The organism is Planctomycetia bacterium (genome assembly GCA_034440135.1).
GTDB lineage: Bacteria > Planctomycetota > Planctomycetia > Pirellulales > JALHLM01 > JALHLM01.
Window position 1 is genome coordinate 1 of sequence record JAWXBP010000210.1, and the last position, 44,953, is coordinate 44,953.

The window sequence follows — 44,953 nt, forward strand, 5'->3', positions numbered from 1 at the left end:
GGGAAACGTCACGGCCCAAGGGAGATCGCAGGCGCCGCCGAAGCAACAACCTTGCATCAAGCAGCCGAGCCGCCCTAGGCCAGCGCCGAGCGCGCAACTGGGGGCGATCAGGTCGGCCATTGCCAACGCCGGCAATTGATACTTGCGGCAAAACGCGAAGAGCGCGATCACACCGCCGATCAGCGAGCCGTATACGACGAGCCCGCCTTCGTTGAACTTGACGACTTCCAGCAACGTCGCCTGCCAGGTGGGGCGGCTGAATTGCTGATCCCAATACTGCCAGACATAGAACAGCCGTGCGCCTGACATCCCGCCGGCGAACAGCCAAAAGGCGAGGCTGTAGATGACCTCCACGTCCATCCGCAATTGCCACGCGCGGAAGATGGCGAGCGCCACAGCGCTTACGACGGCCACCAGCAGCAGCGTCCCATAGCCGCGAATCGGCAGGCCAAGACCTGGTTCGACGATGGTCTTCGAAAAATAGATCGCCACGCCGACGAGTGCGACCAGCAAGACGCCACTCTTGAGTTCCGCGGTTCTCCCCGCCCGCAACAGCCATACAGCCCAGACAATGGCGGCCACGGCCCAGACGCCCATCAACAGCCCCACGCCGAACACGGGAATCCCCGTGCCGGGAATCACGTCGGGAATGTAGAAGAGGGTGGAGTGCATGGGAATTCAGAATGCAGAATGATGAATGAACTGTTCAGTCGATGTGAGTCACCCCCTACAATTCATCATTCATCATTCGTCATTTTCTCACTCCTCCGTTCCCATCGCCTCGCGCTGCTGTTGCCGATCGTAGTCCATCAGCGCTTCGGTGACGGGTTGGATATTGCCCGCGAGGATGTTGTCCAACTTGTAGAGCGTGAAGTTGATGCGGTGATCGGTGATGCGGTTTTCCGGGAAGTTGTACGTACGGATGCGCTGGCTGCGATCGCCGGAGCCCACCAGCGTCTTCCGGGTTTCCGCCCGTTTCTTCGCTTCCTCCTCGCGCTTCATTTCATAGACGCGGCTTTTCAATACGCGGAGCGCCCTGGCGAGGTTTTTGTGCTGACTTTTTTCGTCTTGGCACTGCACGACAATGCCGGTCTCGAAGTGCGTCAGTCGCACGGCCGACGCGGTCTTGTTAACGTGCTGGCCGCCGGGACCGCTGGCGCAAAATAAGTCTTTGCGGTAATCGTCGGGTTTGATGTCCACTTCGACGTCTTCCGGTTCCGCGAGCACCGCCACCGTCGCGGCCGAAGTGTGGATGCGTCCTTTGGTCTCGGTCTCCGGCACGCGTTGCACCCGGTGACCGCCGCTCTCGTACTGCAATTCGCGAAACACCCCTTCGCCTTCCAGGCCGAGGCAAATATCCTTGAAGCCGCCGAGTTCCGTGGGACTGGCATCCAGAATTTCCATCTTCCAGCCTTTGGCTTCCGCGTGGTGCTTGTACATCTCGTACAAGTCGCGCGCGAACAGCGCCGCTTCGTCGCCGCCGGTTCCGGCGCGGATTTCCATCACGCACTTGGTGCGATTGGCGTCCTCGCCACCGATCGTCAGATCGAGCAACTCATTCCAAAGGTGTTCGCGCTCTTCGCGTAGCCCAGGCAATTCAGCCTCGGCGAGATCGCGAAGATCCGAGTCGCCCCCTTCGATCATCTCGCGAGCTTCGGCGATCTGGTTGTTCAGGCTGCGAAAACGCCGATACTTGGCGCCCAGCTTGGCGATCGACCCGTGTTCCCGCGCGACCTGGGAATAGCGCGCGCCGACGGCCTGGATCTCCGGGTCGAGCAGCATCTGCTCCAACTCCTCGAACCGCGCCAGCGTTTGATCAAGCTTTTCCCTCATGGAAGCACCAAGACTACAAGTGGGAACGGCAATTTATACGTGCAGCAGCGGAAAAAACCCACATCAACCCGCGGCGCCCGCAACACTAGCCCGCCGCGCCAGCGAAGTGAAACGCGGCGGGTGCCTGGGGTAGGGGCTACCAAAGCGCGGTCGCCATGGTCCAACCGCTGGGGCTTCGCTGAATTTGTCAACAAATCGCCACGATACCCCAGTCGGTTGTTCGTGGTTACTTCCTATGTTCGCCCCAGCCCCAGGCACCCAGCGTTCTGAATCGATGTAGATTCCGAGGCGTGACAATGCCCTCGCGTCAAGCGACGTCGTCCGTCAACAAAAAAAGAACGAGGAACCCGGAAGGCAGCCGCCGGGCGAGCCTTCGTAGGCCCTGCTCCAGCGTTCCACGTTCCGAATTCCTCGTTCCGAGTTGAATCCCGCTAAGCGCCAGCTTCGCCGGCCGTTTCCGCCTTCTTGCCCTTCTTCAGGCTGGCATAACCGGCCCCGGCGAACTTGGTCTTGAACTTCTCGATGCGGCCCGCCGTGTCGACGTATTTGAGCTTGCCCGTGTAGAACGGGTGGCAGGCATTGCAGATGTCGACGCGCAGCTCCGGAACGGTGCTCCGCGTGGTGAACGTGTTGCCGCAACCGCAACGGACCGCGGTCGCGACGTACTTGGGGTGAATCTTGTCCTTCATAACTTCTGTCCTGCCAATGATTTCCAGCGAGAGGCGCCCGAAAATAGGGCAGCCTGGGAAGCTTGTTGAACCTTGAATAGTATCGCCCTGAGGCGCTGGGAACAAGGGCGTCCGCCTGAGGCGAGGTCCCCAGGTCACCCTCGATTGTCACAGCGGCACCTCGCCGCTTGACCGGCGCATCCGTTCCTATTCGCCGGACCAACGGTCTGGCCATCTGGGACCAACGCCTAAGTCTTACTCTCCGACATAAAAGGTCGCTCGAAAAAAAGGTAAAACGGCCAAGCCACCAATAGTGACGCCAAAGTACAGACAGTGACATTCAAGGCGACCCGCTGTGCTCCCGAGTTCGTAACGAGCCAGCGCTCTATCGGCCCACAAACGAGCGTATGCGTAAGATAGAGACTGTAGGAGATTTGCCCACACCGTTTGAGCCATTTTAGCTGTGGCATCGCGTCAAGGCGCGCGTCCAGCGGATGCAAGGCAATCAAGACCCTCGACATCACACAACCAGCGCCAATTGCTTCATTGATCCGCCAAGCGTAAATGCCGCCAATCACGGAAGCGGCGACGCCGAGAATGGCAACGGTTCGTTCCATCTTGGTACCGTGGAGCCAGTAAAAAGCAAAGCTGCCCGGCGCGAATGCGAGCCATGAACCTCGAATCATCAGGCCGGAAGCGTTAACGTAACCTTCATCTGTAGCCCACGCGGTGAGGCATGTTGTGGCGCAAATCACAATGACGCCGGCAAGAAAATATCGTGCCGGCACTAACAGTAGTAGGCCGCACGCCAAATAGAACTGAAGTTCATGCACCAGGGTCCACGCTTGCTGAACCAGCAATTCAGACGGTGGCCCGGCGAAATGCGGACACCACGACTCGGAGAGCGTCAGGTTTCCCAGCACGCTCCACAACGATGGGAACGGTTGCGGCATCCCATACTCCACGACGTAAGCGACGGCGGCCATGGCAAGGGCAATCCAATAGGGGCCGTAAATTCGTTTCGCCCGGCGTCGCATGAATTCTGTCGGACCTTGATGTCTTGCCCTGGCTACCGTCGCGGCCGCTGTGACGCAATAGCCCGAAATGCAAAAAAAATGCCGACGCCAATCCCTCCGAATTGCGGAGCAAAGCCGATCAACCGCCGCCAATCACCGCCTGTCGTTGCATGCGCGATGACCACCATTAAGCAAGCCAAGCCTCGCCAATGATCGAGTGAGCGGTAACGGATGGACATTTGTGAACAACCAGCTTTCAAAGTCAGCCAACCACGACCCTCGCGTGCAGACGACGGTTGAGACGAAGAACGTGCAATTTCAGGAAACCGGCATATTATCCGTTGTGATATCGATTGGAGCAATCGAAAACAGGCGTGGTTGAATCCGAACTTGGCGTCCAACGCGGATATCTGGCATTCTTACCCAGGGAGTAGTGCCGTCGGAGCGCTATCGTGGCCGAATCCTGGATGGTTCGCCATTCAACCATCGAGCCGGCCCGGGGGAGTATCGCGCTGCCCGGACTCCAGAAATGCTGTCAACAGGATTTGCGCCGCAAGCTTGTCCAGCCGCTCCTTGCGGCGGGCTTTCGTCAGCTTCGCCCCGGCCAGCAATTGCTCCGCTTCCACTGTCGTAAAGCGCTCGTCGAAATAGACGACAGGTACGCCAGTCAAATCCCTTAGCCAGGCGCCAAACGTCTCGGCTTCGATCGACTTTTGGCTTTCGCGGCCGTTGTTGTGGACCGGCAGGCCGACGACGAACAGCGCAATTTGTTCCTCGCGGACCAGTTGCTTGAATCGCTCCGCGTCGCGAGCGGTATCGCGGCGTGTGTAGTTCTCCAGCGGGCTGGCGATCGTGCGACGGGAATCCGTGACGGCGATGCCGATGCGCACCGTGCCGTAGTCGATCGCGGCGATTCGGCCTATTTCAGGGATGTCCATGAGCTATTTTTGACCATTGCCAAGCGTGCATCGCCATGAAATCGGCCGCCGTGGGCGCGAATTGTGACGGATTTGACAAACCTGACGGGCGACCTAGGGTCTCCACAGGTAGTTTACCGCATCCCGCGTCCCGTACGCACCCGGGAATCATCGCCCATGTTATCCTCGCAAGTCTCCCTGTTTTGGGTCGCCGTGGTGTTCACGGGCGTGAGCGTCGCCCAGTTGGCTTTGGCCTTCATCGTCGGCTGCTGGTACGGCGAGAAAGTCCGCGGCCGCCGCAAAATGGCGCAGGAATACGACGCGGCGGCGCAAGCCTTGTTGCGCCTGCACGACTGGACGACCAACGTCGGTGACAGTGTCGGCGCCCACCAGGCGGAGGTCGAGGCCAGCAATACGCGGTTGCAGGCCGCGCTGGAAACCAACAACGACGGCTGGGAAAATCTGGCCGTCGGCATCGTACAGCAAATCGTCGACGCAAATCAAAAGTTGCAACAGCAACTAGCGGTCGCGGAGAAGAAGCTGAACGAGCAGGCCGAGGCGATTCGGATGCACGCCACCGAGGCTCGCACCGATCCATTGACCGGCCTGCCGAATCGCCGTGCGCTCGATGACGAGTTGCAGCGCCGCGCCTCGGAATGGCGGCGCAAGCAAACGCCGTTCTCGGTGTCACTGGTGGACATCGACCACTTCAAACGCTGCAACGATCAGTATGGCCACACGGCCGGAGACGAAGCGCTGCGCCGTGTGGCGCGCGTGATCCGCGGCACGTTGAGTGAAATGGATTTCGCGGCTCGCTTCGGCGGCGAGGAGTTCGCCATCGTACATCCGGCCACGACGCTCGACGAAGCCCAGGCGGCTTCCGAACGCGTCCGGCAAGCGGTTCAAGAACACGCGTTCGAGGTGAACGGCCAACGTCTCGCACTGACGGTGAGCGCCGGCGCCGCGCAAGCGAAAGTCCAAGAAGAACCAACTGCCTTGGTTGCGCGCGCCGACGAAGCGCTTTATGCCGCGAAGTCAGCCGCCCGTAACCGCGTGCGCGTGCATTACGGTGACAGCCTCGGTCCCGACAGCGGTGAAGCTGAACCGCCGCGCGGCGGCAACCTGGACGAAGTTTGCGGCGAGCTGCAACGCCGACTGCAAGAAGTGGCGGCCGGCTAGCCCGATTGGCTTATCAAGGAGTAATAAGAATCCGCCACGGCGCTTCAACGGCGTTCGACCGTGGGTCGCGGGCGCGTGCGGCCGTGCGGAGTCGGCGGGGATTCTTCATGCGGCGGTGAGAATTCCAGTTCGATCTCTTCGCCTGGGCCGGTTTCTTGGTCGTCGCCACGCCAACGGTGATAAATCGCGAGGAATGCGGGCACGAGCACCGGGCGAACGAAGAAGGTGTCGAGCGCGACGCCCATCGAAAGGGCGAGGCCCAATTCAATCATGCCGCGCAGGCTGCCGATCATCATTGCCGCGAAGGTGCCGGCCATGATGATGCCGCAACTGGAAATGATGCCGCCGGTGGAAGCCGCGGCGCGGCGCAGCCCTTCCATCGGCCCGTGCTTGGCCTGCTCCTCGAAGACCCGGCTCACCAGGTAAATGTTGTAGTCCTCGCCGATAGCGACCAGGATCACAAACAAGAACAGCGGGACTTTCCAGTCCAGACCGTCGAACGTCGGCCCCCAGAGCCAGGAGAAGATCAGCTCGGTGGCGCCGATCGTGACGAAGTAGCTATAAAGCACGGTGAGAATCAGGTACGCGCAGATCCAAGGATTCCTGAGCACGACGATCATCGCGGCCACGACGGCGATTACGACGAGACGCTGAATCAACGAACGGTCGCTTTCGGTCACGGAGGCGAGATCGCGCGTGGCGGAAGTCGTCCCGCCGAAGGAAAACTTTGCGCCGTACCAAAGTGAATGCTCGTCGGCGGAGAGTTGCGCGCACCATGCTTCGAGATGCGTGAGATACTCGCGGCTCTCCCGCTTGAAGGGGCTCTTCGTCAGCGCCACGTCGAACCGCGCTACGCGTCCGGCCAGTTCGCCCGACTTCGCGACATAGGTGGCTTGCACGCGTGGACTACGCAACGCGAGCGCCTTGCGCCGGCCGGTCGGTGAGAGCAATCCGGCTGGCGTGCCGGGCCAGTCGCCGAGCGGCTCGGCGAGACTTTGCACGCTGGTTACATCGACAATGGATTGTCCGTCGCGCTCCAGATAGACGTCGTATAGATCCTTGGTCAGCAATTGGATCATCGCCTTGCCGTCGTCGGCGTCGAAGATGGCGCGTTGATCGAACTTCTGCGCGCGGACTTCATCGTCCGAGAGGCGTCGAATCGCCGCGGCGTAAATATCGTGACGGCCGTAGGCGTGAACCAAGCGCTCGTCGTCGAGTTTTGTCAGCGGCTCGCCGAGAAACACATCGCGAGCGCCCTCCGGGGCGCTGGCCACTTCGGCCAACGTCAATTCGTGCCAACCATCCTGGCGGCGGCGCAGTTGCCTGGTTGCGTCGAGCGTGACGACGCTCGGCGTTGCTTGCTCGGCCAGCATCACGATCGGACCGGTATCGCCGGGCGGATAGTAGCGCATGATCTGTTCGGTGCCGCGCACGCTGGCGCGGTCGGCGGGCAGCTCGCCCAGCATGTCATAGGTGACTTCCACTTCGCGACCGGCCCAGGCCAGCGGCGCAAACAACAGAACGCTGGTCACCAGGATCAAGCCGGGTCGCGCCACCAGCAGATTGCTGACGCGCTCCCAGAAGGTGCTCATTAACGAACGTCGCTCCGGCCAGGCGGCGCTCGCGCCGCGCCCTTTGACGTGGATCTTGGCGGGCCAGAACACGCGCGGGCCGAACAGGCGAAGCAACGCCGGCGCCAGCGACAGGCAGGCCAGCAAGGTCACGGTAAGGCACAGGCCGATCACCGGCCCGCTGTTGCGATACTTGCCGAAATCGGCGAAGAACATCGTGCCCAGGCCGAGAATCGTCGTCAGCGCGCTGCCGACGAGGGCCTCGCCCACAAACCCGAGCGCCCGGCCGCTGGCGGCCTGGGCATGCCGGCCGGTTTCCAACTCTTCGCGATACCGCGCGATCAAGAACAAACAAAAGTCGGTGCCGGAGCCGAACAGAATCGTGATGATGAAAATCTTCGTCGTCTTGAAGACCTTGAGATCGAACCATTCCCAGCCGGGCTGAAATTGTACCTGCGTCAACAGCGCCACGAGGTCCATCGCCACGGAGACGGAGATGGTGATCGTGCCCAGCGGAATCAACATCAACAGCGGCGCGCGATAGACGATCAGCAGGATCACGCAGATCAGCACGAACGTCATGATCTCGGTCTTCTGCACGCTCTCCAGCGCCGCGGCGAGCATATCGCCGCCAATCGCGGCGGAGCCGGAGACGCCGAATGCCAGTCCTTTGGGGACCTCTTCGCCGCGACGAAACTCGGCGATGATCCGCTGCACGTTCTCCAATAACTGAATGTTGGCAGTGGCCATGAACTCGTTGCGCACGTGCAGCACAATCAGCGCGGCCTGGCCGGGCGGTTTGCCATCTTCGGATAACGGGCTGACGAGCTTGTAGCCCACCACCGGGTCGGCGGGGCTCCAGACCTCGCTAACCGGCTTCGCTTCGCCTTTGAGCGTTTCGAGCTTGACGCGCAGCGCTTCGGCCGCAGCCAGGTCAGCGTCTTCCAGCGGCGCATCCGCGCGTTCGATCACGACGACCAGTCGGCTGCGCGAATCGCGCCCCTCAAACGCCGTGGAGAGCAGATTCTCCGCCCTGACGCTGCTGACTTCCGCCGGAAGGTAGGCCAGGTCGCCATCGTGCGTGACATCGTCCCACGAGGGCGCAATGACCTTCAGCGCAAGCGCGACGACGGCCCAGCCGAACAGGATCGTGAGCGGGCGTCGAGAAATCCAAGCGCCGAGCGCGGCGAACATGCGGGGCGAACCAAGGGCGATCGCGGTCGGCGCAGCCGCGAGGCAGTGCCGGCGCCGCGTGATTAAGCCCTTGATGGTAACCCGGTGACCGAGCCAAGCCAAGCATTCATCAGGCGGCGCAAACCCGGGAAGTCGCCGCAAACTCGGCGCAGATTACGCAGTGTCCGCGCGAGTGTCGGCCAATTTCCGGACAATCCGGCAAATTAATGAACGTTAATGTTCGGCAGGCAAGGGCTACTTCACCCATTCGTTTAGTAGTCGTACCAAAGCCCGAACCCTAGGCGTTCCTCGGTGTTTGCGTAGAACTCGAATTGCTCGGTCTTGCCGTTGGAATACTCGCCGCCGATCCGCAGCAGACGGCGATTGTGCTGCCCGCGCCATTGCCAGCCTGCCTGAGCGGTGAGGTTACCGCCAAAATCGAACTCTTCGCGCAGATAGCCGTTCACGGCCAGGAACGGCGCGCCACGAAATCCGGTGAAATGCGCGGGGCTGTACTCGGCGCCGACCTGCAGCTCGATCGGGTCGGCGCCGCCCGAGGTGTAAAAGGCATAACCGACCTCGCCGTAGAGGCGCACGTCGTCGGTTACATAGTACGCGTTGCCCCAGACGATCGCGTCGCGAACGTAATTGATCCGCACGAACGTGGGATTCTTCAATAGGTATTCATCGCCAATGTGCGAGCTGAGGTGATAGTAGGAAATCTTCGTTTCATACCGGCCGACTGAGTACGTCAACGGCAGGCCGAAACGAAAATCGGCCGAAACCAGATCGCGATCCTCTTCCGGATTCAATCGCGGAAACGCGGCCCCTTCGGCGTCGAGCTGCCAGCCTTGGGGGCGAATGTCATCGCTGTGTGTCGTGCCATATCGCACGATGCCGACGCGGCCGCCGAGCGTGATATCCCAAATCCAGCCAAGTTTGTCGTCATGCGCCCAGACGCTGCGAAACCGCGATTCCTTCGGTCCGGCGAGATAACTGCGATAGATCAAGCCATTCGGCAGCAGTGTCCAATCCCACGGCTCTTGATACCCGCCGGTGTAGCCGTTGCTGGGCACGAAGAAATCGTTCTGCTGGCCGTTCCAAACCGCTTCGCCTTCCTCGGGCACCCATTCGATTTGCGGATCGTCCGTCGGCGTCCAATAGGGACCGGCGCCTTCGTTCGGCCCGATATAGATCGGCTCGCCCACGATCGTCTCGCGCGCGGCGCTGCCGCGCGGTCTGGGCGTATTGATCGTTTCCTGTCCAGTGCCAGTGGCATTCCCGGCGAGGAGCACGACGAGCGTCAACAGCGCACGTCGCCATGCGCGAGCGCCCGACCGGCGCGATTGCGTGGTTCGAATTGGATCGGCCGACTCCATGCCAACGCCTGCCCACGTTGAGTTCGTTAGGGCGCGAAGTGTAGCGAAGGAGGTTAATTGCCCCTAGATGGATTTGGTGAAACCTGGAATGCCCGGTAATCTGGAGAAGTTCACGGCGACGTCCGGAGCCATTCCATGGCCGCAAGAGCGAATTTGGCGACGATCTCGCAACAGTTTAAGCGCGGCGCGTTGCGGCCGATTGACCTGGTCGACCGCTGCTTGGCGAGCATTAAACAGCATGAGCCTGCGATCCATGCCTGGGTCAAGGTTGACGAACGAGGGGCGCGCCAGGCCGCCCAGGCGCTCGGGGACGAACTGGAACGCGGCCAATCGCGCGGCCCTCTGCATGGCATTCCGATTGGCATCAAGGACATTTTCGATGTCGCCGGTTGGCCGACGAAGGCCGGCAGCTCCTTGCGAGCGCAACACGTCGCGGCGGAGGACGCCACGGTGGTCGCGCGGCTCCGCGCCGGGGGCGCGATTTTGCTCGGCAAAACCGTGACCACGGAGTATGCCTGCTTCGATCCGTCCGTCACCCACAACCCCTGGAACCCCGCGCACACGCCGGGCGGATCGAGCGCCGGGTCCGCGGCATCCGTCGCGCTTGGTATGTGTCTCGCCGCGGTCGGTTCGCAGACCGGCGGCTCGATCACGCGCCCCGCCAGCTATTGTGGCGTGGCGGGGATCAAGCCAACCTTCGGCCTGCTCGATTTGGGCGGCGTGGTGCCGGTGAGTTTTCATCTCGACCACGCCGGCGCGATGGCGCGCTCGGTGAGCGATCTCGCCGCGATGTTACTCGTCATGTCCACGCCCACGGCCGAAGAAGGCGTCCCGCACGATGCGCCCCATGTGAACTATCTCGCTGCCGGAGAAGGCGCGCGGATGCCGCGGCTGGGGGTGATCGAACCCTTCTTTCTGGAACGCTGCGACGACACGGTGAAGGCCGGGTTCCGGCAGGCGATTGACAATCTTCGGCAAGGCGGTGTGCACATCGTTGCCGTGGCGCCACCGACGAGCTTCGCTGACCTGCTGCCGCTGCATCGCAAGATTATGGCCGTCGAGGCCGCCGCTTACCATCGTGCCGCATTCGAGGCGAATCGTCCTGCCTATGGAAAACAGATCGCGGGGCTGATCGACGAAGGGCTGCGCATGCCGGCCTACGAATACGCGATGGCGATTCGCCACCTGGAGTGGTATCGCGAACATGCCTGGGACGACTTGCCGGAGATCGACGCGTTGGTCACGCCAGCCACGACCACGCCCGCGCCGGCGCGGCTCGACACCACCGGCGATCCTCAGTTTAATAGCCCCTGGAGCTACGCCGGTTTGCCGACGGTTTCGATCCCCTGCGGCCTGTCACGCGAGGGCCTGCCGATCGCTCTGCAATTGATCGGCCCCAAGCTCAGCGAACTGACCCTGCTCTCGGCCGCAGCCTGGTGCGAACGCCGCCTCCGCTTCGAGGCGGAACCGGCGCTGACGAAGGGCAATACTTGAAGAAAACGCGTGGGTCATTTTGTTCGCCGCGCATTACGGCGATTCGGTATGCTCGAATGCTTGATCCGCGATTCGTTGACGATGGACCTGCCCCGGCAGGGGCGATAGACAATAGCCAGGGGTGCCAACCGCTGGAAAATGCACCGAACCAATGAACCGAGCCCCAACGGGGCGGCACGTTTCAAGCGATGACACGTTCAAAGCGAGTGTCGCCCCGCTGGGGCTCCCGGATTCAAAGTTTGGCTTATGATTCCAGCGGTTTGCACCGCTGGCGATTATCTGACGCCCCAAGGGGGCTGGAATTCGCCGGGCAGCGATTGAGGAGCGATTTCCGTTCGGTCGTAGCGTCCTGCTTCCTTTGACTCGAGTGTTCCATTGCATGAATCACCCTCCGAAAAAATCCTCCATGAATCGACCCGCGCCGCCGCGTTCCGCCGATAAGCCGCTCTTCACGCCGGGTCCGTTGACGACGAGTCAAACGGTCAAGTTGGCGATGGTCCGGGACCTGGGCTCGCGGGATGGCGAATTCGTCGCCATGGTCGAACACGTCCGCGCGGAATTGCTCGACCTGGCGGGCGTCAGTCAGAGCGACGGCTACGAGACCGTGCTGCTGCAAGGGAGCGGCACGTTCGGCGTCGAGGCCGTGGTGTCGAGCGTCGTCCCGCCGCAAGGAAAGCTGTTGGTCTGCATCAACGGGTCCTACGGTGATCGCATCGCCAGAATGGCCGACGTGCACCGCATTCCCCTGGCCACGGTCCGCGCGCCGGAAGATCAGCAGATTGACCCCGCAGCGGTCGAGCAAGCCCTGAAAGCCGACGCCGCGATCACTGATGTGGCGATCGTGCATTGCGAGACGACTTCGGGGATCCTCAATCCCATCGAAGAAGTTGGCCGCATCGCTAGCCAGCACAACAAGACTTACTTCGTCGACTCGATGAGCGCCTTCGGCGCCGTCGAGTTTGATTTCCGCGCCTGCGAGATCGACTACCTGGTTTCCTCCGCCAACAAATGCATCGAAGGCGTGCCGGGCTTTTCGTTCGCGATCTGCCGCCGCGCCGCGCTCGAGGCCACGGCCGGTTTTGCCCGCACGTTGAGCCTGGATCTCTTGGCGCAATGGAAGGGGCTCGAAGGCAACGGGCAATTCCGTTTCACGCCGCCCGTGCAAACAATCCTGGCCTTCAATCAGGCGTTAGCCGAGCTCCGCGCGGAAGGGGGCGTCGCCGGACGCGCAGCGCGCTATCGCGCGAATCACGACTGCCTGCTCGAGGGCATGAACGCCCTCGGCTTCGAAGAATATCTGCCGCGCCACTTGCAAGGCTACCTGATCACGTCGTTCCGGTATCCGAGCGATCCAGGCTTCGTATTCGAAGACTTCTACTCGCGGCTGAACGACAAGGGCTTTGTCATCTATCCGGGCAAGGTCTCGAACGCCGATTGCTTCCGCATCGGCCACATCGGGCGGTTGTTCCCCAGCGATTCGCGCGCATTGCTGCACGCCATCAGCGACGTCGTACAGGAAATGGGCCTTGAATTGGAACCGGCCAACGTGGCGTAGTCTGTCTCAGTCGCGACCGAGCAGCCGCTTCACTGCGTGGCGAAAATGATGGCCGCTCAAGGTGCGATGCGGCGGCGCGACGGGTTCCGCTGGCGGCGGTTCCGGCACGGGGGGCGCTGGGATCGAAAGTAGTTCCCGCCTCCGTGCGTCGACGAGCGCTAGTTGAGCGCTCGTCCAGGGGAACCGCGAATCTTCCATCGCGAGCTGGAGCGTTGCTGCCGCGGCGTCGACGTCCCCGCGGGCATCGAGGAGCGAGGCGAGGATCAACAGCCTACGAGCACCGCCGGCGATGACCCAGGGGTCGCGGAAATCACGCAAGTAAATCGCATTGCCCCACCAAAGCCTGCCGTTGCCCGAGGGGCTGCGTGAGACGAGCCCGCTGTAGTCGACGAACTCCTCGCCGGTCGCGAGTCCCGTGCAGCGCTCCGAGTAGTGATACAAGCCGCCGAGTCTCCAGAGCGCGAACCCGCGGCTGCGCAAGTAAGTGTCGACCTCGGCGAATAGCGGCGCGCCGCGATAGATCGTGGCAAACTCCACTTCCACTTCCAGGCCAAGGCACTTATCCAACGCACGTTCGCCGCCGCGAAGAATGTCCAGTTCACAGCCCTGTGTATCGAGCTTGGCGAAGCTGATTTCTTCGACGCCCTCGGAGGCCGCCCAACGATCGAGGGTTTCGAGCTGGATCGTTTCCCGCTGGGCGACTTTGATCACGCTCAGGCCGGGAAAACGGTCGGCCAGCGTTTCGTCCGGCGGGTAAATCGACGAACAACCCGGGTTCAGGGTGATGTGCAGCGTGGCCGGCCCCGGTTCCTTGCCCAAGGCGACCGGAACGAAGCGCTCGCGGGAGCCAGCCGGCAATTGAGCATTTAACCGCGCGCACTCGTCGGGGTCAGGGTCGAAGCCGATAAGCTTGGCCAGCGGATCGAGCCGCCACCAAACGCCGCCGGCCCCCCAACGCGCCCCCACATCGAGGACTGTCGTGGCTCCAACACCCAGGATTTCGGCCGCTAGTTGTGCCGTCGTGGCTTCGCGCGACATGCTGGTGAACTCCGTTTCCAACTCGGGACGCGCCATGATAATCCAAGACGCCGCGCAACAGCCACGTCAGTTCACCTCCTGCCGGCCGACCGTCCTGACGGATATATTGCAGGAGGACGTGCCCACGCCAACCCGAAGCGCCAACGAGGGGGAGTTGACGTTGCTGCTCAGCGCGACATCGCGCTGAAACGCGACGGCCGTTCCCCCTCGCTGGCGCTTCGGGTTGGTGTGCTTTTTTTGCCCCTCAGAGCGTGACAAAATGGGTAAGCAGTTCATTTACCAGGTTTCCGATCTCACCAAAAAGCATGGCCAGCGCGAGGTGTTGAAGAACATCTGGCTGGCCTTCTACCCAGGGGCGAAGATCGGCGTGCTGGGGCGGAACGGCTCCGGCAAAAGCACTTTGCTGCGGATCATGGCGGGGGCCGATAAAGAATTCGACGGCGAAGCCCGGCTGACCGACGGGTTTACCGCCGGCTATGTGCCGCAGGAGCCGCAACTGAATCCCGCGAAGGACGTTTTTGGCAACGTCCAGGAAGCGGTCGCCTCGAAGCGCCAGATCTTGGAACGCTTCAATGAGATCAACGCCAAGTTTGCCGAGCCGCTCGAACCAGACGCGATGGACAAGCTGCTGGCCGAGCAACAGCGCGTGCAGGATCAAATCGATCTGCATAACCTTTGGGAACTGGACCGGCAGGTCGAAATCGCCATGGACGCGATGAATCTGCCGCCGGGCGACGCCGACGTCAGCAAACTCTCCGGCGGTGAACGTCGCCGCGTGGCGCTCTGCCAGATGCTACTGGAACAGCCGGATTTGTTGTTGCTCGACGAGCCGACGAACCATCTCGACGCCGAATCGGTCCAATGGCTGGAACGTCATCTGGCCGAGTACCCCGGCACGGTCGTCGCCGTGACGCACGATCGTTACTTCCTGGACAACGTCGCCGGTTGGATTCTGGAATTGGATCGCGGCCGCGGTTTTCCTTACGAGGGAAACTACACGTCGTGGCTGGAACAGAAGAAGGCCCGCCTGGCAATCGAAGAGAAGCAGTCCAGCGCCCGGCAGAAGACGTTAGAGCGGGAATTGGAATGGATTCGCATGTCGCCCAAGGCCCGCCAGGCGAAGAGCAAGGCCCGCATCAAATCTTACGAGCAGATGTCGGCCGAACGCTTTGAGGAGCGGCCGGACGAATTCGAGATTCAAATCCCGCCAGGCAAGCATCTCGGCGACCTGGTGGTCGACGCCACGAAACTCACCAAGGGTTTCGGCGAGCGCGTGTTGATCGATAACCTCGATTTCCGTTTGCCTCCCGGCGGCATCGTGGGAATTATTGGCCCGAACGGCGCGGGTAAGACGACGCTGTTTCGCATGATCACCGGCGAGGAACAACCGGACGGCGGCAGCTTAAAGATCGGCGAGACTGTCGAACTGGGTTACGTCGATCAAAATCGCGATGCGTTGGCAGCCGACAAAACGGTGTTCGAAGAGATCTCCGGCGGCCACGATACGCTGGAAATGGGAGGCCGCAAGATCTCCGCGCGCGCCTTCGTTGCGCGGTTCAACTTCCAAGGCACGGACCAGCAAAAACTCGTCGGGCAACTCTCCGGCGGCGAACGCAACCGTGTCCACCTGGCCAAACTGTTGCGGCGCGGTTGCAACGTGCTGCTATTGGACGAACCGACAAACGACTTGGACGTCGATACGCTGCGCGCACTCGAAGAGGCGGTGTTGAATTTCGCCGGCTGCGTCGTCGTCATCAGTCACGATCGCTGGTTCCTGGACCGGGTGGCCACCCACATTCTGGCCTTCGAGGGAGACGGATACGTCCACTGGTGCGAAGGCAATTTCCAGACCTACGAAGAACAACGCCGCGCCCGCCTCGGCATCGCGGCCGACGAGCCGCACCGGTTTCGGTATAAGAAGTTGGCGCATTAGTTTGGCGCGCAACCTGCTTGACCGGGCGTGTGCGATTCGCGGATGATGCCCGGCGTAACGAGATTTCAACGCACTCCACGGAACATGGATCCATGACGGTCACGCACGTCGGCTCGAATGAGCAGTACGCCTCGAATTGGGAATCGATCTTCACCAAGCGGGCGAAAAAGCAGGGAGCCGCCACGAAGACGCCGGCGAAGACCAAGGCCAAGGGAAACGCCAAGAAGCAGACGGGCACGAAGTCACGCAAGAAGTGAGCGACTCGGACTGATTGCACTTGGATCAAGGAGGCCCAAACGATGAAACTGCGACTGCGCTATTGCGCGATGTGAAACTACGAACCGCAGGCCGTCAGTTTGGCGAGCCGGCTGCTCAAGCAGTACAAGCAACGGATTGAATCGCTCGAATTGGTCCCATCGAGCGGCGGGTGTTTCGAGCTCACGCTCGACGACGACCTGATCTACTCGAAGCTCCGCACCGGGGAATTTCCCGACGAGGCGAAGTTGACCAAGCAGGTCGGCCAACTGCTCGCCAGCAAGTGAATTGGCGCCCGCCGCAGGTCAGGCTTTCCAGCCTGACAACTCTCCGGACGCTGGTGAGGGACCAGTCAGGCTGGAAAGCCTGACCTACGCTATTTCGCGGCGCGGCAGCGGTAGAGCGACATCAGCGCGAAGGCGGTGCCGTAAGGCTGGTGGTAATCGTAGAACGGGTAATCCCACCACGAGCCGTCTTTCTCCTGTAAGTCGAGCAACGTGCGCGCGAGATGCGCCTGATACTCCGGCCGCTCCGCCGCGGGCAAGGCTTCGACGCAGAGCGCGGCATAGTAGTGGCCGAAGTAATAGAAGTAGCCGGCCACCAGGAACCATGATTCGTGCGGCACGGGGCGCTTGCGGCCGATGCTGAGCCAGCCGTTGCGGGCAAAGAGGCGATCGAGCCACGCCCGCATGATCGGATCGGTGACCGTTTCGTCTCCCCAGAGCCGCATCGCGATATTGCAGCACTGCGATCGCCCCAGGCTGCCGCCGGGGTCGTTGATATCGACGCCTGTACGAAATTGGAATTGTTCCCCGTACAGGTAGGCGAAATCAGGCCGCCGCTGACGGTGCAACGAATCCATGGCGCGCTTCACGAGCGGCGCCGGCGGTTCGATGCCTAGCCGTTTGAGATCGTGCATTGCCGTCAGAATCGCGCCGGACACGAAGCTGGTGGAATCGCAGGTCGGTCGTTTCGCGCCGACCTCGAAGTCGTAGTAGCCCCAGCCGCCGTCGACCGTCTCGTAGCGCCCGAGTAAATCCAATTGTTGAGCGATCAACTCGCGAATCTTCGTTTGCAATTCCGCGTCGTCCGGCTTCCGCTCCGCCAAATACACGAGCGCCGTGAGGCTGTAGCCATGCGTCCAGACGTTGTAGATCGCATCGGGCGTGGCGCGGCGCACATGCGGCAAGTGCTCGAACAGCCAGACCTGGCCGCGGTCGATCGACTGCGTGATCCGCTCGTCCTTGCGGTCCGCAAAGCGTTCGGCCTCGCATAGCGCCGACAGACATAGCGACGTCACCGCCGCGCGAAACGCCTGATGCGCGCCCGGTACGGGCGCGTAGATATTCAGCCCCTTGGTACGCCGCGCGGAACCCCAAGAGCCGTCGGCGTTTTGTTTACCAAGCAAGTAGCCAATGCCGCGATCAAGCGCGGCGTCCAGTTCCTCCGTCGCCGGCGCGGCAATAGCAGGAAGCTTGGGCGTGTTGAGCAGTACGGCCGGCGCTTCGGCACGCGCCGTCGTGACACCCAACATGGCCAGGATAAGCGTGACACAAACAAGTCGCATGAATCGGATTCCCGTCAAAAGCGGATTTGGACGGTGAAGCGGGTGTTTCAAGGATTTACCACCGAGGGAACGGAGAACACGGAGAGGGAGAGAGGAGATCGAAGTGTTCAGTTTTCCGTTTTCAGTTGGAGGAACACATCGAGTGTCGAGTTTCCATCTCATGATAGACGAATCTTCCTCGCCCTCTCTCCTCCGCGTCTCAGCGCCTCCGCGGTTCAATTTGAATTCCCTTCGCTTCGCCCCGTGCTGAACTCCGTGGCATCGACGTCGCTACTCCGCCGGCTTTTCGGTCAAGATCGTTTCGTCGCCGGAGAGGCCGGATTTGATTTCGGCTTGTTTGTCGTTCTTGTGGCCGATTTCGATCGGGCGCTTTTCGTGCTTGCCGGGCTCGGTTTGGATCAGCACATAGTGCTCGTCCGGCGTCGCTTCGTCGCTGAACACGGCGCCAGTCGGCACGAGCACCGCGCTTTCGTTGCGATAAGCGACGAGTTTCAGCTTGGCGTTCATGCCCGCGACGAGGTGGTCGGCGTGTTCGCCGGACGTGATGTCGAACTTCGCGTCGAACTTGCCGGAGGAACTGGGAATCGCCGAGATCTCTACCAACTGCGCCGGCAACCGTGCGTCCGGCCAAGCGGTCGGCGTTGTAATGCCCGCCAGACCGACGCGGAGCATCGATAAGTCTTTTTCCTCCGCGGCGCCACGCAACCAGTGGCCGCCGGGGGCGACGATCGTCACGAACACGTCATTAGGGGCGAGGTTCCCGCCGATTTGCAAGCGCTCGGCCACCGTCGACGCCGCCGTCCATTGGCCGGCAGTGCATTTGCCGTAGTAAACCACGCCGTCGATCGGCGCGACGATCTCCAAGAGCTTCCGATCCGCTTGCAGATCCGCTAGCGCTTGCTCACTCTTTTCCAGCGCGACTTGCTGCGTGCGCAACTCCAAGCTCGCTTGCTTCAGCGCGACCGGCAGCGTCAACTTTGAACGCGTGTAGTTGATCGAGGCCAACTCGGCGCTCAGCTTGCGGCTTTGTTCCTGGCGTGGTAGTTCGTACTTAAGCGTTCGCTCGTATTCCCGTTCGGCCATCGCGACGTAAAACTTCGCTCGCTCGGTCGCCTCGCGTTGGCGTTTGAGGACGATCTCTTCGGTCTCTTCCGTCAGATCGTCGGCCGCGTACATCTTCTCCAGTTGGTTCAACTCTTCCTGCTCGTTCTCCAGCGACGACTTCGATTGCTTGAGCGAGTACTCGGCGATCTGGCGGGATTGCTCCAAGTCCTCCGTGAAGAACAGTTGCAGGTCCTCGTCGAAGATCTTCTTCGCCCGTTCCACTTGTTCCATATCAAGCGGCGCGGAGCGCTCCAGCAGTTTGAACTCTTCCTCCGCCTGCGCGAGTTTTAGCTTCGCCAGCTCCAGCGCCTGCGATTGATCGGCCAGGGCGCGATCCAACTCGCTCAGGTCGAGCGTGACCAGCGACTGCCCCTTGGTAACCCTCTCACCATGGGCCACGGCGCTGACGACCGTCATTTCCTTCCAGGATTTGGGACGGACGACGATCGGCGTCATCTGCTTCGCTTCGAGCACGCCGTCAAGGGCGATTTCGATTTGAAACAGGCCGCGCTTGACCTGGTGCGTCTTAGCCTCGGCCGGCTTTTCCGCTTCCTTGGTTTCCTGCGCTTGCGCCGCGCCGTACATCGTCAGCGCCAACACCAGTCCAGAGAAATAGTTCGTCATCATCACGCTGCGCATGTTTCCGCCCTCGAAGCAAAAAAAGAGAAGGGTCGCCACCGGCTTCCCTTCTCAGTGATTCACAAATCAAGTTTTCCGCCAGGCCGTCTATTTGAACGACAGGAGTTCGATCTCAAAGACCAGCACGGCGTTAGGACCAATGTCCGCACCAGCGCCTTCGGCGCCGTATGCCAATTCGCTCGGGATGAACAACTGCCACTTGTCGCCGGCCTTCATCAACTGCAGCGCTTCGGTCCACCCGGCGATCACGCCGTCGACCTGGAACTCGATCGGTTCGCCACGATCGTACGACGAATCGAACACGGTGCCGTCCAACAGCGTGCCGCGATAGTGCGTGGTGACCGTGCTGTCCGACTTCGGCGACAGGCCTTTGCCGGCCTTGAGCACTTTGTACTGCAAGCCGCTCGGCAGGGTCTTGATCCCTTCCTTGGCCTTATTGGCCGCCAGGAACGCCGCGCCGTCCTTCTTGTTCGATTCCACCATCTTTTGATGGCGCTCGACCTGGATCTTTTCGATCAACCGGCCGAACTCTTCCAACGTGGCTTGCAGCTCCTTTTCCGTGAGCTTGACATCCGCCGCGGTCAGCCCATCGACCAGGCCGCGCGCGAACTCCTGCGCGTCCAAAGGCAGCCCTTGCTTCTTGAACTCGCGGCCTTGGCGGAGGCCGGCACAGTAGCTCCCCTGCTTCTGGAGCGCCTGCTGGTTCGCCGAGGCCGGCGGCGCTTGCTGCTTGGGGGGCGGGACTTGTTCTTGTGCGTACAGCGTGGTCGCGGTCAGGCAACCACAAACGAGTAAGAGGAACGCGTTCTTCATGACAATTCCTACCTTGAGTAACGAGACAACGTCCCGTTGATGATACCCCACAAGACGCCCCGGCAAAGGGCGCTCGGCGGCAAGCTCGCCTCAACCGGGAGAACCCGGGAATTCGGGCGCGCGACCGCTCTTCTGTAGCCCAGGTCTGTGACCTCGGCGGGGCGGCATACAGCGTTTTTCGACGCGCGGCCGAGGTCACAGATCTCGGCTACAGAATGCCTGCCTACCGCGCAAGCGGTCCGGGACGCGACGTCGTATACAGGCCCGGCACGAACGGCGCCGGGCGCTTGGCCGAGGCCCCGACGGAGGGGTTCGGCTGCGTTGCCCCAGCGGCCGGTCCGCCGGGAACTTGCTGCGGCATGGGCGACAGGCCAGCCTTCGTGCCCGTTGCCGGTCGCGGCGGATTCACCAGTTGCGGCGTCGGGCCGGCGCTCACGTTCAACGGACGCTGCATGATGTAGTTCATCGGTCCGGGCCGCATCTTCAACGAGTCCCGTTGCGCGGCGTCCTGATAGGCCCTGCCGGGCCACGGGCCTTCGGCCAGGAAGACGTTGTTGTAGTCCAGCAACGAACCCTTCTCATAATGGATGTTCTTCACCGCCACGGCGTATTCCACGAGCGAGAAGTAGTACTTCGAGTCGGCCTCGGCCAGGCGGCGCTGGGCGTCGAGCAGGCTGTTCAGATCGACCTGCAATTCGTTCTGCACTTTGTTTTCGAGCACGAGCAACTGCTGCCGTGCCGCGAGGCGTCGGTTGAAGTTCGTCTGCGCGACGCGATACGCGCGATCCTTTTCGGCGATCGCATTCGCCAAGTCATGGACGATCTCGCGTTCCTGTTCGCGGAGCACCGCCCGTTCGCGCGCCAGGAACAGTTGCGCATTCCGCACCGCGGCATGAGCGCGGCGCTGTCCGAACGGGAACGCCAATTCGGCGCCGAGTTGCCATTCCTGGAAATCGCCGGTGGTCAGGTTTTCCCAGGCGTTGTCAAACGGGACGTTTTCGCCCGTGGGATCGATCAAGTCATTACCGAAACCCCGGAAGCGGTATCGCCCCACGGCGTCGAATCGCGGCATCAGGAAGTTGCGATTGGCGAGCAGTTCCAACTCGCGGCGCTTGATGATCCAGCGTTGGCGCCGCAACTCCGGCCGCCGCATAATCGCCTCGGGCAGCGATTGTTCCCACTCGAACTGCACGCGAGCCATCAGCGGCTCGTCGGCCGGGCGAATCCAGCGCCCGTCACTGATCGGCAGGCCAATCAGCAATCGCAACCGCCGCTCGGCCACGTGGACGCCCAGCGAACCCCGGAAAGTGCCGCCGCTGGAACCGTTCAGCGTGCGCGTTCCATCAAGCAGTCGGCCGGTCAAGGCATTTTGCACTTCCTCTTCAAAACGGAAGTATTGCTCGCGGGCCTGCGCTTCCTTTTCCGCTTCGCCGCCCAGGCTGTTGGTGCGGTTCAAAGCAGCGACGCGCCGCCAGGTTTCCAGCGAGCGATTCCGCGCGGCGATCCGCGCGTCGAGATCGCGATAGGCGTAATACAGGTCCCAGTAAGCGTTCTCGACGTTGCTCGTGAGGTCCGGCAAGCCCTGCTCGAACTCCGCCAAACTGATATCCGTGTTTACGCGGGCGATCAACACGCCGAGCGGCAAGCCAGGCACGCCGTTCGGCCCGGAGATGCGATTGAAGTTCACGCCGCCGCCTTGCAATAACGGGTGGCGGAACTCGGCTTCCAGGTTCGTGTTCCAGGCGCTCGGAAAGCGGTTCGCCGGCGCATTGTTGGCGTCGTAATCGGTGTTGTGCCGCGCGGTGAATCGCGTGCCGGTCGCGGCGACCTTGGTGATCTCTTCGCGGAAGACCATCGTGTCCTGCGTGAGCAAGCGCGTGCCGCCGCCCAGGAAGGAATTATTCAGCGCGCGATCGTTCTTATCAAAGAACGTCGACATCGCAAACGAGGCGTCGAACGCGCTCAGCGCCGCGTCGACGCCAAAGCGCGGGTCCGTCTCGACGATCGCCGGGCCATGCACCGTGCGGAGCGTGCCCGGGGAACGCAGCATGGCGCCGCCCAGGTCTCTCAGTACCTGACTGTTCTCCAATGCCAGGCGCATCGCCTCTTCGAGCGGCAGATCCCAGTACTGGGGCGGCAGCGCCGAGTCCAACGTCTGCGGCGGGAGGGCGCCGACCAGGCTCGGATCGTGGCAATTGAGATCCGGTTCGACTTCTTCCAACTTCAGGGCCGTACCCTGATAATGCTTCAGCGAGTCCGAGAGGCCGAGTTTAAGATCCGACTTCGGCGCGTGGCAGCCCACGGCCGTCCACACCAGGGCGGCGGACACGAGCGCGGAGATACACTTACGCGAAGTCATCGTCGTGCTTAAATCGGCAACCGACAGCCAGTGCAACCGGTTTTTTCGGCACAATCGCCAGATTTCGCCCAAATTGACTTTCGAGCAATGCGGGATTGGGAAGTCCGGGCGTTCTGTGTCGACTTGGGCTGACAACCGGTCGGACCAGCCATCACACGGCGATATGAGACATAGCCCGGACGACGGTGTCGCGGGCTGGCAACTACGCCAACTCCTGAATCGCCCGCGAAACACGCCAAACACACGAAAGTAGAGACGAAACAGAGAAGGAAGGGCGAGAAACGGGTGGGATTCTCAAGAGCAAATGGTCGAGGGCGTACTTTGAATGTTGGTTTTTGGCCGGACCAATTCAAATCGTTCAACAGCAATCATTTTCGCGTTTTTCGTGTGTTTCGCGGGCCACTCCTCATAGCGCAAAGCAACCCAGGTACTTCCCGGCATGGCGGTTGAACTCTCTGACGCCGAAGACCGCCAAAGCGATGACGCTTGGCGTGAAATCGACCAGTTGCTGGCCGATGTCGCCGCGTTGGCCAGCACCGCCGTCGAGGAACGCGCGTTTTACGCGCGCGCCTTGGAACAGACGCGCATCGCCACGCAGGCGCTCGGAGCGCGAGCCTGGATTCGAGATCAGTCCGGGAACTGGACTTCGTTGGTGGACGCTGGAGATGCGTTGACGCACGGCGCCGACGACGGCAAGCGCGTCGGGCAAGCGCTATCGCGACGCGAGGCCCGCGTCGTGCGGCTATCCACGCGCGGCGCGCCACGCGACGACGACGCGATGCTGGCGCCAGTCGTAGTAGATGGCTGCCTGCTGACGGCGATCGAAGTTCAGCCACGAGAGGAAGTGTCCGACTCAATGCGCGTCGGCCAGGAGCGCTTCCTGGCGGCGGTGGCGGATTGCGCAGCGGAGTTTCATCGCAACGCCTTACTGCGTCAACTGCGCGGGCGCGAAGCCTGGTGGCGCAGTTTCGCCGACTTCAGCGCTCGCATTGCCGAACCGACATCGTTGGCGCGCGTCGCGGCGGAAATCGCCAACGGATCGCGCACACTGCTCGAAGTCGATCGCGCTGCCGTGGTTTCCTGGTCCGGCGGCCGAGCTACGATGCAGGCCGTGAGCGGCGTCGATGCCTTCGATCCGCGCGCCGCCGCGGTGCAGAGCGCCGAAGCATTAACGCAAGCGGTGCTACAAATCCAGGAGCCGCTTTGGTATCCGACAGATGGCGCAATTCTCGCCCCGCAGGTCGAAGCGTCGCTCGCGCGGCACTTAGATACCTCGCCCGCGAAGAAGCTCGCAGTCTTGCCATTGGCCACGGGCGACGGCATCCCGCCAGCCGGCGCGCTATTGCTGGAACAATTCTCCGGCGCGGCGACCGATTGGCACGACGGCTGGCCGCACGTCGCAAAGCAATCTGCCCAGGCGCTTGAAACGGCGCTTGTCTGGCAGGCTTTGCCGCTCGGCACGCTCTCGCAGCGCTGGGCGCTCGCGCGGCGGCGCAGCACAACTGGCAAGCTGGCAAAAATCGTCGCTAGCGTATTGCTTGGCGCCGGATTGCTCGGCGCGGCGGCGTTGATTCCGGCCGACTTTCAGGTGGCCGCTCAAGGCGAGTTGCAGCCGGTCGGCATGCGTCACGTGTTCAGCGGCGTCGATGGAGAAATCGTCGAAGTGCTCGCCCGCTCCGGCGAACAAGTGCAGCCTGGGCAGGTGCTGGCGCGGCTGCGCAGTCCGAAACTGGAACTGGAATCGACCCGGGTCCTCGGGGAATTGCAGACGGCGCAAGCGCGTTTGGCCACGCTCGAATCAGCGCGCTTGGAGAGCCGCTTCTCGAACGCCGAGGATGCGGCGAAGGCGCAAGAGATGACGGCCGAAGACGCGGAGCTGCGCGAAACCGTGAATAGCCTTGCAGCGCAACAAGCGGTGTTGATCGAGGAGCGGAAACTACTCGACGTGCGCAGCCCGATTGCCGGGCGCATCGTCACTCCCTGGGACGAGCTCGACGCCTTGCCGGCGCGGCCGGTCCGGACGGGGCAACAACTCTTTACGGTCGTCGACGCCACAGGCGCCTGGCGGCTCGAGCTGCGCGTGCCCGATCGTTGGATCGGCCATGTGCTTGCCGAGCGAAAAGAAGGCGTACCGCAGCAAGTGGGTTTCGTCGTCGCCACCGATCTCAACACGCGCTGTGTGGGAACCGTGGAGAAGGTTGCCCTGCGGGCCCACATTGGCGACGATGGCGAGGCCACGGTGCTCGCCGAGGCCAGCATCGACTCCAGTCAACTCAAGAATCCGCGACCCGGCGCGACGGTGCAAGCACAGATCGCCTGTGGCCAGCGGGCATTGGGCTATGTCTGGTTCCATGAAATCTGCGATCGTGTTTCCGCGTGGTGGGCGTTGCATACCTGATCGAACGGCGGTGTCGCATGAATACGTTGATGGCCATTCCCCTCGTTTGCTTGGCGAGCATCGTCGGGCAACAGTCGTCGCCGGCAGGCAATCCGCTGGCGGTCGATTCCGTGCTCGTCACGCTGATCGACGAAGTCGAAGTGCCCGCGCAGGCGGAAGGCGCGCTGATCTCACTTACGGTGCGCGAAGGGGACTCCGTCGCCGCCGGTGAAGAGTTAGGCCGCGTCGATGATCTCGACGCGCGTTCGGCCGCGCGACAGTTGGAGTTGGAAGCCGACGTCGCGCGCCGCGAGGCCGAGAACGATCTCAAGGTCCGCTTCGCGCACAAGAACGCGGAGGTCGCCAAGGCCGAGTTGCGCCGCGCCGAGGAAAGCGTGAAGCAATTCAGCCGAGCGGTCTCCGGTTCCGAGATCGATCGCCTGCGATTGACCGCCGAGCGCACCGAGTTGGAAATTCTCCAGGCCGATCACGAATTCGCCGTCGCCAAGCTCAACCTGGGCGTGAAAGAGAACGCCCATGCGTTTGCCTTGGAAACGCTCTCGCGCCGCGCAATCGCCGCGCCGATCGATGGCGTCGTCGTGCAGGTGAATCGCCAGCAAGGGGAATGGGTCAAGCCGGGCGACTCCGTGCTTCGCGTGGTTCGCATCGATCGTCTCCGCACGGAAGGTTTTCTATTGCACAACGATTTTCCCGAAGATCCCACGGGACGCCGCGTTATGCTCACAGTCGATCTGCCTGGACGGAAGCAGGCGAAGTACCCAGGAAAGGTGACTTTCGTCAGTCCGGAAGTGAACCCTGTCAGCGGCCAGGTCCGGTTTTGGGCGGAGATCGAAAACCAGGACGGCAAGTTGCGCCCCGGCATCAAGGGCCGCCTGGCAATCGAGTAACCGGCGAGCCGGTCTCGTTGTGCCCACGCAATTCTGTAGCGATAATACCCGTAGTTTGCTTTCGCTCCGCGAAAGGGCTGACCTTTCGCGGAGCGAAAGCAGACTATGAGGACGTTTGAGTTCACCGACTGACGATGTGCATGAGACGATTCGCGCTAGCACTACCTCTATTGTCACTGACATGCCTGGCCGCACTCGCGCAGAGTGGCGGCGCGCGGCCGAAGCGGTTGGTGTCCAGTAAGGCGGCGCCGCCCAAGTGGACGGCGGCGGAGCGCGGAGCCTTTTTCGAGAATGCCGCGGAGCAGTTGGGGCCGGAACCCGTGGCAAGCATGACGTCCCCGTCGAGCAGCGGCACCTCCGATTCGACGAGTGAAACTCCGTCCGCGGGCGGCTTCGCCTGGTCGAAATTGATCGCCGCCGATAACGTGGAAAGCGAAGTCAAATCGCTGGCCAAGCTGCTGGACGCAGCCGTCAAGTCTCCGAACGAATTCAAAGGGGGCGGCTTCAAAACATCGCGACGCGAGTTCACCAGCCTGGCCGCCATGTTCGGCATCATCGCCGAGTACGACGGCGACGTGCGCTGGCAGAAACAAGGTGCCGCGCTCCGCGACGCGTTTGGCCGCGCCGGCAAGAACAGTAAAGTCGGCACCGACGCCACGTACGCCGAAGCCAAACGCCGCGCCGAGGAGCTCGCGGAGTTGATCCGCGGAACCAACGCGCCCGTGGAAGCCGGCACGGCGGAAAACAATTGGAGCGAAACCGCCGATCGCGCGCCGCTGATGGAGCGACTCGAAATCGCCCGCGCGGAGCGGCTCAAACCGTGGACCGGCGCCAAGAACGATTTCACGGCCCACCGGGAGGAGATCATCCACGAGGCTTCGCTGGTGGCGGCGCTGGCGGAAGTCATCAAGCACCCCGGCTACGATTTCGCCGAGGACGAAAGTTATCTTCAGTACGTCACGAACCTCCAAACAGCCGCCATCGAAGCCACGGCAGCCGCGCAGCAGAACGATTTCCCAGCAGCGCAAGCGGCCATCAGCGCGCTCGGGCAAAGTTGCGATCAATGTCATGGCGATTATCGGTGAGGAGTTAGTAGGTGAAGTAGTAAGTAGGCGGAGTAGGTGAAGTAGCACCTACGCGACCATATTCCTATTCACCTACTCCACCTACTTACTACTCCACCTACTTACTACTTCACCTACTTACTACTCCACCTACTTACTCCACCTACTTCCCTCCTCCCCCATGCGACCCAATCACGGCGGCGGCTGGCAGGCTGTCTTCTATACCTGGCGTAAGGCCCGCGAAGTCGGCGGGATTCGCCGGCTTTGGAAGGCGATGCGCAGTAAGAACGCCTGCAAGACTTGCGCGCTCGGCATGGGCGGGCAGGCTGGCGGGATGGTTAACGAGGCGGGGCATTTTCCCGAGGTTTGCAAGAAGTCGCTGCAAGCGATGGCCGCCGACATGCAAGGCGCCATTCGCACAGGCTTCTTCGCGACCTATTCCGTCGCGCAACTGCAGGCCTTCTCGCCGCGCGAGTTGGAATCATGCGGGCGCTTGACGGAGCCGCTGTTGTACGAGCGCGGCACGCAACACTATCGCCCAATCACCTGGGACGAGGCGTTCGATCGCCTGGTCGCGCGGCTCAAGTCGCTGCCGGCCGACGAGACGTTCTGGTACTTCAGCGGCCGCAGCTCGAACGAAGCGGCATTCTTGCTGCAAATGTTCGCGCGGCTTTATGGCACGAACAACGTCAACAACTGCAGCTACTACTGCCACCAGGCCAGCGGCGTGGGGTTGACGAGCGTCACCGGCTCCGGCACCGCCACGGTCAAGCTGGAAGACCTCGAACACGCCGACCTGGTGTTCGTCATCGGCGGCAATCCGGCCAGCAACCATCCGCGGATGATGCGTTCACTGATGCAGGTCCGGCGCAACGGCGGCCACGTCGTGGTGATCAACCCGGCGATCGAAGTCGGGCTCGTGAATTTTGCCGTGCCGAGCGATGTCCGCAGCATGTTATTCGGCTCGCCGATTTCCAGCGTGTATTTGCAGCCGCACATCGGCGGCGACTTGGCGCTCCTCACGGGATTGGCCAAACGGATCGTCGAACTGGGCGCGGCGGACCAGCAATTCCTGAACGAGTTTTGCGAAGGCGCCTCGCAGTTTCTACAGTTGCTCGATGAGACCCCGTGGCGAGAGATCGAACTCAAGTCCGGCGTCGCACGGGACGAAATCTTTCGCGCCGCCGACCTGTATGCGCGCGGCAAGCGCGTCATCTTCGCCTGGACGATGGGCATCACACATCACGCCAGCGGCGTGCAGAACGTGCAGGCCATCGGCAATCTGGCCCTGCTGCGCGGCATGGTCGGCCGGCCCGGCGCCGGCTTGCTGCCAATTCGCGGACACTCGAACGTCCAAGGGATCGGCTCGATGGGCGTCACGCCAAAATTGCGCGACGCCGTGTTCGAGCGTTTGCAGCAACATTTTCAAGTGCAGTTGCCCACGACGCCGGGACTCGACACGCTCGGCTGCATGGAACAGGCCGCGACGGGCGCATTGAAACTCGGCGTTTGTTTGGGCGGCAATCTCTACGGCTCGAATCCGGACGCCCGCTTCGCGCGGCAATCGCTCGGAGCGCTCGAGACGCTTGTCTATCTGAGCACCACGCTCAACACTGGCCACGCACATGGACTCGCCAATGAGACGCTGATTCTGCCTGTGTTGGCGCGCGACGAAGAGCCGCAACCGACGACGCAGGAATCGATGTTCAATTACGTCCGCTACAGCGACGGCGGCCCGCAACGGCACGACGGACCGCGCAGCGAAGTGGAGATCGTTGCCGATCTCGCAGATCGCGTGCTGGCTGGAAACACGCCCATCGATTGGCGAACTCTGCGCGAAGCCCGGAACATTCGACAGGCGATCGCCAAGATCGTGCCGGGCTTCGAGGAATTGGCGGAGATCGATCGCACGCGCCAGGAGTTCCAAATTCCCGGCCGCACCTTTCACGAACCGATCTTTGCCACACCCAGCCGTCGCGCCCGGCTGCATACGTTTACGATTCCGGAGTTGCAAACCAACGGCGACCAGTTGCGATTGATGACCGTGCGCAGCGAGGGTCAGTTCAACACGGTCGTGTATGAGGACTACGACGTCTACCGCGGTCAGGATCGCCGCGATGTGATCTTGATCCATCCGGACGACTTGCGCCGCCTCGGCATCGCGCCGAATCAACGCGTGATCGTCCGCAGCAGCGCCGGCGAGTTGCAAAACGTCATCGCCAAAAGCTACGACGCCATCCGCTCCGGCAACGCACTCATGTATTATCCGGAGGCCAACGAACTGGTGCCGCGCTCGGTCGATCCGGCCAGCCGCACGCCGGCCTTCAAGAACGTGCTCGTCGACGTGCTGCCGATGGTCGTCACGTTGCCGGCTCCAGCGACGGAAAACGGCGCCGCACTCCATGCCGAAGACGCCGTCGGCAGCCCCTCGCGCGGCAAGCTGAAGGCCTGCTAATGTTTCCGCGCGGTCTACATTAAGCCCAGGGATGGCCGCAACCAGCGTTGGCGAAAAAAGTTGCGCAGTCGGCCTTCCCTGGGGGCACAGGCCTTCACCGTCGCCCCCAGGGATGGCCGACTGTGATTTGCGCGCTATCATCGCTTAAGAGAGGCCATCCCTGGGCTTATGGGCCGTCTAATGCGATTCCGCGAAATCACGATTGTTCAGGGCCGTCGCTAAAGCTCCGCCCCTTTTTGGCGAATACCACGTTAGTTGGACGCCTTCCAGGTTGTTCGTCGTGGAGGCGCGATGGTAAGATCGGTAAGTATGACTCCCCTCAATTCTCCGGCAGCTTCTCCTCCCGCCGGCACGAAGTCGTCCTCGTTACACGGGGAGTTGACCGCGCTGCGCATCGACCGTTCGGCACCGCGCCCGCGATCGGCCGCTGCTACGCTTGGCTGGTTTCTGTTGATTGTTGGGCTACTCGCCGGCACTGGCGGTGGCGCTTATCTAGCGCTCAAGGATCGCCTGTTCCCCGCGCCGTTGGTCAAAACCGACTCCGTGCGGATTATGACACTCGGCCAGGTCTCGACGCAGCTGACGGCGACCGGCTATCTGGAATCCCGGTTGCAGGCCGCCGTCGGCGCCAAGGTGCCGGGGCGCATTGCACGACTGCCCGTCGTCGAAGGGACCAAGGTAAAAACGGGCGACATCCTCGCGGAATTGGAACACGCCGACATGGACGCCGCGCTCGCTTCGCGCAAGGTGGCGGTGACGCTGGCCGAGGCGCAAATCGCCGAGGCGCAGTTCAACCTCACGCAGGCGGAACGTGACCTGGCGCGCGAGCGTAATGTTTTTGCGCGCAGGGCGGGCACCGACGCCGGTCTGGAACGCGCCGAAACGACCTTCAACGCGGCTCAGGCCGTCTTGCATGCCCGACAAGCCGGCCTGGAGGCCACCAAGAGCGCGGTCGTTGAAGGAGAAGAGGCGATCAAAAACATGTTTATCTTCGCACCCTTCGACGGCACGGTGATCACCAAAGACGCCGAGCAAGGCGAATCGATCATGCCCGGCGGGATGGGCGTCGGCTCCGGGCGCGGTTCCGTGATCACGCTCGCCAACTTAAGCGAGTTGGAAGTCGATACGGACGTGAAGGAGGACTACCTCAGCCAGCTGCGCAAAGGGCAGCCGGCCCAGGTCGTCGTCGACGCGGTGCCAGATCGGCGCTATAAAGGCCGGTTGCGGGAAATCATCCCCATGGGGGACCGGACCCGCGGAATTGTAAAAGTGAAGGTGTCGATTCTCGATCCCGACGAACGACTATTCCCTGAACTGAGTGCCACAGTGAACTTCCTGCCGGACTCCGCCGGCACCGAGGAAGGCGCGAACCAGGCGCTCAAGAAGGGTGTCTTCGCGCCCGTGGCCGCGGTCCAGGAACAGGGGGACGAAAAATTCGTCTGGGTGCTGGAACAAGAAGTTGTGCGGCGAACGACGATTCAAACGGACGGCGACGCGCACGACGGTCTGGTGGCGGTGAAAAACGGACTGATCGGCGGCGAACGTGTGGTGACCGGACCGCCGGCTGGATTGAAAGACGGCGATCGTGTGACGACGGAGGAGTAGGGAAGAAGAGGAAGTAGTTGGAGTAATTAGTAGGTGAAGTAGTCAGTAGGGAGTTTGCCGGGGGTGAAGTGGATTTTTGAGCTACTTCGCCTACTCCACCTACTTACTACTTCACCTACTCCCCAAGGAGTTCTCATGCCCCAAGATGCTTCTGAATCGGTCGTGCAACTCCTGGACGTCAGCAAGGAGTTCATGCGCGATAAGAATCGCATTCCGGTACTGACCAATACGACGTTGCATATTCCCAAAGGGGATTTCGCCGCCATCATGGGGCCGTCCGGCTCCGGGAAGTCAACGTTGCTCAATCTCGCCGCGGGGCTCGATAGGCCCACTACCGGCAAAGTTATCGTCAACGGCCAGGACTTGGGCGTGCTGTCGGAGGCCGGGCTGTCGCGCTTTCGCAGCGAGAACCTGGGCTTCATCTTTCAGATGTATAACCTGATGCCGGTGCTGACGGCGTTCGAGAACGTCGAACTGCCGCTGCTCCTCGCGCCGCTGAACCGGGCGCAGCGCCGGCAACATGTCGAGGCGGCGCTCCGCATCGTGAGTCTCGCGGACCGGCAAGATCACTACCCCAGACAGTTATCCGGCGGTCAAGAACAGCGCGTGGCGATCGCCCGGGCGATTGCCAACGACCCGGTGTTGCTGCTGGCGGACGAGCCGACCGGCAACCTGGACGCCACGAGCGCGCAAGAAGTTCTCGACCTGCTGGAACTGCTCAACACGCAATTCGGCACGACGATCATCATGGTCACGCACGACCCGAAGGCCGCCCGTCGGGCGAAGCGGCTACTGCACTTGGAGAAGGGCACGTTCGTGCAAGCGGACATCGAAGCCCTGGAGACCTCGCGATGAAGTTTATCCCCCTGATCATCCGCAACGTCCTCCGCAACAAAATCCGCACGCTCTTCACCGGCTCATCGATCGCGATGAGCTTGTTCCTGGTGGTGCTGCTGTATTCGTTTTTGATGATTCAGGACGAGATCACGGAAGCGACGAAACCGTACAACCGCATCATGGTAACGAACGTGCAAGGCCTGACGGGCAATTTGCCAATCGCCTACCTGGATCGCATCCGCAAGATGGAAGACGTGCGCAGCGCCATCCCGTTTTCCTGGTTCGGCGGGAGGTACCGTGAAGAGACGATTCCATTTGCTCAATTCGGCACCGATTCAAAATTCGTCACCGATGTGCTGCAAGAGTACAAGGTGCCGGACGACCAACTCGACGCCTGGCAAGCGGACAAGACCGGCTGCGTCGTCGGAGCGCTGATCGCCAAAAACAAAGGGTGGAAGATCGGCGATAAGATCCCGCTTAAGGGGGACATCTACCCGGTCGATCTGGAACTGACCGTGCGCGGCATCTACGACGGCAATTCGACCGTGGACCGAGAACAACTCTGGTTCCATTTCGAGTATATGGACGAAGCGCTCAAGGCCAAGCAACAACCTATGGCTGGCAACGCCGGAATTGTCATGCTGCGCGCCAAGTCCGGCCCAATCATGCCGGAATTGATGGAGAAAATCGACAAGCAATTCGCCAGTTCCGATGCGCCGGTACGTGCCATGACTGAGAAGGAATTTCAGCAGTCGTTCATGGAGATGATGGGAAGCGTCAAGTTCTTTATCAACGTCATTTCCGGCATTGTCGTGTTTTCGCTCTTGATCGTGGCCGGCAACACGATGGCAATGGCGCTGCGCGAGCGAACGCGCGAAGTCGCCGTGCTGAAAGCCATCGGGTTTGGTCGCGGCACAATTCTCGGGATGGTCCTCTGCGAAGCGGTCATCATCGGCTTGCTGGGAGGCGTCGCCGGCGCGCTGGGGGCCAAACTGCTGTTCGCCACAGTTGATTTTAGTCGCTGGCTGACGGGCTTTGGCTTCCTATACGTGCCCTGGCGCACTGCGCTGTTGGGCCTGTTGCTAGCAGGGTTCATCGGACTGGCAAGCGGCATTATTCCCGCCTGGCGCGCTGCGACGCTTTCGGTGGTCGACGGCCTCAGAAAGATTGTCTGACGCAATTGCTTCTCGTTTCCGGAAAGTTGCCGTGATTCCGATCAAGTACAATCTCCGCAGCATCTGGGCGCGCAAAGTCGGCTCACTGATGACGATCGTCAGCACCGGCATCGCCGTCGGCGCCAGTGTGTTCGCGCTGGGACTTTCCGCGGGCTTGGACCAAACGCTTGAGGTGTCCGCCGGACCGCTCGATATCATTGTGCTGCGTCAAGGCTCTTCGTCCGAAACCGCGAGCGGCGTTTCAGAGGCCGTGGCGCGCGAAATCCTGGCGCTACCGGGCATCGCCACCGATCAACAAGGTCGGCCGTTGGCCGCGCCTGAATTGGTGGTCGTGACCTACCTGCCGCGCCGGGGCAACGCAGGGAGCGCGAACGTCACGATTCGCGGTGCGCTGCCGGTTTCGCGCGACTTGCGCGAAGGAATGAAGGTCGTCGAGGGACGCGATTTCCATCCCGGCCTGCGCGAGGCCATCGTCAGTCGCAAACTGGCCGGTCGTTTCGAAGGACTGGGGATGAATGAGGAGTTTGTCGTCCAAGATAAATCCTTCAAGGTCGTCGGACTCTTCGAAGCCGGGGGAGGCGCCACCGAGTCGGAAATTTGGACGGATCAGAAGGTGCTCGCCCAGGTCGCCAACCGGACCGGCGGCACGTCTAGCGTGCAGATTCGTGCCGCGAGCAAAGCGGATCAGGAAACGCTCCTCAACCACATCAAGGCCGACGAGCAAATCGCCCTCAAGGCAATCACCGAAGTGCAGTATTTCGCCGACCAGGCCCAAGCAGGACTAGTACTGCGCTTGCTGGGACAGATTATTGCCTTCTTTCTCACAATCGGAGCGATGTTCGCCGTGGCCAACACCATGTACGGCGCGATTGCCACGCGGGCCAGAGAGATCGGCACGCTTCGCTCGTTGGGCTTCGGGCGAGGAAGCATCCTCACGGCATTCCTACTGGAGTCGTTGGTGTTGTGCCTGGTGGGAGCCATCGTGGGTTGCCTGGCTTCAATTGCGCTGACGAAGCTGTTTGGCGGCCAAAGCGCCGGCACCATGAATGGCGTCACATTTACCGAGATCGTCTTTGCGTTCAGCTTCGGACCCAACGTGCTTATTAAGGGCGCGCTCTTGGCAGTATTTCTGGGAGTCGTCGGCGGTTTTCTCCCGGCGCTTCGCGCCGTGCGGATGAAGGTCGTGGATGCACTCAGAGAAGTTTGAGGCGAGTTTGGAGTTTTCAGTATTCAGTTGTTCGGACGCGCCATTGAATCGTAGGGCGGGCCGCGCGAGGCGACCGACGCTTTGTTCTGTTTAACCTTCGCAGCGCTGTCGACTTCTTTGTTCTCAAACACGTAAGGCCCGCCGGGATCGATCCCGGCGGGCCTTACATTGCGCATTCAACCGTGCTTTGCATCGATGGGCGATCTTCAACCTCGCAGCCTCCAACGCGCGCACGGCCCGCCCTACCGATGGATCGCGCGCCCTCACTGAAAACTGAACACTGAAAACTTCAAACTATTCACTCCTCTTCCTCATCCTCCACACCCGCATACTGCCGGCCCGGCGTCGGAATCTTCGGCCGGTGCGGGCCGGTGACGGTGCTGCCGAGGTCCATGTTTTCGCCGAAGTAGTATTTCCGCGCGGCGGGATGTCGGGTGACTTCCGACGGGCGGCCGTGGCAGAGGACCTGGCCTTTGCGGATCACGTAGCTGCGATCGGTGATCTGCAGCGTCTCGCGGACCTGGTGATCGGTGATCAGGATCGAGATACCATCGGCGCGCAGCTCGCGGACGATCTCTTGAATGCTGGCGATCGTCACCGGATCGATGCCGGTGAACGGTTCGTCCAGCAGGATCAACTTCGGATTCGAGACCAGGCAACGCGCGATTTCCAGTCGTCGCATTTCGCCGCCAGAGAGTTTCATCGCGGTCCGCTTGCGCAGTTCGCTGATACCGAACTGTTCGAGTAGTTCATCGCAGCGCCGGCGACGACGCTTGCGATCGAAGCCGAGTAACTCCATCACGGCGAGCAGGTTTTGCTCGACGGTGAGCTTGCGGAACACGCTCGATTTCTGCGCCAGGTAGCCCATGCCGCCGTCGCGGGCGCGGCGATACATCGGCCAGCGCGTGACGTCGTCGCCGTTCAAAATCACCGTGCCGGCGTCCGGCTCGATGATCCCGCAGGTCATCAGAAAGCTGGTCGTTTTGCCGGCGCCGTTGGGGCCGAGCAGCCCGACGATCTCGCCTTCTTCGACCTCGAAATCAACGCCGTCGACGACGCGCTTGCCGCCGTAGATTTTGACCAGGCCGGAAACCTCGAGCATCGGCATGTTGCGGGATCCTCCGTGATCCGAAAGTAACGCTGAGCGGATCTGCTACTTCACAAACTCCATGTCCTTCACGTTCGGCAGCGGGAAGAACCAGGAGTGAGGCCAATAAATGAACATCGCTTCGCCAATCAATAACCGCCGCGGCACGAACGGATCATCTCGCCACAGGCGGCCATCGGCGCTGCTCGGACTGTTGTCACCAAGTGGCAGGAAGTCGTCCGGCCCAGTCGTGAATTCGACGATATTCAGATTCTCGAACTCACCCCAATAGCGAGGGTCCGACATCGCGTCGCGCTGCGCTGGTTCACTCGGTTGACGGACGATCAGAAGGTCGTGGTTGTTGTAGTCTTCCAGAAGTTGGGATACGCCGCCGCGCGTGGCGATGTAATAGATGTCTCGCCTAATACGCAGGTGATCGACCGAGGCGGTTGCGCCGGTGACTTGAACGCCTGCCGGGGCGAGATCCGCCTCCGTGGGGCGATTGTTGCGATCGCGCGGATCGGCCGAGGCGAAGCGATACGCGGTGGATTGTTGGAACTCCACGCGCGACCCATCGACCCAAAGCCGGAGTTCGTCGTCGAAGTTCGAGAAGCGCAGCTCGTAGGTCCCTGGGCCGCGCACGGAAGTTTGAGCGATCGCTTCCCACGGTTTGCCGGTGGATGCATCCACGGGAATGCCCAGCGCCGTCAGCCTGGCCTCGCCTGTTTTCAGATCGATGCGGCATTGAAAACGGCACGGCGTGCGGTCTCCCGTGGCGTTGATCGTACTGCCTTCGACCAATTCCAATGTTACGGCGCCGGCGTCCGCGTCGACTTCGTTGACGGTCAGTTCGCATTCCAACATCAAGTCGCCGACCCAATGCACACCGAGCCCCACGGCCCGTCTGCCGTCGGCGTTGCCGGAGATTCCCAGCGTGTCATTCAAATCCAGGTTCGTGTTGTAGGCATAGAAATCGGAGATCAACAACGGCCGCCGCGGCGCTACGTTCTCGGGCGGCAGTTGCTTGGTTTTCTCGAAGTCGGCCCAAACCTCGCTGCTCGGGACATTGTGCTCATAGCGCAACCAGGCGTTCTCGCCGGAGGCCGAGTCTGCCGCGGCGAAGGTAAAGCCGCGGCCGTTTTCGTCCGCTTTCCAACCGGTCGACGCAGGCGCGAACTGGAGGCCGGCGTCTGAGTCGGTCCATGCGCCGGCGTGCCAGCGCGTGGGCCAGCCCGCGGCGATCAACTCATCCGGCTGGCCGTCGGGACGAACGACGTAGTCGTTGTCATGCACAACTTGCGCCATCCCCAGCAGCTTTTTGTCCGGCTTGCGGGCAATCGTCATCGCCTCGTTGCCGCCAGCGGGGCTGGTGAAAATGTCGCCGTGGAAAATGCGAATGTTTTCGTTGGGCAGCCCGACGATGCGCTTGATGAAGTTCTCGCTGGGCCCGAGCGGATACTTGAAGACCGCGACGTCGAAGCGATTCGGCTGGCCGAATTCGTACGGAAACTTCGTTACGATCAGCCGGTCGCCGGAAAAGGCCTTGTACTTGCCTTCCGTCTGATCGGCGAAGTTCATCGTGTATCGGCAGACGGGACACGTGCCTTCTACGGTGCGCCGGTTCGCGTAGTTCTGCTGCTCCTGCTCCATCGATTCTCGGATACGTTGCACGAGATTGGCATCTCCCCGCGACATCGCTTCGGCCTCGTCACGCTGCAGCCGCCCCATCGCGTATTGAAACTCGAGCGCAGATTTTTCGTCGTTCTCGCTCGTGTTCACCTGGTAACGATATCCACATTGCTCGCAGTACAGGTCGTGATGCGCGCCCATTAGGCCGGGGGCCATCGAGCCGGTGGGAATGACAAAGGCCTCGGCCTCGAACGTGCGGAAGAGAAAAGCCAAGATGAAGGCGATCACCACGGCCTCGACAAAATCGCGAGCCCCGTCCGGCTTATACGAAGCTTGGGCGGTGGTTACGTTCGGGGCGGTGGCGCCTCGCTTGAGGGAGGACTGCGGGAGCGTCTCGCCCGGCGCGGTGGTATCCTCGGGCTGGACGGCAGTTTTCTTGGCCATGATCGAACCTTACGGACGGCGGCAGAGACGTGATACGGCGGCCAGGGGCCAATGGATGATTCTACGTGTCCGACAGGCTGTCGGACCAAAGGTTATTCGTCGCGGGCCGTGGGAATATAGCGAATTCGCTCCAAGTCCGGAACTTGAAACGCCCAGCCGGCGACGCGGGCGGCACGACTGGCTCCATGCACGAGAAAAGGCCTGCCCAGAAACGAGTTACGGCTCACGGCCGGAGGCCGCCAGTAGCGGCCGTCGAGTGAATGGGCAGGATTATCCCCCAGGAGTAGGTATTCGCCCTCGCCGAGAGCTAGCGATTCCCAGTGCGCGCCGGCTAATTCCGGCGGCTCGGAGTAGTAAATATCGCGATCCAGACGGAGGTTGGTAATCTCGACGCCGACGCCCTGCACTCCAATGGCCAGCCCCCCGGGCGTGTTCGCCGCGGGGCTCGAAGCGCCGGCCAGTTCGTCCAAGTCGAAGCTCAGCGATTGCCCGGCGATTTCCAGCAATACGCGCCCGTCGCAATGGGCGACCGTCAGCGGAAAGGCGGAAGCGTACTCACCCTCGAACGTCACGGTCTCGTTCCAGCGCGATTCGCCGTCGACAAGGAGCTCGACTCGGCTTTGACCAGGCTCCAGTCGCAGCAGCCCATCCCTGCGGGCCGGTAGCCGCACAGCGATCGCGCCGGCTCCCTGCCAGCGGATGCGGCAAGTGAGCAGCACGTCTGTCACCAGGATGGGACGGCGCAATACGTCCTGGTTGTATGGCAATACATCAGTGATTGCATTTCCCGCCCCGCGATCCTCCTTTACCATCTCAGGAGGATGATAGACGAGCCAATCGAAGGTGGGCGAGGTCTCCGCGGTGAGCGCCTGGGGCGCCGGGAGTCGCAAGAATGACTCAGCGCCAGGCCGCGTATGGCGTTCCCATTGCGACGACGCGTCCTGGCCGCGAAAGGGGGACATGTCGCTATTTGGCGAAATGTCTGTCGAATCGTAGAGCGGGATCGCGATCAAGCGCAACTGGGCCAATGATTTCTGGACCCGCTCGTCGCTGTTAAACAGATCGCCGTCGCGCAATGAGATGGTCTCGCCTGGCAGGCCGACCACACGTTTGACGAGCCAGCGATCGGGCGAGGTCGGGTCGCGCAACACTGCCATTTCCCAACGCCGTGGCCCTCGCAACCAATAGGCGCTCCGATCGACAAGCAGCCGGTCCCCGCCGACGAGAGCGCGTTCGTCGAACGCAGTTTGCTCCGCCCCGCAGCGAAAGCACTCGACGCGCGACGCATCGAAGCTGGTAATATCAGCGCCCCATTGAATGGCGCGCCCACATTTCGGACAGACCGCGTCGCCATGCACGCCCAAGAGCGTCGGCGCCATCGAACTGGTGGGCACGACGATCGGCGCGATCAAGAACGCTCTAATCGCCAGCAGCAACACGGCCACATGCACAGCGACTTGCAAGAACGAGCGCATTTCAACCCAGTGACAAACTGAGAATGATCAGCGCACATTTTAAGATTTAGCGCGCCGGTTTCGTCATCCATCCGCCAACTGGCGGCTTTCGCGGTGCAAGCCAGGCGCTCGCCCATCGCGCACAGGACATGTGGACAGCGGCTCGCCAATCCACTTGTCATTGCTGCGTAAGCGCGGGAGGCGAGATTCGCACTCCCGTCACCCAGCTCGGGAAGCTACATAATTGAATGTGCCGAAACACTGCGAAAGTGCCACATCGTCCATACTTTAGGCGTCGAACGAGTTGTTTGCAAGCGAATGCATTCATTCTGACAAGTTGCTGTGCCATCGTGGTGCTTCCGCAGGAAAGTTGTACACGATAGCACGTCAAACCCGTAAAGCCCTGGTTGCGAATGTCGCCAGCATCTTGCCGAATTGCCGTGCAACTCGGTCGCACGGCTACGTTTCGTTTCCGACGCAGGAAGCCCTCCACTAAGGAATTCTGGCTGGAACCGTCTCAGGCAATATGCTTGGGAAGCTCGCTGCGGAACGGCGGCGCTGGCCTCAGCCGACAGGAAATTCTCGCACCGCCCGTGCCGCTCGCCGACTATCGGTGGTCTTAAGCCAGCACATCCCGCACCACCTGGCCTTCCACATCTGTGAGCCGGCGCTCCAGGCCGTTGTGGTAAAACGTCAGCCGTTCGTGGTCGAGGCCGAGCAAATGCAGAATGGTCGCATGGAAGTCGTGCACCGTTACGACATTCTCTACGGCCCGGTAGCCGAACTCGTCGGTCGCTCCGTAGCTGAATGGCGCTTTTACGCCCGCGCCAGCCAGCCAGCAAGTGAACCCCTCGGGGTTGTGATCGCGGCCACTCGCCCCCTTTTGGAACGTGGGCATGCGACCGAACTCCGTACACCAGACGACGAGCGTGTCTTTAAGCAGCCCGCGCTGTTTGAGATCGCGCAGGAGTGCGGCGGTCGGTTGATCGAGCACCGGTCCGTGAACACTGTACTGTTCTTCGATCACCTTGTGCCCATCCCAGTTGCTGACGCCCTCGCCGCCGGTTTGATACGCGCCGTTGAATAGCTGCACGAAACGCACGCCGCGCTCCAGCAACCGCCGCGCGAGGAGGCAGTTCTTCGCGTAAGCCGCCTTCAGTGGATTCTCCGCGTCATCCGCTCCGTACATGGCAAGCGTCGCCGCCGTTTCGTCCGTGAGACCGTTCACCTCCGGAATGCTTAATTGCATCCGCGCGGCGAGCTCGTAACTTGAAATCCGCGCGGCCAGCTCGCTGTCGCCGGGGTATCGCTCCAAGTGGCGATTATTCAATCGCTGGAGAAACTCTCGCGTCCGCGTATCGCTTAGGTCGCTGATGCCATCCGGCCGCGCGAGATTGCGGATCGGCTTGGCGGCGTTGAAATCGGTTCCTTGATACGCCGCCGGCAAAAAGCCAGGGCCCCAGTTGTTGACCGAATTCTGCGGCGTGCCGCGCGGATCGGGGATCGCCACATACGCCGGCAAGTTTTCGTTCTCCGTGCCGAGTGCGTAACTGGCCCAGGCGCCGGCGCTCGGAAAACCGTCCAGCGTGAAGCCGGTGGACATGTAGTTCTCGCCCGGCCCGTGCGTGTTGGTTTTTCCCTTCAGCGAATGGATAAAGCAGATGTCATCCGCCAGCGCACCGATCTCCGGCAGCAAATCAGACGTCAGCTTGCCGCATTCGCCGCGCGGACGGAACCTCCAAGGGCTGCGTGTGATGTTTCCTTGCTCGCCTTGGAAGGTAATCAGCTGATCCGCGCCAGGCAGCGGCTGGCCATGCCGCGCGATCAACTCAGGCTTGTAATCGAACGTATCAATTTGACTGCAGGCGCCGGAGCAGAAGATCACCAATACGCGTTTCGCGGCGGCATCAAAATGCGGCGGCCGTGCGGCGAAGGGGTGCGCTGCGTCGATCTGCGGACGAATCGGCGACTTGCCACTGACGGTCGCCCCGCTCTCCGCCGCGCGCAATAAACCTTGTTCCGAGAGGAGCATCGCCAGCGCGATGCCGCTCAGGCCGAACCCGGCGTGATCCAAGAATGCCCGGCGATCGAGCAGATGCCGTCCCGAAATGTTTCCTGCCGCCATCGATTTGTGCCCGCTACTGGAGGAACACCAGTTCATTGCTATTCAACATCGCCCGGCAGAACGCCGGCAAACCTTCCGTCTGAATAAACTCCCGCGCGGCCGCTTGTTCATCCAATTCTGGCGCCCGCCCAAAGCAGAGCCAATAGGCACGCGCCACTTGATCGGAAGCATCGTCGGAGCATTCGCTCTGGAGTCGTTCAGCGAGCATGTGAGCCTGTTGGAGCATGAACGCGCTGTTGAACAGGTTCAGCGCCTGAAGCGGCGTCGTGGAACGGCCGCGGCGCGGAACGGAACCGGCGGCGTCGGGACAATCGAACACGCCGAACACGCTTTCGCGCTCCAGGCGCACGCGGGTCATGTAGACCATCCGCCGCCAATCTTCGGGGCCATACGTCTGCTTCGCGAAGTAATGCCGCACGTTTTCCAGCTCGATCTCAAAGGCGCTAAAGCCTGGGCCGTACATGCGGCCGTCGAGCGCGCCGGTCACGGCAAGGATCGCGTCGCGAATCGGTTCAGCCTCCAAACGTCGCGGCGGAAATCGCCATAACCATGCCGTCGCAGCGTCTACGGCCAACGCCTCCGCGCGCGGGCGGCTACTCTGTTGATACGTGGCCGATTGCAGGATCAATCGATGCACATGCTTGAGCGACCAACCATGGGAGGTCAACTCTTGCGCGAGCCAATCAAGCAACTCCGGATGCGTCGGCCGCGCACCGGAAAGTCCAAAGTCGTTCGGCGTGCTGACGATTCCGTTTCCAAAGTGATATTGCCACAGCCGGTTGACCATCACTCGCGCCGTGAGCGGGTTATCAGGCGAGGCAATCCACCGCGCAAGCGCCACGCGGCGTTCCTGTTCGGGCGTGTCGCCAGTGATTGCTAACGAACCGAGCGATGCAATCGTGTTCGGCGCGACTTCTTCGCGTGGCTCACGCGGTTCGCCGCGGAACAGCCGGTGCGTCGCCGCCGGTTGCTCAAAAGTGCCGGCGTAAAGGAGCGCTTCCGAGCTCAGTTCCGACTTGCGTCGTTCGCATTCAGCCAACGCTTCGAGAGCTGCGCGGCCACGTGCAGCGTCTTCAGCTTCAAAGCGGTTGACGTCGTACTCCGGCTTCGTCGGCGCGCCGTCGTAGGGCGCCCGATCCGCCGAGGACGCGACGAGCGTCCACGCGTCGGGCTCGGTCGCGACCTCGATACGATATTTGGTCGCCAAGCGATCCGCGAAATGCCCTTCGCGGTCACGAGCCCAAGCGACGCGATCGATTGGGAATGTTTGCGTCAGTTCAATCTGCACCCAGCCGGCGCCCGCTTCACAGGAGATCCAGCTATGGCTGTTCCCATAGTGACCGTCATTGATGTGTTCCAGCTTGTGAATTGGATTGCCGGCGAGGGCGCTGGAACAGGTCGCCTTCGCTCCAAAACTCGCGAGCGCCAAGTTCATCGAAGCACCATAGACCTCCAACTCGTCCAGGCACGGTTCCGAGGAATTCGTTTCCAGAATTGTGAACCGAACGAACCTCGCCTCGACCGGCTCGAAACGTTCTTCGTTCCCGCGCGGATTGACGCTTTCCCGTCGGACGCTACTAACCTTCAAGAACGGCACGAGCTCCGCGCGCAGGCTTTCCACTCGCTCATCAAGCTCGGCGATCTCGCGCTGCGTCGCTTCGCTAAGCGGCATCTCGCGATCGCCATGTTGCACGCCGGCGAAGATGGCTTGCAGGGCGTAGTAGTCGCTTTGGAGGATCGGATCGAACTTGTGGTTGTGACACCTCGCACAAGCCGCCGTCAGCCCGAGGAATGCCGCGCCGGTGGTCCCGATCATGTCATCCAGTTCATTCTGTCGCTGCATGAGCGTCAGGTTGATGTCCGGGCTTTTCACTAGGTCATACGGCCCGGCGACGAGATATCCGGTCGCCTCCGGCGCGCCGAGCGCGTCCCCCGCTATTTGCTCCTGCAGGAACTGGTCATACGGCTTGTCTTCGTTGAGCGCTCGAATCACGTAATCACGAAACGGCCATGCATTTGGGCGTTCGCGATTTGTTTCAAAGCCATTTGTCTCCGAGAAACGCACCAGGTCGAGCCAATAGCTCGCCCAGCGTTCCCCATAACGTGGATCGTTCAACAAGCGCTCGATCAACGTCTCCGTCGCGTTCCCCGCAGCGTCCGCCGCGAAAACCTGGACTTCTTCTGGCGTCGGCGGAACGCCGAGCATGTCGAGATACATGCGACGGATCAGCTCCGCGCGCGTCGCCGGCGAATTCGGCGCGAGTCCATGCTCCTTGAGTCCTTGTAAGATGAATGCGTCGAGCGCATTCGATTCCCAATTCTCGTCGACTGGCGAAGGCAAAGTTTTCAAGAGCGGGTCAAAGGACCAATGCTCCGGCCGCGCGATCGGCGTTCCACTGCCAGGCGAATCTTCAGGCATCTTCGCTCCGCCATCAATCCATTCGCGGAGCAGTTGAATCTCCTCCGTGGTAAGACGTTCCGATTCATCAGGCGGCATCGCTATGCCGGCCTGACGGCCGCTGACAAGCTGAATGAGATGACTTTTCTCGGCATTCCCAGGCAGCACGGCGGGCTCGCCGGAATCTCCGCCGGTTAAGAGCGCGGCCCGACGATCCAAGCGAAAGTGACTTTCCTGCACGTCGTCGCCATGACAGCCGAGGCATTTCGCCGTCAAGAGCGGCCGCACCTTTACTTCGTAGTCCACGTCCCCGGCGACGGCCGCAATTGAGGTGCAGCACGCAGCGATGAATTGCGCAACGACGAATAGTCGCAACCAGTGCATCGGATCACGACCTTGAAAGAGATGTAGTGCGTTGCTCGGCCAGGAAGGCAGACCGCTAGGCGGCGCTTTCAAGTTACTCGCTTGCCATCGCGATGTAAAACTGATTTCGCGCTGTTGAAACGCCAATCCGCGCAGTCCTGTCTGGGGAAAGGACCGTGAACGACCGCTTCAACAGCCCTGGTGGACAAATCACGATTTATTCGGTGACTTGGTTTCTGGCAGTTGCAACGCAGTAATTAACCCAACTTCGCTCCACAAGTAGCCAATATCTGCCGCGAGCAGCAAGGAGCTAGTGTCCATGTGACAGCAGAAATCGTCCGATGTTTGCGAGTCTATTGGTCCCTTAGGCCGCGTCGATCACATCGCCCTCGGCGCCGAGCAGCCCCGGCGTCGGCGTGTCGGACCTCGGCAGCCTCAACTTGGTGGCCGCGGGCTCGCTTTTCAGACGTTCCCGTCGACGGTACGCTGATGCAATGCGAGCCCTTCGGTATTCCATCAACGTCACCTTGGACGGGTGCTGCGATCATCGGGCCGGTTCGACGGACGAGGAATTGCATCGTTATTGGGCCGAGAGACTCGCGCAGGCCGATGCATTGCTCTTCGGCCGGGTAACGTACGAAATGATGGAAGCAGCGTGGCGACCGCCGGCGACCGGTGTGAGACCTGATTGGATGGCCGACTGGATGGAACCCTTCGCCAGGACGATTGACGCGGCGAAGAAATACGTCGTGTCGAGCACTCTGGACCGCGTCGATTGGAACGCGGAACTTGTGCGCGGAGATCTGGGGACGGCCGTTCAGCGGCTCAAGCAGGAGCCGGGTCAGGGCATATTTGTGGGAGGCGTGACCCTCCCGCTGGCGTTAGCGGAACTCGGATTGATCGATGAGTACGAGTTCGTGGTGCATCCCAGGCTGGCGGGCCACGGGCCGACGTTGTTCGCGGGGCTATCGAAGCATGTCGACTTGAAACTCCTAGGCCGACGGGAGTTCGGCTCGGGCGCGGTCGCGATGCGGTACGTGCCGAGACGGTAGCCATCGCAATGATAGGCCCTGCTCTTCCGCCGACGGCGGACCCGCCCGCACTTGCCGGGCAGGCTCAAAAAAGGGTCTTTCTGGATTTGCGTCGAAATCGCCTTTCGCCCGACGACTATGGGTACGGGACCAAGTCCCTCGAATCGAGCCAAGCTGCCGATTGATCCAATGGCGAGAGCGATTTTTTTGGTTCTTCACCCAATTCCGGGGAATGAGGGGATGAGTTGAGTCAACGGCAGGTCTGCTTCATGTTGCTGGGTGTTGACGAAACCAGTGACAC

At 61.6% G+C, this 44,953-nt stretch carries 32 protein-coding genes and 1 pseudogene; 16 read left to right on the forward strand and 17 right to left on the reverse strand.

Annotated elements, in window-relative coordinates; all coding sequences use genetic code 11:
* The 5 genes from SGJ19_11990 to ruvX all read right to left on the reverse strand — a co-directional run.
* Nucleotides 1-672 (reverse strand): prolipoprotein diacylglyceryl transferase (locus tag SGJ19_11990; protein ID MDZ4780966.1); only part of this gene is annotated, 672 nt, incomplete at its 3' end.
* 87 nt (nt 673-759) lie between these two features.
* Nucleotides 760-1,833, reverse strand: a complete 1,074-nt coding sequence (gene prfA, locus SGJ19_11995; protein ID MDZ4780967.1) for a peptide chain release factor 1 — start codon at nt 1,831-1,833, stop codon at nt 760-762.
* Between the two features lie 431 nt (nt 1,834-2,264).
* Nucleotides 2,265-2,522 carry a 50S ribosomal protein L31 gene (gene rpmE, locus SGJ19_12000; GenBank protein ID MDZ4780968.1) on the reverse strand — a complete coding sequence of 86 codons (258 nt, stop codon included), beginning with the start codon at nt 2,520-2,522 and terminating at the stop codon, nt 2,265-2,267.
* Nucleotides 2,523-2,749: 227 nt separating this feature from the next.
* Nucleotides 2,750-3,670, reverse strand: coding sequence for an acyltransferase (locus SGJ19_12005; protein MDZ4780969.1), 921 nt, complete (start codon nt 3,668-3,670; stop codon nt 2,750-2,752).
* A 326-nt stretch (nt 3,671-3,996) separates the two neighbouring features.
* Nucleotides 3,997-4,455 (reverse strand): Holliday junction resolvase RuvX, encoded by a 459-nt coding sequence (gene ruvX, locus SGJ19_12010; protein ID MDZ4780970.1) that lies wholly within the window; start codon nt 4,453-4,455, stop codon nt 3,997-3,999.
* Nucleotides 4,456-4,611: 156 nt separating this feature from the next.
* On the opposite strand from ruvX, the gene SGJ19_12015 reads away from it, so the two are divergent.
* On the forward strand, nt 4,612-5,613 hold the full coding sequence (locus SGJ19_12015) for a GGDEF domain-containing protein (protein ID MDZ4780971.1): 1,002 nt from the start codon (nt 4,612-4,614) through the stop codon (nt 5,611-5,613).
* A 44-nt stretch (nt 5,614-5,657) separates the two neighbouring features.
* On the opposite strand, the gene SGJ19_12020 is transcribed toward SGJ19_12015, so the two are convergent.
* Nucleotides 5,658-8,378: an MMPL family transporter gene (locus SGJ19_12020; protein ID MDZ4780972.1), complete on the reverse strand. Its 2,721-nt coding sequence runs from the start codon at nt 8,376-8,378 to the stop codon at nt 5,658-5,660.
* Between the two features lie 251 nt (nt 8,379-8,629).
* The gene (locus SGJ19_12025; GenBank protein MDZ4780973.1) at nt 8,630-9,736 is read right to left on the reverse strand and encodes a DUF1207 domain-containing protein; all 1,107 of its coding nucleotides are present in this window, start codon (nt 9,734-9,736) and stop codon (nt 8,630-8,632) included.
* A 135-nt stretch (nt 9,737-9,871) separates the two neighbouring features.
* Here SGJ19_12025 and SGJ19_12030 point away from each other — a divergent pair, with 135 nt between their 5' ends.
* Nucleotides 9,872-11,230: an amidase gene (locus SGJ19_12030; GenBank protein ID MDZ4780974.1), complete on the forward strand. Its 1,359-nt coding sequence runs from the start codon at nt 9,872-9,874 to the stop codon at nt 11,228-11,230.
* Nucleotides 11,231-11,636: 406 nt separating this feature from the next.
* Nucleotides 11,637-12,785: a 2-aminoethylphosphonate--pyruvate transaminase gene (locus SGJ19_12035; GenBank protein MDZ4780975.1), complete on the forward strand. Its 1,149-nt coding sequence runs from the start codon at nt 11,637-11,639 to the stop codon at nt 12,783-12,785.
* Between the two features lie 6 nt (nt 12,786-12,791).
* On the opposite strand, the gene SGJ19_12040 is transcribed toward SGJ19_12035, so the two are convergent.
* The gene (locus tag SGJ19_12040; GenBank protein ID MDZ4780976.1) at nt 12,792-13,859 is read right to left on the reverse strand and encodes an FkbM family methyltransferase; all 1,068 of its coding nucleotides are present in this window, start codon (nt 13,857-13,859) and stop codon (nt 12,792-12,794) included.
* Between SGJ19_12040 and SGJ19_12045 the strand changes: the two genes are divergently transcribed.
* From SGJ19_12045 to SGJ19_12060, 4 genes and pseudogenes are all read left to right on the forward strand, one after another.
* Nucleotides 13,858-14,010 carry a hypothetical protein gene (locus SGJ19_12045; protein MDZ4780977.1) on the forward strand — a complete coding sequence of 51 codons (153 nt, stop codon included), beginning with the start codon at nt 13,858-13,860 and terminating at the stop codon, nt 14,008-14,010. The genes SGJ19_12040 and SGJ19_12045 overlap by 2 nt on opposite strands.
* Before the next feature lie 72 nt (nt 14,011-14,082).
* The gene (ettA, locus tag SGJ19_12050; GenBank protein ID MDZ4780978.1) at nt 14,083-15,756 is read left to right on the forward strand and encodes an energy-dependent translational throttle protein EttA; all 1,674 of its coding nucleotides are present in this window, start codon (nt 14,083-14,085) and stop codon (nt 15,754-15,756) included.
* A 92-nt stretch (nt 15,757-15,848) separates the two neighbouring features.
* Nucleotides 15,849-16,013, forward strand: a complete 165-nt coding sequence (locus SGJ19_12055) for a hypothetical protein (GenBank protein MDZ4780979.1) — start codon at nt 15,849-15,851, stop codon at nt 16,011-16,013.
* An 87-nt stretch (nt 16,014-16,100) separates the two neighbouring features.
* Nucleotides 16,101-16,298: pseudogene (locus SGJ19_12060) on the forward strand (Rdx family protein).
* A gap of 89 nt (nt 16,299-16,387) precedes the next feature.
* Here the strand turns inward: SGJ19_12060 and SGJ19_12065 are convergent.
* From SGJ19_12065 to SGJ19_12080, 4 genes are all read right to left on the reverse strand, one after another.
* A complete protein-coding gene (locus SGJ19_12065; GenBank protein ID MDZ4780980.1) occupies nt 16,388-17,578 on the reverse strand; it encodes a prenyltransferase/squalene oxidase repeat-containing protein in 1,191 nt (396 codons plus the stop codon).
* Nucleotides 17,579-17,848: 270 nt separating this feature from the next.
* Complete coding sequence (locus tag SGJ19_12070; protein MDZ4780981.1) at nt 17,849-19,321, reverse strand: hypothetical protein; 1,473 nt, start codon at nt 19,319-19,321, stop codon at nt 17,849-17,851.
* Nucleotides 19,322-19,408: 87 nt separating this feature from the next.
* A complete protein-coding gene (locus SGJ19_12075) occupies nt 19,409-20,134 on the reverse strand; it encodes an FKBP-type peptidyl-prolyl cis-trans isomerase (protein MDZ4780982.1) in 726 nt (241 codons plus the stop codon).
* 223 nt (nt 20,135-20,357) lie between these two features.
* Nucleotides 20,358-22,463 carry a TolC family protein gene (locus SGJ19_12080; GenBank protein MDZ4780983.1) on the reverse strand — a complete coding sequence of 702 codons (2,106 nt, stop codon included), beginning with the start codon at nt 22,461-22,463 and terminating at the stop codon, nt 20,358-20,360.
* 469 nt (nt 22,464-22,932) lie between these two features.
* Between SGJ19_12080 and SGJ19_12085 the strand changes: the two genes are divergently transcribed.
* From SGJ19_12085 to SGJ19_12120, 8 genes are all read left to right on the forward strand, one after another.
* A complete protein-coding gene (locus SGJ19_12085; protein ID MDZ4780984.1) occupies nt 22,933-24,891 on the forward strand; it encodes an HlyD family efflux transporter periplasmic adaptor subunit in 1,959 nt (652 codons plus the stop codon).
* A 17-nt stretch (nt 24,892-24,908) separates the two neighbouring features.
* On the forward strand, nt 24,909-25,778 hold the full coding sequence (locus SGJ19_12090; GenBank protein ID MDZ4780985.1) for an HlyD family efflux transporter periplasmic adaptor subunit: 870 nt from the start codon (nt 24,909-24,911) through the stop codon (nt 25,776-25,778).
* A gap of 170 nt (nt 25,779-25,948) precedes the next feature.
* On the forward strand, nt 25,949-26,863 hold the full coding sequence (locus SGJ19_12095) for a cytochrome c (protein ID MDZ4780986.1): 915 nt from the start codon (nt 25,949-25,951) through the stop codon (nt 26,861-26,863).
* A gap of 160 nt (nt 26,864-27,023) precedes the next feature.
* The gene (locus tag SGJ19_12100) at nt 27,024-29,297 is read left to right on the forward strand and encodes an FdhF/YdeP family oxidoreductase (GenBank protein MDZ4780987.1); all 2,274 of its coding nucleotides are present in this window, start codon (nt 27,024-27,026) and stop codon (nt 29,295-29,297) included.
* Nucleotides 29,298-29,606: 309 nt separating this feature from the next.
* Nucleotides 29,607-30,902: an efflux RND transporter periplasmic adaptor subunit gene (locus SGJ19_12105; protein ID MDZ4780988.1), complete on the forward strand. Its 1,296-nt coding sequence runs from the start codon at nt 29,607-29,609 to the stop codon at nt 30,900-30,902.
* A gap of 135 nt (nt 30,903-31,037) precedes the next feature.
* Nucleotides 31,038-31,757 carry an ABC transporter ATP-binding protein gene (locus tag SGJ19_12110; GenBank protein ID MDZ4780989.1) on the forward strand — a complete coding sequence of 240 codons (720 nt, stop codon included), beginning with the start codon at nt 31,038-31,040 and terminating at the stop codon, nt 31,755-31,757.
* Nucleotides 31,754-32,914: an ABC transporter permease gene (locus SGJ19_12115; protein ID MDZ4780990.1), complete on the forward strand. Its 1,161-nt coding sequence runs from the start codon at nt 31,754-31,756 to the stop codon at nt 32,912-32,914. The genes SGJ19_12110 and SGJ19_12115 overlap by 4 nt, the downstream gene beginning before the upstream one ends.
* A 31-nt stretch (nt 32,915-32,945) precedes the next feature.
* The gene (locus SGJ19_12120) at nt 32,946-34,121 is read left to right on the forward strand and encodes an ABC transporter permease (protein ID MDZ4780991.1); all 1,176 of its coding nucleotides are present in this window, start codon (nt 32,946-32,948) and stop codon (nt 34,119-34,121) included.
* A 298-nt stretch (nt 34,122-34,419) separates the two neighbouring features.
* On the opposite strand, the gene lptB is transcribed toward SGJ19_12120, so the two are convergent.
* The 5 genes from lptB to SGJ19_12145 all read right to left on the reverse strand — a co-directional run bounded on the left by lptB (nt 34,420) and on the right by SGJ19_12145 (nt 43,642).
* Nucleotides 34,420-35,229, reverse strand: coding sequence for an LPS export ABC transporter ATP-binding protein (gene lptB, locus SGJ19_12125; GenBank protein ID MDZ4780992.1), 810 nt, complete (start codon nt 35,227-35,229; stop codon nt 34,420-34,422).
* Between the two features lie 45 nt (nt 35,230-35,274).
* On the reverse strand, nt 35,275-37,281 hold the full coding sequence (locus SGJ19_12130; GenBank protein MDZ4780993.1) for a S26 family signal peptidase: 2,007 nt from the start codon (nt 37,279-37,281) through the stop codon (nt 35,275-35,277).
* A 92-nt stretch (nt 37,282-37,373) separates the two neighbouring features.
* Nucleotides 37,374-38,756, reverse strand: coding sequence for a S26 family signal peptidase (locus SGJ19_12135; protein MDZ4780994.1), 1,383 nt, complete (start codon nt 38,754-38,756; stop codon nt 37,374-37,376).
* 598 nt (nt 38,757-39,354) lie between these two features.
* Nucleotides 39,355-40,860: a DUF1501 domain-containing protein gene (locus SGJ19_12140; protein ID MDZ4780995.1), complete on the reverse strand. Its 1,506-nt coding sequence runs from the start codon at nt 40,858-40,860 to the stop codon at nt 39,355-39,357.
* A gap of 13 nt (nt 40,861-40,873) precedes the next feature.
* Nucleotides 40,874-43,642 (reverse strand): DUF1553 domain-containing protein, encoded by a 2,769-nt coding sequence (locus SGJ19_12145; protein ID MDZ4780996.1) that lies wholly within the window; start codon nt 43,640-43,642, stop codon nt 40,874-40,876.
* Between the two features lie 473 nt (nt 43,643-44,115).
* Here SGJ19_12145 and SGJ19_12150 point away from each other — a divergent pair, with 473 nt between their 5' ends.
* Nucleotides 44,116-44,673 carry a dihydrofolate reductase family protein gene (locus SGJ19_12150; GenBank protein MDZ4780997.1) on the forward strand — a complete coding sequence of 186 codons (558 nt, stop codon included), beginning with the start codon at nt 44,116-44,118 and terminating at the stop codon, nt 44,671-44,673.
* Nucleotides 44,674-44,953: the final 280 nt, after the last annotated feature.

What these genes read in the sequence shown, in the direction of transcription:
- prfA (MDZ4780967.1), bottom strand. Translation starts at nt 1,833, where the DNA reads ATGAGGGAAAAGCTTGATCAAACGCTGGCGCGGTTCGAGGAGTTGGAG.
- rpmE (MDZ4780968.1), bottom strand. Translation starts at nt 2,522, where the DNA reads ATGAAGGACAAGATTCACCCCAAGTACGTCGCGACCGCGGTCCGTTGC.
- ruvX (MDZ4780970.1), bottom strand. Translation starts at nt 4,455, where the DNA reads ATGGACATCCCTGAAATAGGCCGAATCGCCGCGATCGACTACGGCACG.
- SGJ19_12015 (MDZ4780971.1), top strand. Translation starts at nt 4,612, where the DNA reads ATGTTATCCTCGCAAGTCTCCCTGTTTTGGGTCGCCGTGGTGTTCACG.
- SGJ19_12020 (MDZ4780972.1), bottom strand. Translation starts at nt 8,378, where the DNA reads ATGTTCGCCGCGCTCGGCGCTTGGATTTCTCGACGCCCGCTCACGATC.
- SGJ19_12025 (MDZ4780973.1), bottom strand. Translation starts at nt 9,736, where the DNA reads ATGGAGTCGGCCGATCCAATTCGAACCACGCAATCGCGCCGGTCGGGC.
- SGJ19_12030 (MDZ4780974.1), top strand. Translation starts at nt 9,872, where the DNA reads ATGGCCGCAAGAGCGAATTTGGCGACGATCTCGCAACAGTTTAAGCGC.
- SGJ19_12035 (MDZ4780975.1), top strand. Translation starts at nt 11,637, where the DNA reads ATGAATCGACCCGCGCCGCCGCGTTCCGCCGATAAGCCGCTCTTCACG.
- SGJ19_12045 (MDZ4780977.1), top strand. Translation starts at nt 13,858, where the DNA reads ATGATAATCCAAGACGCCGCGCAACAGCCACGTCAGTTCACCTCCTGC.
- SGJ19_12040 (MDZ4780976.1), bottom strand. Translation starts at nt 13,859, where the DNA reads ATGGCGCGTCCCGAGTTGGAAACGGAGTTCACCAGCATGTCGCGCGAA.
- ettA (MDZ4780978.1), top strand. Translation starts at nt 14,083, where the DNA reads ATGGGTAAGCAGTTCATTTACCAGGTTTCCGATCTCACCAAAAAGCAT.
- SGJ19_12055 (MDZ4780979.1), top strand. Translation starts at nt 15,849, where the DNA reads ATGACGGTCACGCACGTCGGCTCGAATGAGCAGTACGCCTCGAATTGG.
- SGJ19_12065 (MDZ4780980.1), bottom strand. Translation starts at nt 17,578, where the DNA reads ATGCGACTTGTTTGTGTCACGCTTATCCTGGCCATGTTGGGTGTCACG.
- SGJ19_12070 (MDZ4780981.1), bottom strand. Translation starts at nt 19,321, where the DNA reads ATGCGCAGCGTGATGATGACGAACTATTTCTCTGGACTGGTGTTGGCG.
- SGJ19_12075 (MDZ4780982.1), bottom strand. Translation starts at nt 20,134, where the DNA reads ATGAAGAACGCGTTCCTCTTACTCGTTTGTGGTTGCCTGACCGCGACC.
- SGJ19_12085 (MDZ4780984.1), top strand. Translation starts at nt 22,933, where the DNA reads ATGGCGGTTGAACTCTCTGACGCCGAAGACCGCCAAAGCGATGACGCT.
- SGJ19_12090 (MDZ4780985.1), top strand. Translation starts at nt 24,909, where the DNA reads ATGAATACGTTGATGGCCATTCCCCTCGTTTGCTTGGCGAGCATCGTC.
- SGJ19_12100 (MDZ4780987.1), top strand. Translation starts at nt 27,024, where the DNA reads ATGCGACCCAATCACGGCGGCGGCTGGCAGGCTGTCTTCTATACCTGG.
- SGJ19_12105 (MDZ4780988.1), top strand. Translation starts at nt 29,607, where the DNA reads ATGACTCCCCTCAATTCTCCGGCAGCTTCTCCTCCCGCCGGCACGAAG.
- SGJ19_12110 (MDZ4780989.1), top strand. Translation starts at nt 31,038, where the DNA reads ATGCCCCAAGATGCTTCTGAATCGGTCGTGCAACTCCTGGACGTCAGC.
- SGJ19_12115 (MDZ4780990.1), top strand. Translation starts at nt 31,754, where the DNA reads ATGAAGTTTATCCCCCTGATCATCCGCAACGTCCTCCGCAACAAAATC.
- lptB (MDZ4780992.1), bottom strand. Translation starts at nt 35,229, where the DNA reads ATGCCGATGCTCGAGGTTTCCGGCCTGGTCAAAATCTACGGCGGCAAG.
- SGJ19_12130 (MDZ4780993.1), bottom strand. Translation starts at nt 37,281, where the DNA reads ATGGCCAAGAAAACTGCCGTCCAGCCCGAGGATACCACCGCGCCGGGC.
- SGJ19_12135 (MDZ4780994.1), bottom strand. Translation starts at nt 38,756, where the DNA reads ATGCGCTCGTTCTTGCAAGTCGCTGTGCATGTGGCCGTGTTGCTGCTG.
- SGJ19_12140 (MDZ4780995.1), bottom strand. Translation starts at nt 40,860, where the DNA reads ATGGCGGCAGGAAACATTTCGGGACGGCATCTGCTCGATCGCCGGGCA.
- SGJ19_12145 (MDZ4780996.1), bottom strand. Translation starts at nt 43,642, where the DNA reads ATGCACTGGTTGCGACTATTCGTCGTTGCGCAATTCATCGCTGCGTGC.
- SGJ19_12150 (MDZ4780997.1), top strand. Translation starts at nt 44,116, where the DNA reads ATGCGAGCCCTTCGGTATTCCATCAACGTCACCTTGGACGGGTGCTGC.